We start from the raw sequence: 57420 nt of genomic DNA on the forward strand, positions 1-57420 counted from the left end.
TCAGGGCCAATCAGACCTGGTGGTACACCCACGACAGGCTCCGTAAGGCCTACCGGCTTCTGGAACGACTCAGCCAGGCCGGGACGCTGTTCACCTATCTGCGCGCGGAGTTCGCCGGCCTGCAGCTCGCCTCGACTACTAATCGCATCGAAGGCGGCACCAACGCCCAACTCCGGTTGCTGCTGCCGAGCTCTACGGCACCGGACTCAGCGCCGACGAAGGACTCTGGCATCGCAAAGGATGGGCAGGCCGCACATGACACACCCGAGATTTACACACGTTTTGTCCTATAACCCCGCTTCACTCCGCCGCTGACCTCCGCCCCGGCATGACGATGGAGGGCAAGGCTATCCCCCGTGCTGATCAGCATCAGGAGGGCCATGGCAATGAACGCGCCCTTGTAGGCCGCCACTTGGTCTGCCCCGAACACCTGGGTGGTTTCGAACAGGCGTAGGAACAGGGCACCCACGGCGATGCCTGCCGCCGCCGCCAACTGAACGAGCGTCGCAGAAATAGCGTTGGCTGAGGGCAGCTGTCCCGGGACGATGTCCGCGTACTGCACCGAGGCATACGCGGAGAAACCGATGGAGCGGAACGCACCACTGAACAGCAACAATGCGAATATCAGTGGCTCGGGTGTTCGGGCGTCCAGGAAGGCGCACAACGCGAATGTGACGGCTGAGGCAAACGATGCAAAGACGAGCACCGGTTTGAACCCAAAGCGCCTTATGAGCGGCGTGGTGGCCGGCTTGATTCCGATGTTGCCCACGAACACTGCGGCGACCATGACTCCGGCTTTGAGGGGATCCCAACCAAAGCCGTCCTGGAACATCAAAGGCAGCAGGAAAGGGACCGAGCTGATGGTCAGCCGGTAAATGAAACCACCGGTGGAAGTCGCCCTGAAAGTCCTCGTCCCAAAGACGCTGAGATTGAACAGGGGAACCCCGGCTTTCCGCATCCACCACACGGCACCGGCCAGGGACACTAACCCGGCAGCAACCACCGCCACGGCAAACACATTGGACGCGTGGCCTCCCAAGGTCTCCAGCCCAACTACCAGGGCGCCCACGCCCAGTGTGGTGAGCAGCAGCCCGAACCAGTCCAGTCGACGCCGGGCATCAAACTGTGTTCGCGGTACCAGCCTGAGTGCAGCAATGAAAGCGGCCAGACCGAGAGGGACGTTGATGATGAAGATCCAGTGCCATGACAGGAAGGTGGTGAGAGCACCACCCACCATCGGGGCCAAGACCGGGGCCAACAAGCCAGGCCACACAAGATACGCGGTGGCGCGGAGAAGCTCCGACTTGGGGGTGCCCCTCAACACCACCAGCGTGCCAACCGGAACCATCATGGCTCCGCCCATGCCTTGGGCCACGCGGCTCAGCGTCAGCATGGTCAGGTCCGTGCTGACGGCGCAAAGCAGGGAGGCGATGGTGAACACCGATATCGCCAGGCAGAAGATCCGCCTGGCACCGAAGCGCTCGGCAAGCCAACTGCTCAAAGGAATCCCCATCGCCACCGTCACCAAATAGGCGGTCATGGTGATGTTGATGTCTGCTGGCGCTACCCGGAAATCGGAGGCGATGCTGGGAATGGCAGTGGTGAGGATGGTCCCGTCGAGGAACTCCATGAAAAACGTTGCCGCCACCAACAGGGCCAGGCGGGGCCGCCAACTGGTTTCGCCGGCAGCTTCGACGTCCGCGGTGGGTTTTGTGCTCATGGCTCCGGTCCAAGTTCTGGCTGGTGGCCCGCGACAGGCAAGCAGGCGTGTTTGCTTGATCCTATAGACGCAGGGTGGGAGCGATCACAACATGACGTAGTTCTACCGCCCCTTAGCTGCTCGCACTGGCTCGCGGGGCGGCCCTATCCAGCTTGGGCCAGCGCCAGCGGCAGAACCGCGCCCACGCCGGCTTGGCGCAAGGCACGTGCAGATACGGTCATGGTCCAGCGGCTGTCTATGAGGTCGTCCACCAGCAACACAGGCTGCCCTCCCGTGCCCGCCAAGGCCTGGGCAAGTTCGGGACCAACAACAAGCCTGTCCCAGACACCGGCCAGCCTGTAAGCACTGTTGCCTCCGCGTGCCCCCGTCGGCCCTCCGTGCTGTGGCTGCAGCTGGCCGAGATACGGCATCCGTCCTATTCCGGCAATTCCCTGTGCCAAGGACTCGACCAGCTGCGGCTTGCTCCGGGACGGGATGCTGATGACCGCCGCGGGTCGTCCGACGCCGCTCCACGGAGTTCCGCCCTCGGCTCCGGACCATTCGCGGAGTACCTGGACGCATGCCTGCAGCATGGCAGGATCCACGTCGCGATCCGGTGCCCCGGACGCGAACAGCTCCCGTAAAGCACCGCCCCAGCCCAAGTCGGTAAGCCTTGCCAGGATCCGCCCTTCGGAAACGCTCTCGTCGGGCTTGATCTTTCCCTTGACGGACACACCGAGCCGATCCATGCCACTGGGCCACTGAAGGCGCGGCTCCACGGCTATGCCCGCACGCCGGAGAGTTTGGCCTGCGGCGTCGGCCGCCGACGCTGCCACGTCCACCGGGAACCAGCGGCCGGCGCAGTTGTCGCAGCGTCCACAAGCTGCTGCCGTTTCGTCGTCCAAAACCGAGGTGATGTATTCCATGCGGCAGCCGGCCGTGTCCTGGTAGATCACCATGGAATCCTGCTCATCCACACGGGCCTCGGCGATGCGGGCATAGCGCTCGGCGTCATAGTTCCACGGCTTCCCGGTGGATCGCCAACCGCCTCCAACGCGCTCTACGGCCCCATCAACTGCCAGGACTTTGAGGAGGAGTTCCAATGGCGTGCGCCGAAGGTCCACTCTGGCTTCCAGCGCGACGGTGGACAGGGCTGAGCCTGCTTCCCCAAGCACCCTCAGCACAGACTCGGCCTTCTCGGCCGACGGCATGGATGCTGTGGCGAAGTACTGCCAAATTTCGCGGTCTTCGGAGCCCGGCAGCAGCAAAACGTCTGCGTTGGCTGCACCACGGCCTGCGCGGCCAACCTGTTGGTAGTAGGCAACCGGTGACGACGGAGCACCAAGGTGGATGACGAAGCCCAGGTCCGGCTTATCAAACCCCATACCCAGGGCGGACGTGGCCACAAGGGCCTTTACTTGGTTGTCCTTCAACAGGTGTTCAGCACGTTCCCGGTCCGCAGGGTCCGTCCTCCCCGTGTAGGACAGGACGTTGTGCCCGGCCTCCGCAAGAAGCCGAGCAGTGTCTTCGGCCGCCGAGACGGTCAGGGTATAGATGATGCCACTGCCGGGCATGTCGGTGAGGTGTGTCAGCAGCCAGCCCAGCCGATCCCTGGAATCGGGCAGGGTAAGGACACCTAGCCGCAGCGATTCACGCCCGAGTGCGCCACGTATGGTCAAGACTCCGGCACCAAGTTGTTCCTCAATGTCATGGACCACCCTGGAATTGGCCGTGGCTGTGGTGGCCAAAACGGGAACTGACTTTGGCAACTGTGCAATGAGGTCCGCGATGCGGCGGTAATCGGGGCGGAAATCGTGTCCCCAGTCCGAGATACAGTGTGCCTCGTCAATCACCAGGAGCCCGGTGCGACGAATGAGCTCCGGAAGCTGGTTCTCCCTGAAGGAGGGGTTGGTGAGCCGCTCCGGGGAAACCAGAAGGACATCAACCTCATCCGCGGCGAGCTGGGCCAGGACCGTGTCCCATTCCAGGGCATTGGCGGAGTTTATGGCGACAGCCCGCACCCCTGCCCGGGCAGCTGCGGCCACTTGGTCACGCATAAGCGCAAGCAACGGCGACACAATCAGCGTTGGACCGGCGCCGCGGCGGCGCAACAGCAATGAAGCCACGAAGTAAACCGCAGACTTTCCCCAACCTGTGCGCTGGACTACCAGCGCCCGGCGGCCCGCATCCACCAACGCCTCAATGGCTTCATACTGTCCGTCGTGGAACCGCGCTTCGGGGTGGCCCACCAACTCACGAAGGCACGCCAGCGCCTGCTGATGGGTAGGTGATTGCACGGAAACGGCAGCGTTTGGGGAGTTGTTGGCCATCAACCCAGTATTCCAGCCGACCCTGACAGCCAGAACCTGGGTGTCCCGCTATGTGGATAACGGCTATCCACAGGTCATCTATTCAAGTTCAACCCCAACTGCCTTGCCACAGTAGGATTGAGCCCGTGACTAGCGAGCAGAACAAGACATTCGACCTCTCGGCTTCCTTCAAGGCGTACGACGTCCGGGGCATCGTGGGTGAAACCATCACGGCTGAAATCGTCGAGGCCGTTGGCGCTGCCTTCATCGACGTCCTGGGCTTGGAGGGTGAAACGGTACTAGTTGGCGGCGACATGCGTCCCTCCTCTCCGGAGTTCAGCCAAGCCTTTGCCAACGGGGCAGCCACGCGTGGCGCGAATGTCCAGTTGCTGGACCTCATCTCAACCGACGAGCTCTACTATGCATGCGGGGCCCTGAACGCTGCCGGCGCAACGTTTACCGCAAGTCACAACCCGGCTGCTTATAACGGGATCAAGATGGCCAAGGCCGGCGCCCAGCCCATCTCTTCGGAGAGCGGGCTCAAGGAAATCCAGGCCCTCGCTGAGCAGTACCTGAACACCGGCATTATCCCGGCGGCAGCCACCAGAGGCGAGATCGGCGTCCATGACGTTCTGAAGGACTACTCCGAGTACCTGCGGAAGCTCGTGGACCTTTCCGGCTCCCGTCCACTGAAGATCGTGGTCGATGCTGGCAACGGCATGGCTGGTTTGACCACCCCGGCCGTACTCGGCGACAAACTCCTCCCGGCCCTGCCTTTCGAAATCGTTCCCCTTTATTTCGAACTCGACGGCTCGTTCCCCAACCACCCGGCCAACCCCTTGGAGCCGGAAAACCTGCGTGATCTCCAGGCCGCCGTCGTCAAGCACGGCGCCGACATCGGCCTCGCTTTCGACGGCGACGCGGACCGCTGCTTCGTCATTGATGAAAAGGGCGAGCCCGTTTCCCCGTCCGCTATCACCGGCATGGTGGCCCGTCGGGAGATCGCCCGAGCCCAGGCCGCGGGTGAAGAGACCCCGGTGATCATCCACAACCTCCTCACCTCCAAGGCCGTGCCCGAGCTCGTAGCCAAGGATGGCGGCCGGGCTGTGCGGACCCGGGTGGGGCACTCCTTCATCAAGGCCGTCATGGCCGAGGAAGGTGCCGTGTTCGGCGGTGAGCACTCCGCACACTTCTACTTCCGGGATTTCTGGAACGCTGACACCGGCATGCTTGCCGCCATGCACGTCCTCGCTGCCCTGGGTGAGCAATACGGCCCCCTCTCCGAACTCGGACGCCAATACGAACCTTACGTTTCCTCTGGCGAGATCAACTCCGAGATCGAAGACAAGGCCGGTGCAGTGGAGCGGGTTCGAATCGATTTCGAAACCGAAGACATCGACATCGACCACATGGACGGCAGCACGTTCAATGCCAAGGACGGCAGCTGGTGGTTCAACCTTCGCCCGTCCAACACTGAGCCCTTCCTCCGCCTGAACGCCGAAGCCAAGGACCAGGCAACCATGGAGAAGATCCGTGACCGCGTCCTTGCGCTGGTTCGGGCCTAGGAACGGGCCGGCATGACGCAGATTCCGTCCGAGGCTCGCACCTCGCCCGAATCCGAATTGGCTGCAGTCGTGGCCGAGGCTCTTAAGCTGGCCGACGCCCAGCTGGTAATCAACAAGAGCTTTGCTCCGTTCGTCTTCATGCTCGACACTGACGGCTCCGTCCACCGCGGCGAAGTCCCCAAGGAAATTCAGGGGACCATGCCCCCGGACCCACTGCTGTCAGTGAAGCTGACCATTGATCTCTTCTCGGGCCATGCCGAAAACCTCCTCGCGATGGTTGCTGTACTGGATCCGCAGGCGGGTAAGACCGAAGACACGCTCCACTTGTGGGCTGAACACCGCAGTGGCATCAGCCAAATCATCCGTGTTGACTTCACCCGCAAGAAGTTCCTGAAACACCCCACCATGAGTGACCCCCGGGTGGAAGCCCAGGAGCCCTACGTATGGGCCGGCGGAGCCGCTCCTGCGGAGGAATGGTGGCATGAGGGACTCTCCGAGCAGGCCATCCAGGATGTTTTCGATCTTGTTGGAGCGGCCGTACCCTTCGGCCAGGATCAGTTGGGGAAGAACGGCTCGTTGGCGCCGTATGGTGTCACTACCGATCTCACGGGTGAGATCGCGCACCACATGTCATACCAAGAGCCCACCCAGGGCGACGAGGTTGATTCGGAAGAGTCCCTCCAGTTATTGACAGACGGTTTCCGCCAAGGGATCCAGTCATTGCGGGGTACGTGCGTCATCAGCGATGTCCGCCTCACCCCCAGTAACGGCGAAGGCGTTGCCCTTGACGCTCTCAGGCTCCACATCGAACACACCGAAGGTCTTTCGATGCTCCTTCTCAAGCCTTACGAAGTCGACGAACAGTCCCGGACCGTCGCGTTCGGCGAGACAGCAGTGATGCCAACTCCTGCACGGGTGTGGTCCGCATGAGCGAACTGCCCACCAGCGCGCCGGGTGAAGGCGAATCCGTCCAGGACCGCGAACTCCGCGAGACGCTGGGCACAGCGCTTGGGACCGCCCAGGAGCACATCCAGCAGAATGGCGGATTCTTCCCGTTTGGCATCACGCTCTCGAACGATGGTGAACTGCGGATAGTGATGATTGCCCCCGGCGAGCCGGACGAGAACGGCGACGTGGATGCCGGGCAGATGCTGACCGACATCCACGATTTGCTGCGTCAAGGCCGTGATGATTTCAAAGCCGTGGCTGTTGTGAGCGACGTCAGCTTGCCGGACCATGGTACTGACGGCATCCATGGTGCAGCCGAGCACAGGGATGGCGAAGTCCTTGCAGCAATCATTCCCTACACTCCCGCAGTGGACGGTTTCGCGTTCAGTGCCATGGAGCCCGATACCCACGAACCATCCATCTGGGTGGACTAGACCTTATCCTTGAGCTGAGCCCATGAAAATCAACGCCTTCGCAGATGTCAGCCTCCGCGCAATCATGGTGTTGGCCGCGGCTCCAGAGGGCATGCTGCTGACTACCCAAGCGGTGGCGGATGCCGTGGGAACCCCATACAACCATGTCAGCAAGGCGATGGTGCGCCTGCGTGCACTTGGATACATCGATGTTGAGCGGGGACGGTTGGGCGGTTCCCGGCTCAATGAAACCGGTCGGAAGGCGACTGTTGGCGAAGTCCTCAGACATCTGGACAGTCGGCAGGATCCGGCTGAGTGCCAATCCCCCACCAAGAACTGCCCTCTCATCAATGAGTGCGGGCTGCGCCACGCAATGAACCGGGCCAGGGAAGCGTTCTACACAGAGCTCGATGCCGTGGTTATCGCATCCCTCCCCCATGCCCGGCAGATGAACCCCGTGTTCCAATCCATCGGGCTCCGGCCGCAGTTCAGGACCCCGGCCACTCAGTCTTAGTCGTAACAGGCACAACAGCACCTCCAACAGCCGGTTCTGTCCGGCTTGCAGAACTCTTCTACGCAGTGTAGAAATTGGGATATAGATATAAGCATTCTAAATGCCTATATATTTGGTCGATTAAACCGACGCCTACAGCCAGGAGAACCATGCTCTCGGAAAAGTCCCGCCCCATCATTGAAGCCACGCTGCCGCTGGTTGGTTCACGGATCGGCACGATCACCGTCGACTTCTACAATCGACTCTTCGCCGCGCACCCCGAGTTGCTCGATGGACTCTTCAGCCGCTCCAACCAGCGTTCCGGAGATCAGCAGCGGGCGCTTGCGGGGAGTATCGCCACCTTCGCGACCCACCTGATCAACAATCCGGGCACCCTCCCCGAAAAAGTACTTTCCCGCATTGCGCACAAGCACGCTTCCCTCGGAATCACCGAGGACCAGTACGGAGTGGTCTACGAACACCTCTTTGCAGCCATCGCCGCCGACTTGGCCGACGTCATCACTCCGGAGATCGCTGATGCATGGACAGAGGTGTACTGGCTCATGGCAGACGCACTGATCAAACTGGAAAAGGACCTCTACGCATCCCAGGCGAACCACAAAAGGTGGATGCCGTGGCGTGTGACCGGCAAGGAACCCGCAGGCACTGATGCGGTGACGTTCACCCTGGAACCGGCAGACGACACCCCGGTTACGCCGGCAGAACCCGGTCAGTACGTCAGCGTCAAGGTCCAACTTCCTGATGGCCTGCGCCAGGTGCGCCAGTATTCGCTGTCCGGTGACACGGGCACGAGCCGGACCTTTACTACCAAGCTGAACGACGGGGGTGAGGTGTCCACCGCCCTGCACGCCGGCGTCGAACCCGGTGACATCCTCGAAATTTCAAACCCGTACGGGGAGATAACCCTCAGAAACGGTGACGGCCCCGTCATCCTGGCCTCTGCGGGTATTGGCTGCACCCCCACCGCTTCCATTCTGCGGTCGCTCGCTGAGACGGGTACGGATCGGCAGGTCCTGGTCCTTCACGCCGACAAGACCATCGAGAACTGGGCACTCAGCGGCCAGATGACCGCGGACGCAGCGCGGATCGACGCGGACCTGCAGCTTTGGCTCGAGTCTCCCCATCCCGGAACCAACCACGGCTTCATGTCGCTGCGTGAACTGGACATGCCCGCAGACGCGTCGCTTTACCTTTGCGGCCCCCTCCCCTTCATGAAGAAGATCCGCGATGAAGCCATTGATGCCGGAATTCCAGCTACCCGGATCCACTACGAAGTGTTCGGCCCGGACGTGTGGCTCGCCAACTAGGGCACGCACTCCAGCGGGGACAATAGCCCCAAGCACGACGGCGGCCCGCCACCTTTCATTCGAAAGGTGACGGGCCGTCGTCGTTCGCTTAAGAACGCCGTTGTTCCTAAGAGGTCTAGCCCAGACGGGTCTTGAGACCGTCCAGTTCGGACTGAAGCGCCGCCGGGAGCGACTCGCCGAAGTTGGCGAACCATTCCTCGATGGACGCCAGCTCGGTTGCCCATTCCTCGGGGTCGACACGAACAGCCGACTCAACCTCGGCCGGGGTCATGTCCAGGCCCTCGAGATCGATGGATTCACCGGTCGGCACGAAACCGATCGGGGTTTCCACGGCGTCAGCCTTGCCCTCGAGGCGCTCGATGGCCCACTTGAGCACACGGGCGTTGTCTCCGAAACCAGGCCAGGCGAAGCCGCCTTCAGCCGTGCGACGGAACCAGTTCACCAGGAAGATCTTGGGCAGACGCTCCGGGTTGGCCTTGGCGGACAGGTTTACCCAGTGGTTCAGGTAGTCACCTGCGTCGTAGCCGATGAACGGCAGCATGGCCATCGGGTCGCGACGGACCACGCCAACAGCACCGGCGGCCGCAGCCGTGGTTTCGGAGGACAGCGTGGAACCCATGAAGATGCCGTTTGACCAGTCGCGGGCCTCGGTGACCAGCGGGATGGTGGTCTTGCGGCGGCCACCGAACAGAATCGCGGACAGCTCAACGCCGTCCGGGCTGAAGTACTCTTCGGCCAGCATGTCGATCTGGTCGATCGGCGTGCAGAAACGCGAGTTCGGGTGCGCAGCAGGAGCGTCGGAGTCCGGAGTCCAGGACTCGCCGCGCCAGTCAGTCAGGTGTGCCGGGGTTTCCTCCGTCATGCCTTCCCACCAAACGCCACCGTCATCGGTCAGTGCAACGTTGGTGAAGATGCTGTTGCCCTTGGCGATGGCGCGCATGGCGTTGGGGTTGGTGCCCCAGCCGGTACCCGGAGCAACACCGAACAAGCCGGCTTCGGGGTTGACGGCGCGGAGCTCGCCTTCCTTGCCGAAACGCATCCAGGTGATGTCATCGCCCAGCGTCTCAACCTTCCAGCCCTTGATGGTGGGGTCGAGCAACGCGAGGTTGGTCTTGCCGCAGGCGGACGGGAAAGCGGCGGAGACGTAGTAGGTCTTCTGCTCGGGGGAGGTCAGCTTAAGGATGAGCATGTGCTCAGCCAGCCAGCCTTCGTCGCGGGCCATCACCGAAGCGATGCGCAGCGCGTAGCACTTCTTGCCCAGAAGGGCGTTGCCGCCGTAGCCCGAACCGAAGGACCAAATGGAACGCTCTTCGGGGAAGTGCACAATCCACTTGTCGGTGTTGCAAGGCCACGCGACGTCGGCCTGCCCGGCTTCCAGTGGTGCGCCCAGCGAGTGGAGGGCGGGAACAAAGAAAGCGTCGGTCTGCGTGATGCGGTCCAGGACGTCCGTACCGATGCGGGCCATGATGCGCATTGAGGCAACAACGTAGGCGGAGTCGGTGATCTCGACGCCAAACTTCGGGTCCTCGGCATCCAAGTGGCCCATAACGAACGGAATCACGTACATGGTGCGGCCGCGCATGGAGCCGGCGAAGAGTCCGCGCAGCTTCTGCTTCATCTCGGCCGGGGCCATCCAGTTGTTGGTGAAGCCTGCGTCGCGCTCGTTCTCGGAGCATATGAACGTCTGCTCTTCTACACGGGCAACGTCGGCGGGGTCAGAGAACGCCGCGAAGGAATTCGGGAACGTTTCCGGGTTCAGCCGCTTCAGCGTGCCGGCCTCGACGAGTTCGTCGGTGAGCTTCTTGTTTTCTGCTTCGCTGCCATCGACCCAGTGGATGCGGTCCGGCTGAGTCAGCTCGGCAACTTCCTCAACCCAGGCCAGCAGGCGTGCATGCGTAGTAGGTGCCTTCTCAAGCAGCGGCAGTCGCGCCAGATCGCCCATTGCGGTTCCCTTCCTCGGGTTCAGTGGTGTGTCCTAAACGATAGGGGCCGCGGACCAGACCAATCCGCTGTCAGACATCGGACATCCGGAGGCGGTGGAAGCGAAAACCGCTAGAAATCAAGGATTGACAAGCGGAAAGGCTGAATTTAAGTGACGAAGGTCACGTAGACCGGTCTAGTTGCGCAGATTACAGCTTTTCGATTTGGAACTTCACATGAACTTCTGTAAAGTTTATTGAGGTTCGAGGGGGTCAGAGAAACAGACCGCCAAGAATCACACGAAATGCGCCCATAGCTCAGCTGGATAGAGCGTCTGTCTACGGAACAGAAGGTCAGGGGTTCGAATCCCTTTGGGCGCACAGATGAAGACCCGCACCGGTTCGCCGGTGCGGGTCTTTTGTTTTGCCCGGACGTACCCAAGTAAGTCGCAGCACCGCGCGTTTTGAGGGCTGAAAACGCGCTTAACTGCGACCTACTTGGGCAAGCGCAGCGGAAGGTGACCCGCACGCAGAAACGCAAGGACCGCCGTCGTACTTTTCCCAGAAGTACGACGGCGGTCCCTTACGTTAAAGTGCGGAGCGTTTACTCCCCCACGGCCTCGCTAATGCGGCGACGGATGCCGTCGAAGTGCCGGTTGAGCAGCTCAGAAGCCGAAACCTTGTCGCCGGCAGCAACTGCCGCATAAATTCCGCGGTGCATTGCAGCGGTTTTTGCCAGGTCCTCGTTGCCCGGGCCGATCTCCACGTGGATCTTCCGGTAGACCTTCCAGAAGACCCCCATGAGATTGATCAGGAGTTCATTGTTGAGAGGTTCGAAAAGGCGGCGGTGGAACTCGGCATCGGCGGCGACGAAGTTCTCGCCAGCGGCAGCCAGATCTTCCATCTGCTTCACGGCCTCCTCGATGGAGGCAAGCTGTTCCTTGGTCATGACATCCATGGAAGAGCCAATCAGCCCGGATTCGAGAGCCTGGCGTACATCTACCAGCTGGAGGGCTTCAAGTCCCTGATGGCGAAGCGAAAGCCTCCCCCGGAACGTGAGCCCATCAGCCAATGCATCAAAGTTGCTCGGCGCCACAAACATGCCGAAGCCGTGGCGGATCTCAATCACGCCAAGGGCCTGGAGCACCTTGAGGGATTCGCGGAGAGTGTTTCGACCTACGCCCAGGGCGACAGAGAGCTCACTCTCCGTGGGCAACGGATCGCCAGCCTCGAGCTCACGCTCAAGGATCAATTCCATAATGTCCGACTGCAAGGCACGCAGCCGGGCCTGTGCACTGAACCGCGCCTGCGGAACCACGCCGGAAGTTGTCATGGCTTTCTCCTTGCCGATGCACCTGCCCCGCACTCCGGCGAGGCCAGGTTGGGGAGCAGGTGCGGTGTTAATATTGAGGCGAGCATAGTGCCCACCAAAGAACGGGTAGCTCGCAGCATACAATATCGGATGTCCCACCTCCGTCATAGATACGAGCCGGGAATTCTCTGAGATTTCCCCCACGGACCGGCCGTAGCCGTCAATACTCCCCGCGCACAGGCGAAACCCGCATCGCCTTTTCATACTTGACGTTCCGTTGTGACCGCCCTTACAGTTTCACTACGAGCATCGGACGTCCTACATCCGATAACCCACGAAATGCGAATGGTGAGGCACCTTATGAGCAAGACGATCCAAAGCCTGCCGCTGGTCAACGACGCCAGCCGCCGGAACTTCCTGAAGCTAAGCGGCGCAGTTGGTGCAGCAGCCGCCTTCACGGCAACCCTCTCCGCGTGCGGCGGCGCTGCCAGCACCACCACAGGGTCAACCGCCAACACTGCGGCCATCAACAAGGACCTCATCATTGAGGCAGGCATTTCCTACGCGCTGTCCACCGGCTTCGATCCCCTGAGCTCGTCCGGAGCAACACCGATGGCAGCGAACCTGCACATCTTCGAGGGCCTTATTGAACTCCACCCGGCCACGCGCCAGCCCTACAACGCCCTGGCGGCTACGGATCCCAATAAGGTCAACGACACCACCTACCAGGTGACCATCCGCGACGGCGCCAAGTTCCACGACGGCTCCCCCGTCACCACCGAAGACGTCGCTTTCTCCTTTACCCGCGTGATGGATCCGGCGAACAAGTCCTTGTTCTCCCAGTTCATCCCCTTCATCCAGGACGTCAAGCCGCTGGATGCGAAGACGGTTGAGTTCACCCTTAAGTACGCGTTCCCGGGCTTCGGACCGCGCATTTCTGTAGTGAAGATCGTCCCCAAGGCACTCGCGACCGACCTGAAGGCGTTCGACGCCGCACCTGTCGGCTCCGGCCCCTACAAGCTGGTCTCCGCCGTCAAGGACGACAAGATCGTCTTCGAAGCATTTGCCGACTACAACGGCCCCAAACCCGCACTGGCCAAGGGCATGACCTGGCTGCTGCTCTCCGACGCCGCAGCCCGCGTTACCGCAGTCCAGTCCGGCCGTGTCCAAGCGATCGAGGACGTTCCTTACCTGGACGTTGACGGCCTGAAGTCCAAGGTCAAGGTTGAATCCGTCCAGTCCTTCGGCCTGCTGTTCCTCATGTTCAACTGCGCCAAGGCGCCGTTCGACAACAAGCTTGTCCGCCAGGCCTTGCACTTCGGCATGGACAAAGAATCCATCATCAAAAAGGCCCTGTTCGGCAACGCCAAGGCCGCGACTTCCTACTTCCAGGAAGGCCACCCGGACTACGTCAAGGCCAAGAACGTCTACGGCTTCGATACTTCCAAAGCTGAGGAACTGCTGAAGCAGGCGGGGGTCACCAGCCTCGAGTTCGAGCTCCTCACCACGGACACCGCCTGGGTCAAGGACGTTGCCCCGTTGATCCTCGAATCCTGGAACAAGATCCCGGGCGTCAAGGTCACCGTCAAGAGCCTTCAGTCCGGCGCCCTGTACAGCGACCGCGTTGGCAAGGGCGACTTCTCCGTGGTGGCAGCCCCCGGCGATCCCTCGGTGTTCGGCAACGATGCAGACCTTCTTTTGAGCTGGTTCTACTCAGGCGCAACGTGGATGGACAAGCGCGCGTTCTGGACCACCCCTGAGCGCACCAGGCTGCAGGAACTCATGAACAAGGGCTCGCAGGCTTCCGGTGACGAGGCGAAGAAGATCGTCGGCGAAATTGTGGATATGGTCTCGGACGAAGTTCCGCTGTATCCAGTGTTCCACCGCCAGCTACCCAGCGCGTGGGACGAGAAGAAACTCAACGGCTTCCAGCCCCTGCCCACCACCGGCCTGTCGTTCATCGACGTCGGACGAACTGCCTAAGCACCCTTCGAGTTGTGAGGCCTGCTCTGCGGCCTAAATCCCCCGAATAACGCGCAGAGCAGGCCCCACAACCAGCAGCACCCAACCAACCGGAGAACAAATTGGTCACGATATTGCGTCTGCTTGGCCGCAGACTTGCAGCATTGCCATTGATGATCCTGGGCATCACGTTGCTCGTCTTCCTCGTCCTGCAGGCCGCTCCCGGCGACCAGGCCAGCTCGGCCCTCGGTGACGGCGCCAGTGAAGAAGCGAAGCAGCAGTACCGCCAGGAAAATGGCCTCAACGATTCCCTGGTCCTGCAGTACTTCCGATTCCTCGGCAAGCTCCTGCAGTTCGACCTCGGTGTCACTACCCCGCCGGCCAAGTCGGTGGCTTCCATGATCGGCTCGGCGTTCCCCCTGACGTTGCAGCTCACCTTCCTGGGTGTCCTCATTGCGATCGTGCTTTCCCTGGCGTTCGGCATTCTGGGAGCCCTGTACCGCGACAAGTGGCAGGACCAGTTGGTCCGCGTCTTCTCCATCGCGGCGATCGCTACGCCGTCGTTCTGGCTCGGCATCCTCCTCATCCAGTGGTTCGCGCTCGGTGCCAACCCGATGTTTCCCTCAGGCGGAATTGCGACGCCGGAATCCGGCTTCGGCGGTTGGCTCAACTCCATGGTGCTCCCGGCGTTGGCGCTCGGCATCCCCGTGTCAGCCTCGCTGATCCGCGTGGTCCGTACCTCCATGGTGGAAGAACTGGACCGCGATTATGTCCGCACCGCTATCGGCAACGGAGTCCCGTACCGCGAGGTTGTCTCCAAGAACGTCCTCCGCAACGCGCTCGTCACCCCGGTGACCGTGCTGGGACTTCGCGTGGGCTACTTGCTGGGTGGCGCCGTCGTGATTGAAATGATTTTCGCCCTGCCCGGCATGGGCCAGCTGATCCTCAACGGCATCACCAACCTGGACGTCAACCTGGTCCAGGGCGTGGTGCTCACCATCTCCGTCACCTTCGTTCTGGTGAACATCGTGGTGGACCTTCTTTACCTGCTCATCAACCCCCGAATCAGGACGGTATAGCTCATGCGCAGCAAGCTCGCAGAACGGCTAAGTGCCCCGGGCATTCGTTTCAAGGCCCTGCCGTGGGGTTCCCGTATCGCCCTGCTCTTCCTCATCATGATTGTCTTCGCGGCCATTTTCGCGCCGGTGATCGCACCCCACGATCCTCTGGAGACCTTCATTCCGGCCACCCCGCCGGGCGCCGAGCACTTCTTCGGCACCGATCGTCTGGGCCGCGACATCTTCTCGCGTCTCCTCTTCGGCGCACAGTCATCGCTCCTGATCGGCCTCGGTGCAGTTGCGCTGGCCATCCTTGCCGGCGCGCTCCTCGGCTCCTTCGCCGCGACGTCCAGCAAGTCCGTCAACGAGATCATCATGCGGCTCATGGACATCCTCATGGCTTTCCCCGGCATCGCGCTGGCTGCTGTGTTGCTGGCCGCCTTCGGCAACTCGGTCCCGACAATCATCATCGCGATCGCCATCATCTACACTCCCCAACTGGCACGTGTGGTCCGCGCCAACGTGCTGGCCCAGTACGGCGAAGACTACGTCCGTGCCGAACGCGTGATCGGTGCCGGCCGGTTCTACATCCTGGTCAAGCACATTGTCCGCAACACCGCAGCTCCCGTACTGGTGTTCGCCACGGTCATGGTTGCCGACGCCATCATCCTTGAAGCCTCACTTTCCTTCCTGGGCGCCGGTGTGCAGGACCCCGCTCCCTCGTGGGGCAACGTCATTTCCTACGGCCGCAACCTTGTCCTGTCGGGCGGTTGGTGGGCGACCACCTTTGCCGGCGTGACCATCCTGCTCACCGTACTGTCCCTTAACATCCTGGCCGAGGGCCTCACCGACGCCATGGTGAACCCGAAGCTGCGCCGCGCGCCGGTAGTGAAGGACGACGACGGTACTTCAGCCGCCGTTGCTGTCGACGCTGAGGTCGCAACGTCCGTGGCCCAGCCCTCCGTGGTTGAGCAACACGAGCTCGACGGCGTCCGCGCAGCTTCCGGCGACACCGTCACCTCTGATGTCGGCACTTCAGCCGTCCTCACCGATGTGAAGCTGGCCGCCGCCAACCCGCACCTCCTGTTGGACCGCGAGCTGGAACTGCTGGCAGCCATCGAAGCGAAGCGCACCGACCGCCTCCCGCAGGTCTCTCCCGGTGCCCGCAACGTCCTGGAAGTGAAGAACCTGTCCATCCGCTTCCCGGGCCGCTTCGGCGACATCGCGATCGTGGACAACGTCTCCTTCACCGTCCGTGAAGGCGAAACCATGGGTTTGGTGGGCGAATCCGGTTGTGGCAAGTCGATCACCTCCCTCGCAGTCATGGGCTTGCTGCCCAAAACGGCGCAGGTCACCGGGTCCATCATGTTCGACGGCAAAGAACTGCTGGACGCCAAGACCCAACACAGCAACCCCAAAGCCTACGAAGGCCTGCGCGGCGAGCAGATCGCCATGGTCTACCAGGACGCCCTGAGCTCCCTGAATCCGTCCATGAAAATCAAGGACCAGATGGAACAGCTCACCAAGCGTGGCGGCCGCAAGACTCCCGCCGAGCTGCTGGAAATGGTCAAGCTGGATCCCGTCCGAACGCTCGCCAGCTACCCTCACGAACTCTCCGGCGGCCAGCGCCAACGCGTGCTGATCGCGATGGCGTTGTCCCGTTCGCCAAAGATCGTTGTCGCCGACGAGCCCACCACCGCCCTGGACGTGACAGTCCAAAAGCAGGTTGTGGATCTGCTCAACGAGCTCCGCGAACAACTCGGCTTCGCGATGGTTTTCGTCAGCCACGACCTCGCCTTGGTGGCCTCGCTGGCCCACCGCATCACGGTGATGTACGCCGGCCAAGTGGTGGAATCCGCACAGGCTTCCGAGCTTCTGCAGAACCCCAAGCACGAGTACACCCGCGGGTTGCTGGGTGCTGTCCTCTCCATCGAGGCTGACGCTGTCCGGCTGCATCAGATCCCCGGCACGGTCCCGTCCCCGCGGGACTTCGCAACGGGAGACCGCTTCGCACCACGATCACAGCGTGTCGACGCCGACCCCCACCAGAAACTGGTCCTCACCACTGTGGCCTCGCCGAGCGGTGACGATGCCGACCACTACTGGGCCAGCCACTTGAAGGAGGACGCGAAATGAGCGAGTTCGTTCAGCAAGGGTCACAGCCGGTCATCGAGCTCAACGACGTCAAGGTCTACCACCACGCACGAACCGGCGGCCTCTTCCGGCCGAACATCGTCAAAGCCGTGGACGGCGTGGACTTCACCATCAGCCGCGGCGAGACCGTGGGCATCGTCGGTGAGTCCGGCTGCGGCAAGTCCACACTCGCGTCAGTGCTTGTGGGGCTTCAGCCGCCGACGTCGGGCAAGGTGTTGTTCCACGGAAAGCCCGCCATCAAGCGGAACGCCGCCATGCGCAAGCAGTTTGGCCGCTCCGTCTCCGTTGTCTTCCAGGACCCGGCGACGGCGCTGAATCCACGCATGACCATCCAGGACATCCTCACGGATCCGCTGCAGATCCACGGCATCGGCAACGCTGCATCCCGCGCTGCCAAGGTCAAGGAACTGTTGGCGCTGGTGGGCTTGCCGCAATCGGCATCCGAGGTGACGCCGTCGCAGGTTTCCGGTGGTCAGCGCCAGCGTGTGGCTATCGCCCGCGCCCTGGCGTTGGACCCGGACATCATCGTGGCTGACGAGCCGACGTCGGCCCTGGACGTTTCCGTCCGTGCTCAGGTCCTGAACCTGCTGTCCGACTTGAAGACCCAACTGAACCTCGGCATGGTGTTCATCTCGCACGACATCCAGACCGTCCGCTACGTCTCTGATCGCATCTGCGTCATGTACTTCGGCAAGATCGTCGAGCAAGGGTCGGCAGCCCAGGTCTTCGATAACCCCAGCAACGACTACACCAAGAAGCTGCTGGGCGCCGCGCCAAGCCTGCTCCACATCTAGTTTTTCCCTTCACAAGCTACAAACAACGGAGAATTCTGTGTCCACTCAGTTCCAGGGCGTCATCCCCCCGGTCATCACCCCCCGCCACGCAGACGGCAGCATCGACACCGCGTCGTTGAAGAACGTCACCAAACACCTGATCGACGGCGGTGTGTCCGGACTTTTCGTCCTCGGCTCCTCCGGCGAAGTCCCCTACCTGACCAACGACGAGCGTGAGCTGGTGGTTTCCACCATCGCCGACGCCAACGCCGGTGCGGTTCCGCTGATCGTGGGCGCCAACGAACAAACCACCAACCGCGTGATCGAGGAAGCACGCAAAGTGGTTGACCTGGGTGCCGATGCGATCGTGGTCACGTCCATGTACTACGCGATTGGCAACGCCGCGGAGACCGAAACCCACTTCCGCAGCATCCACGCCGCAATCGAGAAGCCGATTTTCGCCTACGACGTCCCCGTTCGCACGCACTTCAAACTGCCTACGGATCTCTTGGTTCGCCTCGGCCGCGACGGCGTCATTGCCGGCGTCAAGGACTCTTCGGGAGACGACGTTTCCTTCCGCCAGTTGCTCCTCGCAGCCAAGGACATCCCCAACTTTGATATCTTCACCGGTCACGAAGTTGTAGTGGACGGCGCCCTTCTGGGCGGCGCGCAAGGCGTTGTTCCGGGCCTTGGCAATGTTGATCCGGCCGGTTATCGCCGCCTGTTCGACGCGGCCCAGGCCGGCGACTGGGCTCTCGCGGCAAGGGAGCAGGACCGCCTGGCCGACGTCTTCGACATTGTGTACACCCCCAACGGCCGCGTCTCCGGTGGCGCTGCAGGTCTCGGTGCTTTCAAGACCGCGCTGCAGGTTATGGGCGTCATCGAGTCCAACACCATGAGCTCGCCGATGCTGTCTTTGAACGCTGCTGAGACTTCCGCGATTCGCGAAATTCTGGAGCGGAACGGGCTGGTCTAGGCTTCCATGACCGCTTCCATGACCGCTTCGATGACCCACGTGATCGGCGTTGACCTCGGCGGCACCAAAACCGCCGCCGGGGTTGTTGCCCCTTCCGGCGAAGTGCTGATGTCGGAGACCATCCCGACGTTGAAGCGGGCCGGTGGCGAAGCCATCCTCGACGCCACCGCAGCGCTGATCTCGGGCTTGGTGGCGCGCGCTGCCGACGCCGGAATTTCAGTTTCCGGCGTCGGCATTGGCTCCGCAGGGGTGATTGATGCTGTTGCCGGGTCGGTGGTGTCCGCGACGGATGCGATACATGGTTGGGCTGGCACTGCACTTGTTGCCGGGCTTTCGGCCCGCCTTTCACTTCCTGCTTCGGCCGTGCGCGCCGTCAACGACGTCCACGCACATGCCCTGGGTGAAGCCTGGCTGGGTGCGGCCGCCGGCTCCTCAAGTTCGCTCATGGTGGCGTTTGGAACGGGAGTTGGCGGAAGTTTTGTGCTGAACGGCGCTCCTGTTTTGGGTCACCGTTTTGTGGGCGGGCATGTAGGGCACTTCGCTTCGCCTTATGCCTCCTGCGACGGTGTTCCGCTGCCGTGTGTGTGCGGTGGATCTGAACACGTGGAGGCTATCGCATCGGGGCCCGCGGTTTATGAGTCGTACCTGCGGTTTGGCGGTTCTGCCTTAGAGGCATTGGACACGCGGGGCGTGTTTGGACTTGCCTCTGCTGCTGAAGCGGGCGACGGCGAAGCTGACGCCCGCTTTGGTGGTAGCCGCGCCGCCGCTTTGCGTGCCATCGAAGTTGGCGCAGCAGCAGCGGGCCAGGCCGTGGGCGGACTCATCAACATCCTCGACCCCGAAACCGTGGTGATCTCCGGTGGCTTGGCCGACGCCGGCGAACTCTGGTGGAAGCCCATGGAGTTTGCCTTGCGACAGGAACTGCTGGCTCCCTTGGCGTCTGTGCCCGTCGTCCGGGCAGCCCTTGGCAATACAGCGGCCATTGTTGGCGCCGCGAAACTCGTCCTTAAGTAGTCCGCACGTCAGGAAGACATCATGATCCTCACCCCCGAAAGCCTCGAAGCCCTCCATTCCCAGCTGATCGTCTCCTGCCAGGCGTACCCTGGTGAGCCCATGCGCGATCCCCGGACCACAGCGCAGGTGGCCGCGTCAGCGGTCACCGGCGGCGCTGCGGCGATCCGCGTCCAAGGGTTGGCCGACGTGCAGTTCACGCGCACCGCCGTCGAGGTTCCGGTCATTGGCCTCTGGAAAGACGGGCACGATGGCGTCTTCATCACACCAACCCTTCGCCATGCCCTGGCCGTTGCGAATGCCGGAGCGCATGTTGTGGCGATTGATGGAACCCGGCGGGAGCGGCCGGACGGCCTGTCGCTGTCTGAAACTGTGGCCGGTATTCACGCCGAATCACACGCTTTGGTCATGGCAGATTGTGGCTCGTTCGACGACGCGGTTGCCGCCGTCGAGGCTGGGGCAGACCTGATCGGCACTACTTTGTCCGGCTACACCGGCGAGCGCCCGAAGACGGAGGGCCCGGACCTGGCGCTGCTTTCACTCATCGCGTCGGCGGACCTTGGCAAGCCACTCATCGCCGAGGGCCGGATCCACACCCCGGCCCAGGCACGGCAGGCCCTCGACGCCGGGGCGTTCGCCGTCGTTGTTGGCACCGCGATCACGCACCCGGCGAGCATCACGGGCTGGTTCAAGGGCGCGATGCAGGCGTAGTTCCTGCGTTGCGAGGCCTACTCCGCACCCTAAAACCCACCCAAAGCCCGCAGAGCGGGCCTCACAACGAACGGGGGGCGCGTTGCGGGGCCTACTCTGCACCCCAAAACCCACCCAAAGCGCGCAAAGCGGGCCTCACAACGCATACCAACCCGGCGTAGGCTTTCCCCATGACTGCCGAGAGCTCCCGGGAATTCGACGTAATTGTTATCGGCGCGGGCGCCGTAGGGGAAAACGTGGCGGACCGGGTGGTTCGCGGCGGCCTGACGGCGGTGATCATCGAAAACGAATTGGTGGGCGGTGAGTGCTCATACTGGGCATGCATCCCGTCCAAGGCGCTCCTCCGTCCGGGGAGTGTGCTCCACGCCGCCCAAGTGGTGCCGGGCGCAAAGGAGGCAATCAATGGAACCATTGATGCCGAGGCCGCGCTGAAGCATCGGGATTGGTTCACCAATAACTGGCAGGACGGCAGCCAGGTCGAATGGCTGGACAGCGCCGGCATTGAGTTAATTCGTGGACGCGGCCGTATCACAGGCCCGCGCGAGGTCCAGGTGGATGGGCTCGATGGCAACAGCTACGCGCTGAAGGCCCACCATGCTGTGGTGATCGCGACGGGTTCAATCCCTACCGTCCCGGACATTGACGGCTTGAAAGACATAACGTTCTGGACAACCCGCGGCGCCACGGCAGCCAAGGAAGTTCCCAAGCGGTTTGTGGTGCTCGGCGGCGGCGTTGCAGGCGTGGAAATGGCGCAGGCATTCGCCCGGCTCGGTTCGAACGTCACGCTGATCGCCCGCGGCCGCTTGCTGAGCAGCTACCCGGAGGAAGCCGCGAACCTGGTCCTGGCAGGGCTTCGCGCCGACGGCGTCGCTGTTCACCTGCACACCGATGTGGAGAAAACGGAGAAGAACGACGACGGCTCGGTGACAGTCACGTTCGACGGCAAAACCACCACCGCCGACCAACTACTGGTCGCCTCGGGACGGCACCCCGCTTTGGCCAATCTGGGCCTGGAAAATGTGGGCGTTGAAGCAAAGGACGGTAAGCCCCTGCGACTCACAACCGAAGCCAGCGGTTTGGTGGAAGGACCCGCAAGTGATGGAACCAGCGGACTATGGCTCTACGCTGCCGGCGACGCGGCCGGCAAGGTCCTCCTGACGCACCAGGGTAAATACGAGGCCCGTGCCACCGGTGACGCGATCGTCGCCCGGGCCAACGGCAAGCTCAAAGGAACGCCGCAGCCTTGGAGCCCTTGGGCCCAAACCGCCAATCAGCATGCAGTCCCCAGTGTCGTCTTCACCGATCCTGAGGTTGCCTCCGTGGGCCCGAGCTTGGAGCAGGCATTGTTGCAGGGCAAGAACGTCACCGGTGTGGAACTGCCCATAGATGTGTCCGGCTCCCAGTTGCACTCCCCCGACTACAAAGGCTGGGCGCAAATAGTGGTGGATGAGGACCGGAAGGTGATCCTCGGCGCTACCTTTGTGGGCCCGGGCGTCGCCGAGCTCCTCCACTCTGCAACCGTTGCGATCGTGGGCGAAGTCCCGCTGGACCGTCTCTGGCATGCAGTTCCGTCGTACCCCACCATCAGCGAAGTCTGGCTAAGGCTTCTGGAAAAGTACGGCCTCTAAAACCCTTATTTGAACTGACTGGTCAGTTTAGTTAGACTTTCAGCAGACACCATTTCTGCGAAAGGCTTCATTGTGCTGTCCGTACAGCAACTCCAGATCAACGGCCGTCGGGACGATCTCCTCCCGGCAACGTCACTGCAAGTCCGCCGCAGCGAACTCCTGCTCGTGGCCGGAGAGGGCCAGGACCAGCGGACCGCTTTGGCGTTGGCTCTGAGCGGCCGCATGAAGCCAAGCGACGGCATCCTGAGCTGGGACAACACCACCAAGACCAAGAAAATCCGCCTCGCCAGCGCCTTGGTGGACTCCCCCGGCGTCAACGAACCCGAGCAGCACCTGAGTGTCCGCGATCTGGTCACCGAAGACCTCTCCCTGATCCCCCGCCGTTACCGTGGCGCCCTGCTGAGCAAGCCCTGGCTAAAGGTCAACAGCTTCGAGGACATCGCCGGACTCTGGATAGAACAAATTCCGGCCACCCGCCGACTTGAACTCCTCACCGCGCTTGCCTTGGCAGATCCGGCCACCGACCTCCTTGTTGTCGACTCCCCGGATCGCCACAGTGCTGATTCCGCGTCGTGGTTACCGCGACTTCAGGCATTGGCGTCCGACGCCGGGCGGCCACTTGCCGTCGTCGCCGTCGTGGGTTCCCTCCCGGACAACTGGACCGGCCCCGCGGCGGTGATTGGAAACTCCGTCACGCATCCCCCTGAACCGGAAGCGAAACCCGCCCCGGCCAAAGAAAAGACAACCCAAACCGGGCCCGCCCAGCCCAAGCCAGCAGCCGCCGTCGAGCCCAAAGCCAAGCACGCGGCCGAACCGGCATCTGAAACATCCGCAGCTGCCCAACCTGAATCCGTAAACCTTCAAAGGACTGCAAAGTGACTGTTCTGCGGCTCGCCCGCTCCGAACTCAAGCGCATGACCGGCGGGCTCCTGCCCAAGCTGACCATCCTCGCCCTGACCATGGTCCCGTTGCTCTACGGCGCCGTGTACCTTTACGCGAACTGGGACCCGTACGGCAACCTGAACCAGATCGACGCCGCCTTGGTGGTGGAGGACACGGGAGCAACGTCGTCGGACGGTACCGAACTGCAGGCGGGCAAGAAGGTGGCAGACAGCCTGGTTGAGGGACACGTCTTCAACTGGAAGCAGGTGTCCAGCGCCGAGGACGCCGATGCCGGTGTTCGTACGGGTGAGTATGCCTTCGCGCTGCGCATCCCCAAGGATTTCTCCGCCAACCTGGTCTCCCCCGGCAGTTTCGACGCCGCCAACCAGGCCATGCTGCACGTCACCACCAACGACGCCAACAACTACCTCCTGAGCACCATCGTGGACAAGCTCACAACAGCCGTCCACTCCACAGTGGCCAAGGAAGTGGGCGAGGAAACCGCCAACCAGCTCCTCACCGGCTTCGGCACCATCCATGCGTCCATCGTGAAGGCTGCTGATGGCGCCTCGGAGTTGGCCACGGGCGTTGGCAAACTCAGTGACGGTGCCGCAACCCTGCACGACGGCACCACTCAGTTAGTGACCGGCGCCGACCAACTCGTGGCCGGCCAGACCCAATTGCGGGATGGCGCGGTACAACTGAACACCGGTGCCGGCCAGCTGAGTTCGGGACTGACCGAGCTCAAGGATAAAACCGCTACCCTTCCTGGTGATTCGCAGAAACTCGCCGACGGCGCAGCGCAAGTAGCCGCCGGAAACGCCGAGCTGAACGCAAAAGTCCAGGACGTCGTCGGACAGCTCGAAGCGGCAGACAAGGGCCTCCGCAACCGCGTGGTGGAATCCAACGCACGACTGGTGACTGCAGGTGTCCTGACACAGGAGCAGGCCGAGAAGGTCCTGGCGGACTTTGACGCCGCCGCAGCATCGAGCCCGGTGACGGACGCGAAGACCAAGATCACTGGTGATGCGGCCAAGATCCAGCAGCTATCGGACGGTTCAGCTGCCGTGAGCGCCGGGGCATCCAAGCTCGCCGCCGCGACACCAGCCCTGACCGACGCGATCTCGAAGGCTGCCGATGGCGCCGGGCAACTGAGCACGGGCGCCTCAACGTTGGCCGCGGGGCAGCAAACCGCCCTGGAAGGGGCCGGCAAGCTCGACGACGGCGCCCGCCAAGTGGACAACGGCGCCAGCCAGCTGGCCAGCGGCGGAGTCACAGCCTCCGACGGCGCCCACACCCTGGCCACCGAGCTCGCCAAGGGCGCGGGAGACATCCCCAACCCGAACGATGAACAGAAGAGCAGCGTGTCCAAGGTGATCGCGGATCCCGTGGCCGTGGACAACGTCTCCCAGGCCAAGGCGGGCTCTTACGGCGCCGGCCTGGCACCGTTCTTCCTGACCCTCGCACTGTGGATCGGCGTATTCATGCTGGTTCAGGCCATGCGACCCATTACCCAACGGGCCCTCGCCTCGAACGCCCCCGCCTGGAAAATCGCCGTCGGAGGCTGGCTGCCGTTCTTCGTGGTGTCCGTGCTGCAGGCCACCATCCTCACCCTGGTGGTGAATCTCGGCCTGGGCCTGAACCCCGCGCACCCGATCGGGATGTGGCTGTTCATGCTTGCAGCCGTGATGGCGTTCAGCGCGATCATCCAAGGCATCGTGGCGCTCATGGGCACGCCCGGAAAGTTCGTGGTGCTGATCCTGCTGGTCCTGCAGCTCGTTTCGTCGGGCGGAACGTTCCCGTGGCAAACCACCCCCATGCCGCTCCATGTTGTTCACGAGGTCCTGCCTATGGGATACGTGGTCACCGGCATGAGGCACCTGATCTATGGCGGTGAGCTCAGCATGATCTGGCCAACCGTACTGGGTCTGCTTGGATACACTTTGCTGGGAGCGGCACTGTCAACGCTCGCTGTCCGCAAGCACAAGATGTGGACCCTCAAAACGCTGAAGCCGGAGATCGCAGTATGAGCACCACCGAGCCGGTTCCTTCCGAAACCGGCGCCAGTCTCTCGGAGAAGAAACTCCGCCCGGGCCGCACCAACGCCACCAAGCAGCGCCTGTTCGAGGCCTCCATGGAGCTGATCGGCGAGCGCGGCGCTGCGGGCGTAACCGTGGATGAAATCGCGGCCGCCGCCGGGGTGTCCAAGGGGACTGTCTATTACAACTTTGGCAGCAAGTCCGACCTCATTGCGCAGCTCTTGCGGCACGGTGTGGACATCATGCTGGTCCGGCTCCAGGACGTCCGCGGACAGGCCAACGACCCCCTGGAAGCCATGACCAATATGGTGGGCCAAGCCATGGAATTCATGGACGACTACCCCTCCTTCGCCCGCCTGTGGGTCAGCGAAAACTGGCGCACTCCCGGTGAATGGAGTGCCGTGTTTGCCGAGCTTCGCGCTGAACTTCTGGCCGTGATCGGCTCTGCGGTGGAGAGCGTAGCGTCCGGCTACAAGGTTGATGAGAGCATTGCCCGGGGATCCTTGGAGGCGGCAATTTTTGGTGCCATCTTCGTGGTCGGCCTCGACCGGCAGACGTACAACCCTGAGCGCACCCGCGAGCAGAGCGTCGCTGCCGTCATGACCATCATGCATGGGTACGTCATCAAGTAGGTTTGGGCAACCCGTTGTGGGGCCCGCTCTGCGCATTCTCACGGGCTCATACGGCGCAGAGCGGGCCTCGCAACGGTATCTAACTGCAATGTACGACGGCGTGGCGTGGCCACTTGGTCGGCGATGATTAACCTCATGCGTCACATGGGGAACAGCGGGAAGCTTGCGGTGGTGTCCGCGTTCGTCTCGCTCGGGCTGTTGGTGCTGGCCGCTGTGGTGCTGGAGGAACTGGTGTTGTACCTGTTCCTGGGGTCCGTAGTGATCTGCTATCTGGCGTCCATCGTGCAGGTCTTCAACCGGCGACGCTACATTGTGGTCCTCCTTGGCGCAGTGGGCACCAGCCTTTTCATCGGTTGCAGCATCGCCTTCCTGCGAATGTGGGGCATCGCGTTCAACCAGGACGCCAACGCTCTGGGGAGTGCCCTAAGCACTCAGGATTCCGACATCTACTTCTACTTGGCAGCCGTGGCAGGTTTTGGGACCCTGGGCGTGCTTTTCCTGGGAGCGGTGGTGCCGTCGTTTGGTTCGCGGGCCGGAACTCCCGTTCGACGGCCACCGGCTGTAAAGCGCACTCCCGCACCCCGCAAACCGGCTCCGCGTGCAGGAACCCCCACCAGACGCCCGGCTGCTTCGGCTCCGCGATCGTCCGGTGCAGCGAAGGCTACTCCCGTGAAGCGTCCCGCTCCCCGTACGCCAACGACGCCGGCCAAGCGTCCGGCGTCGAGCGCTTCCACTCAACGAAAGCCGACCGCCAAACGCTAGCTCACCGATTCACCCCTGCGTTGCGAGGCCCGCTCTACACGCTAACGCGGGACCTAAACGTGCAAAACAGGCCCCACAACGGACCCGCCCTGCGTTGCGAGGCCCGCTCTACACGCTAACGCGCGATCTAAACGCGCAAAGCAGGCCCCACAACGAACCCGCCCTGCGTTGCGAGGCCCGCTCTACACGCTCACGCGGGATCTAAACGTGCAAAACAGGCCCCGCAACGAAAGGGGGTCAGGAGTCGAATCCCAACCCGACGGCGTCGAGCGCTTTGAGGATCAGGTTCCGTTTTCCCCGATTGTGATCGGCGCGGTCCATGGACCAGCGTGTCAGGTTGATGCCCAGGGAAGCGAGCGGCTCAGGAGGGAAGGGCAGGGGCCGTTTCCGGACCATTTCCACCCGGGTGCGTTCGGTATCCAGGCCGGCCAGGAGATCCAGCAGGACGTCGGCTGCAAATGCCGTGGCCCCTACGCCGAGTCCGGTGAATCCTGCCGCATACGCCACCCGTCCCTTCCGCGCCGTGCCGAAGAACGCGCAGAACTGGGTGCTCGAATCGATGGGTCCGGCCCACTTGTGCGTGAACTTCAGGCCCTCGAGCTGCGGGAACGTCGTGAAGAAGTGCGAGGCGATCTTCTCCCACGTCGCTGGCTGGTGCTCGTGCCGCTGGTCCACGCGCCGGCCCCAGAAGTAGAGGGCGTCATAGCCACCGAACAGGATCCTGTGATCCTTGGTAATGCGGTAATAGTGGAATTGGTTGGCAACATCCCCTATCCCTTGCCGCTGGGACCATCCGATGGACTCCAACTGCTCCGCGCTCAGGGGCTCGGTCATCAGCGCGTAGTCATAGACGGGCACCGTCATCAGCTGGTTCCGTTTGAGCAGTGACGGAAACACGTTGGTACCGAGGACCACGTTGTCCGCTTCCACGTTGCCTCGCTCAGTAACAACGGTGACGCCCTGTTCGTGGTCCTTCAACTCGCGCACGCGGGTGTCCTCGTAGATCACCACGCCCAGCTCCGCTGCCACCCGAGCCAGCTCAAGTCCCAGCTTGTACGGGTGGACCATCGCCACGGAGTCTTTATGCCAGCGACCGGCCAGGTAGGTGGGAGAGTTGAGCTCTGCACGCACGGCTTCCTGGTCCAGAAAGACGCTGCCAGGGCTTTCGTCCTCCTTGAGCCAAGCCACCTGGTGCGGTTCCACTGCAACGTTCAGTTCACCGGTGCGCTCCCACTCGCAATCCATGCCGTACTTCTCCACGGCTTCCTGCATGCGGTCCAGGTTCTCCATGCCCAGCCGGTCGAGGGTCTCCAGCTCATCAGGCCAGCGGTTCTTGCCATTCTCATGGCCGTGGGTGAGGCTCGCCTCGCAGAAGCCGCCGTTGCGGCCCGAAGCTGCCCATGCCACCCGCTCCCCTTCCAGCAGGATCACCGTCCGGCCGGGATCGCGTTCCTTGGCTCGCAGCGCCGTCCACAATCCGGTGTAGCCGCCACCAACGATCACGAGGTCCGCGGCAGCGTCGCCGTCGAGTTGCGGGTAGCGTGTGGCTGAGTCCTTGAGGTGGTCGATCCAGAACGGCCGGTGGGCCGCGCCTTCCAAGGCACGGGATACGACGGCGGCCTGCGGGACATTCCGTTCGAAAACGGTGGTATTCACGGGAAATTCTCCTATTTCAATGGTTAATCTCTCACCGGTCAGGCAGTGACCGGCTCGGCGTCCCACAATGGCCGGGGACGGGAGGCGATGAGGTTCCGCGTGTAGTCGTCCCCAGGGTCCTCAAGGATTCGAGCCGTCGGCCCCTGCTCAACGATCCGGCCCTGATGCATCACCAGAAGCTCGGAACAAAGCCGTGAGACCACAGCCAGATCGTGGGTGACGAACAAGATGGTCAGTCCGAGTTGGTCCCGCAATTCCTCCACGAGCTCCAGAACCTGGGCTTGGACAGAGACGTCCAAGGCGCTGGTGGCCTCGTCCAGCACCAGGAGACGGGGGCGGGCAGCGAGCGCTTTGGCCAACGCGACCCGTTGCCTCTGCCCACCCGAGAGGGCGCGAGGCCGTGCGTCGAAACGTTCCGGTCCGATGCCCACCCGCCCCAACAGGACCCGGGCGCTGACTTTGGCTTCCTTGCGTCCTTGCTTCTGATGCAGGCGGAAGACATCTGCCACCGCGTTTCCTACAGGGATGCGCGGGTCCAAAGAGAGGTAGGGATCCTGGAACACGATCTGGACATCCTTGGCCAGGACTTTCCGTTCAGAGGCCTTGAGGGCCCGGCGCGGCCGGGGGACGTCACGCAACGTGAGTTCACCCGATGTGGCGGTTTCCAGCGCCACCACCAGCCGGGCCAAGGTGGACTTTCCGGACCCGGATTCACCCACGATCCCCAACGACCCACCCTCAGGGAGGCTGAAACCGGCGTCGTCCAAGGCGGTGATGATTTCGCCGCGGGGCAGTTGGTACGTTTTTGATAGCCCCGAAACCTTCAGCAGCGGGGACCCCGCGACCACAGGCGCAGCCAAGCCGCCCGCTTCAATCACAGGGGTAGCCTCAACCAGCTGCCGGGTGTAGTCCTGCTCCGGCGTCAGAAAGACAGTCCGGGTTGGCCCCTGCTCCACCACTTCCCCCCGGCGAAGCACGTAGACGCGTTCACACAAGCTGGCCGCAAGATTGAGGTCGTGCGCAATGAAGAGCATGCCCATTCCCCGTGACTGTTGCTCTTCGCGGAGGAGCCTCACGATCCCCGCCTGGGTAGTGACGTCCAAGGCCGTGGTGGGCTCGTCGCACAGCAACAGATCCGGTGAGTTCAGGAGTGCAGCTGCGATCATGACACGTTGGAGCATGCCGCCCGAGAGCTGATGCGGGTGCTGGTCCATGAGCTCCTTGGCACGTCGCAGGCCCACCTGTTCCAGTTGCGTCACGGCCCGTTCCGTGGCCTCAGCCCGGGACAAACCATCCAGTCTCACCAAGGTTTCAGTGAGGAAATCCCCCACGGTCCGAACGGGATTGATGCCCGCCCGAGGATCCTGGAAGATCATGGAAGCGTGTCTCCGTCGCAGCTCCATGAGGCGTTGTTCGCTCGCTGTGAGAGTGTCGAGGCCCTGAACCGACACGATGCCGGAGGACTGCGAGCCACCTGGAAACAAACCCAGGGCGGCCCGGGTAGTCAGCGATTTGCCTGAGCCGGACTCCCCCACCAAGGCGACCGCTTCGCCGTCGTTCACGTGCAGGGAGACGCTGTCCAGCAGGGGCGGCCTGCCCGGAAAACCGAGCGTAAAGTTTTCGATCTGCAAGAGCTGGCTCATGAAAGTTTTCCTCCGATGCGGTCTGAGAGTTCCTCGCCGATGACGTTGACGGCCACTACCACCAGGACCACTACCAACGCGGGCCAGAAGGCCGGCAGGATGTAGCCGCCCAGCAGCGCGCCGCGGGATTCCTCGATCATGGCGCCCCAGTCGCTGGTGGGCGGCTGGACCCCGAGTCCGATGAAGGAGAGCGCTGCGAGGTCGGCCAACACATAACCAAAGTTCAGTGTTGACTGGGCGCCCACAGTGGGAATCAGGTTGGGGAGAACCCGTCCCAGCACCACCCAGGGCGTCCGGAATCCGAGCACGCGGTAGGCCTGGACATAGGGTCGGCTGCGCTCAGCCACCACCAGCGACTGCGCGAGCCTGGCAACGTACGGTACGTAGGCGATGGTCATGGCCAGGATGGGAGCAAAAAGCCCCTTGCCGAACAAGGCAATGGCGAGCATGGCCATGAGCAGTGCAGGGAAAGCAAAGAGGAGATCGAAAAGGCGGCCCAGAACCTTGCCCAGCCAGCCCTCGGACCAGCCGGCCACCAGGCCCAGCAGCAGACCCAGGACAGTGGAACCGATTACCACGATGGTGGGCCCCAGCAGCGAGGTCCGCCCGCCGTGCATGAGCCGGCTAAGGAGATCACGACCCAGCGCATCCGTCCCCAGCAGGTGCTGTCCGCTTGGACCGGCCAGGACGTTGTTGAGGTCCACATAGTCGGGGTCGTACGGCGCCAGAACCGGGGCGAATAGTGAGAGAAGTACGACGGCGGCGGCAACGGCGAGCGCGCCCCACGCCATGGGTGACAGGAGGCTGCCGTAACGGCGAAGGCCCGCCTGCGGCAGTTGGATGGCTAACGTCATCGGGACTCCGTTCCGGCCGCGATACGCGGATCAATGAGGGGTTGGACGAGGTCCACCACGGTGTTGACCAGGACGAAAGCAGCCACCACCACCATGACGATTGCTTGAACGACGCCGAAGTCGAGCCTGTCGATGGACTGCACCAGGAGCTGCCCGATGCCGGACAGGCCGAACGTCCGCTCGATGATGGCGCTGGAAACCAGGAGGCCGGCCACCAGCACGCCGCTCACGGTGAGGATGGGCCCAAGTGCATTGCGCAGCACGTGGCGTGCCACCACCGATCCGCGGGTAAGGCCTCGACTGGTTGCCACCTCAACGTGTTCGCGGAGCAATTGCTCGTTCATGGAGGAACGGGTCACCCTTGCCACCATGGCGATGTAGGTGATGCCCAAGGCGAGCGCCGGTAGGGTGAGATGCCAGATCCGGTCCCATCCGCCGTCGCCGCTTCCAAAGGAGGGAAACCAGCCCAGGCCCACGGAGAAGAGCGCTACCAAAGCGATGGCTGCCACGAACGGCGGCACTGCCCCCGCAGCGGTGAGCGTGATGAGGATGAAGCGGTCACCGAAGCCCTTGTTGAGGCTGGCCACAATGCCGGCGAACAATCCCAGGACCGTGATGAACACTGCTGCGAGCGCCACAAGTTGCAGCGTGGTGGGCAACCGTCCCAGTAAGACGTCGGAGACGTCCTGGCGGTAGGTCAGCGAGCGGCCCCAGTCCCCTTGGAGAATTCCACCTAGCCAGTTCAGGTATTGTTCCCAGGCCGGTTTATCCAAACCGAACTGCCGGGTGATCTCTTCGAGTGCCTCAGGCTTGGGGCTACGTCCTCTGAGCAGGAAGCGTGCCGGATCGCCGGGAACCAGGAAGCGTGAGAAGAACACGGCCAGTGAGGCAACAAACAACGTCAGCACCAGGGCCAGCAGTTTCTTCACGATGTACACCGCCGGTCGGACTGCGCTGCGTTTATCCTGCTGGCGGGTGGGAGCGCCCGGCGCGGTGGTTGCTTGGACTTGATCTGTAGCGGTCATGTCAGCGACCTCCTATCTGGGCTGCCCACGGGAAGTACATGTAATTGATGGAAGGGTCCGCCCCGGTGATGCGTTTGCCCAGCCACATGGACGTGACGGTCTCATAGAGCGGTCCCCACACCACTTCGTCGCTGGCCAGCTTGGCCGCCTGGCCCGTCAGTTTGCCCCGGGCGTCGGGGTCCTGCACGCCGTAGGCGGAGTTCACCAGGTCATCGAATTCCGGGTTGCTCCAGCCGCCGTAGTTGCTGAAATCGCCGGTTCGCAGCACGCTGTACATTTCCAAGGGCTCGGTGCTGGAGAGATACCAAGAGGTCACCAGGAGGTCCACGTTCTTGCGTGACTCGGGGTCTGAGAACAGCGTGGTGTATTTGTCGTTGGACATGGTCTGGATTTCCGGGTCCAGGCCGATCTCCTTGGCTGCCGACGCGATGGCCCGTGCCGTGATGTCGAAGGCTGCGTTCAGTGACGCGGTGGCGAAAACGAACTTACTACCCTCGGCACCTGCTTCCTTGACAAGTTTCTTGGCTTCTTCCAGGTCATAGGGCGTGGACAGCAGACCGTCAAAAGCCTCGTCCGTAGTTTGCGATGCAACGTCCTTCCACACACTCTTGGTGGTCAACGCTTCCGTCTTCTTCGCGTACCCCTGTTCGGCCGCCTTGATCAAGGCTTCCCGGTTGATTGCCATCATCAACGCTTTGCGGACCCGAACGTCCTGGAAGGTGCCGCCGAGGTTGGTGAACACCAGGCTTTGCACCGACGTGTCCTCGCCGAAGTACAGCGAACCGGCATCTTTGTTGGCTTTCAGGATGTCCATGGCATTGGAAGGGATCGCGAAGCCGCCATCAATTTCTCCGGTCTGGAACGCATTGATACGCGATGTGGCATCGGGCAGCATTTTGAAGGTGACCTGTTGGGACTTGGCTTGGAGTTCCGGGTCCCAGTAGTCATCGAAGCGTTTGAGGGTGATGCTTTCACCGGCTTCCCATTGCTCGAATTGGAAGGGGCCGGTGCAGTTCACGCCGGTGCTTGAGTTGCCATAGTCCTTGCCGGCAGCTTCCAGCGTTTCGGCGGACTCAACCACGCCTGTTGCTCCCACCAAGGAGCTGTTGAACACGTAGTCCGGCCGGGTGGTGGTCACTGTGACCTCGAAGTCGCCGGTCTTCTCGATGGACTCCACGTTTTGGTACGCCGATGCCCAAAAGGAACCTACTTCGGGGTCCACATGGCGGCTCAAGGAGGCTACGACATCGTCCGCTGTCATCTCGGTTCCGTCGTGGAACTTCACGCCCTGCCGGATGGTGTAAATCCAGGTCAGCGGATCAGGGTTTTCAACTCCCGTGGCCAGGCCCGGCGCCGTGGACAGGTCAGCGTTCCAGCGGAACAGCGACTCGCACACGTTGGACAGGACAGTGTTGTCCGGGTAGTCGAAGGCGTACGCATAGTCCAGGGAGAACGGCTCCGCGTACATGGCCCAGTTGAAGTTATCAATCTCCTTGGTGGGGGCCGGCGTGGAGTCGGACATGGTGAACTTGGCTCCGTCCGCGGCGTCAGTCACGCTGGCGGGCCGAACACCGCAGCCGCCCAGGACCAGCCCGGCCACGACGGCGGCGGCCCCAACCGCGGTGATGCGCGACGGCGTCGTCCGCTGTTTCAAACGCACGGCACCTTGCGCGGGCTGCGGCGCTGGCTGCGGCCTCATGGCATTACCGAGGCGGGTTGAGCTTGACTGTTTCGGGTGAGCGCGCGGTCATAGACGCATTCGCCCCCAATCCACGTCTGCGTCACCACCGACCGGTGCAGCTCCTGCGCAGGGAGGTCGAAGACGTTGAGGTCCAGTACGGCGAGGTCGGCGAGTTTTCCTGGTTCCAGCGTTCCCGTTTCCGTTTCCAAGTGGTTGATCCACGCTGAGCCCTGAGTGTAGGCATCCAGGATCTGTTTGAGGCTGAGCTTTTGCGATTCCGGGCCGAGTGGGGGCAGGTCCTCCCCCGGCGCTATGCGGTTTACTGCGACGTGGATGGCCGCAATCGGGTCCGCGGTGGAGACAGGCCAGTCGCTTCCGGCCACCAATCGGCCTCCTGCCGAAGCAAGCTCGCCAAAGGGGTAATGCCTGTCCTCGGCGCCGGGCTCCAGGAACGGGAGGGTGAGGGTATCCATCTGTTCTTCATGGCAGGCCCAGAGAGCCTGGACGTTGGCCGCCGCATTCAGCCCGGCAAACCGTGGAACATCCTCGCTGCGGACCACCTGAAGGTGCGCCAGGTGGTGCCGGTTGTCGTTCGTCCCGTTGCTGTCCCGCGCTGCCTCCAGCGCGTCCAAAGCATCCGTCACGGCGCGGTCGCCGAGAGCATGGAAGTGAACCTGCATGCCGGAAGCATCTATCGCGGTGACGAATTCCTTCAGCACCTCGGGCTCGAAGAATTCGATGCCACGGTTGTCCGTGTGGTGGCCGTGGTGATCGAGGTAGACGTGATGCATTGCGGCCGTGTAATTCTCTGCCACTCCGTCCACCATCACCTTCACGGTGTTGGCATTGAGCTGATGGTGGTCGAAGGAATCGGCCACCCTGTCCCGGCGTTGCGTGATTGCTTCCAGCTGGGCCATTCCGGCTGTCCTGTCCCACCATTGGCACGCCGTGACCCGGACTTTCAAGTCTCCCGCCTTCGCCGCGTCCATGTAGACGTCCAGATGATCGGCATGTTCGCCCTCGGGAATGGGAACCCAGGCGTCCTGCCAGGCCGTGATGCCCTGCGATAGCAGCAGTTGCTGGGAGGCGAGCAGGCCTTGGTACGCCAACGCATACGGCACCGCTGGCTTGACCGCATTGAACAGGTCCATGGCCCCCTCATGAACTGTGCCTGCGGGCGTCCCGTCTTCTTCGCGTTCCACCCGGCCGCCCTCAGGATCAGGTGTTTCCGCGCCGATTCCCGCCGCCTCAAACGCTGCCGTGTTGGCCCACGCGCCGTGGTGGTCCCTGTTGACGAGGTAGACGGGCCGGTCCGGCACCACGGCGTCCAGAAGTTCCCGTGTTGGAGTGCCGCCCGGGAAGAAATCCATGGACCATCCAGCGCCCAAAATCCAGGGTTCATCCGGGTTGTCGGCTGCGTAACGGGCCACCCTCGCCACGGCCTCCTCTGCGCTGGTGGCCTCCGTCAGGTCGCACTGAAGCAATTCGATCCCGGCGAAGATGGGGTGGATGTGGGCATCCTGGAAGCCCGGCACCACCAGTTGCCCATGCAGGTCCACCTTGCGGGTTTCCGGCGTGACCGAACCGTGAAGCTCGTCGGGTGTTCCGGCGGCGATGATGCGGCCTTCGGCTATGGCAAGGTTTGCGCGCAGTGGGCCGGCGTCATTGCCGGTGTACACCCATCCGTTCTCAAACAAAATCTCGGCGTGCATGGTCGAGTCCTTTCGTGGGGAAATTCAACTCTGCGAGACACACTATGAGCCGGATCACACTTAAGTCAACAGTGTTGACATCAATGCTGACAAAGACTTTGACTGGTCCTTGAAAGGAGGACGCCATGAATCATGTAGGTTGATAATCAACCCGGGAACGCATGGAAGGCGGACAACTGATGGTGCAGCCAGCACAGTCGACGGACCGCCGAACGCGCCTGGACCCGGCCACCATCATTGACGCCGTCCTGCGGATTTCCAGCCAGGAGCTCGGGGAACGGCTGACCGTGCGACGACTGGGACAGGAACTCGAGGTGGACGCCACGGCCGTCTACCGCCATTTCCGGAACAGGGACGCAATCGTCAGGGCAGCACTGGACCAGTTGTTCCTGATGTCCGTTGAGCGCACGTTGGCCACAGCACGCGACCAGGACTGGCGTGCCCGGCTGGAGGCCTACCTTGACGAACTCCTCAAAGCCTTCATGCAGCATCCCTCTTTGGGCAGCGAGTCGTTCGCTACGGACACCTATGGCCCCGGCGAGCTAAGGGCAATCGAGTTCGTCCTTCAATGCCTCACCGATGCCGGGCTGGCAGAGGACCGCGTGGTGCACTACTACGCGGCCCTGGAAAGCTACACCCTTGCGCTCGGCGCCGGCATTGCGGTTGAAATCCAGCGGCTCCCGGACTCCGAGGGCCACGATCCTTGGCTCAACCCACGGGTTTTCACGCGCATCACCGGTCGCCCTCTCCTTGAAAAACACCACGCTGCACTGCAAAACCTCGACTCCCTCAAGGCGTTCCAGGCCGGTCTCTCGGCCATCCTGGACAGCGCCGAACGCGAGAGCAAGCAGCCACCTCAGGCCTGACGGGGTGCTGCCGCGACCGGCCGCCTGACCAACAACGCAACCCACCTTCCCCGCACGACGCCACCATCCGGCGTCGTCCATTCAGCACTGCCCGGACAGCGACGCCCGGCAGGGAAAGCACGGCACCCTCATGCATCAGTTCATCAACGGAAAACTGCTCTCCGGAACCTCTGGCAGCAGCCTCGATGTCATCAATCCGGCCACCTCGGAGGTAGTGGAAACGGTGGGACTCGCTTCACTTGCGGATCTGGAGTCGGCAGTGTCGGCGGCCCGCAGCGCCTTCCCGTCATGGTCCCGCACCGCGCCGGGTGAACGCGCCGGGATCCTGCAGAAATTCGCCCGCATCATCGAAGATCGTGCGGAGGAATTCGCCCGGGTTGAGAGTTCTCAGACGGGCAAACCGCTGCGGCTGACCCGGGAGTTCGACGTCCCCGGCACCATCGACAACATCGATTTCTTCGCAGGTGCCGCACGGCACCTCGAGGGCAAGGCCACCGCCGAGTATTCGCCCCAACACACTTCCTCCATACGCCGGGAATCCATCGGTGTGGTGGGATCCATCGCGCCCTGGAACTACCCCCTGCAAATGGCCGCATGGAAGATCCTTCCCGCCATTGCCGCAGGCAACACAATCGTTCTCAAGCCTGCCGAGATCACTCCGTTGACGTCGCTGATGTTCGCACAAGCGCTCAGTGACGCCGGACTGCCCGACGGCGTGGTGAACGTGGTGGTGGGCGACGGCGCCACGGTTGGGGCTGCGCTCATGCGGCACCCCGACGTGGACATGGTCTCTTTCACGGGGTCCACCGCGGTTGGCCGCACAGTTTTGGAGGCCGCGGCCGTCAACTCGAAGCGCGTGCACCTCGAATTGGGCGGCAAGGCACCCTTCGTGGTTTTCGACGACGCCAATCTGGACGCCGCCGTTCATGGGGCCGTGGCCGGTTCAATGATCAACACCGGTCAGGATTGCACCGCAGCCACCAGGGCTATCGTGCACCGCAGCGTGTATGCGGAGTTCGCAGCGAAGGTGGCCGCCCGCTTTGATGGGCTCGTCCTGGGCATCCCCGGGGATACCAACGCCGATCTCGGCCCCCTCGTATCCTTCAAGCAGCGCGACCACGTAGCCGGGATGGTGGACCGCGCCCGCACTTACAGCAAGGTGATGGCAGGCGGATACGCCCCTACGGACGAGGGCCTGGAAAATGGCGCCTTCTACCGACCCACACTGGTTGTTGACGCTGCGCCGGACTCTGAAATTGTGAAGGACGAGGTGTTCGGCCCGGTCCTGTTGGTCCTCCCGTTCGAAACGGACGACGAAGCTATCCACCTGGCCAACGACACCGTCTACGGACTGGCCGCCTCGGCCTGGACGAACAACCTCCAGCGGGCCTTGCGGGCAACCCGCGAGATCAAGGCCGGCTGCGTGTGGGTCAACGACCATGTTCCGATCGTCTCCGAGATGCCCCACGGCGGCTTCAAGCAGTCCGGGTTCGGCAAGGACATGTCCGCCTACTCCTTTGAGGAGTACACCCAGGTGAAGCACGTGATGTTCGAGTTGGAAGGCGTCACCCGGAAAGACTGGCACCGGACCATCTTCAAACTGCGCTGACTTCCTTGAGCCGTTGGGGCCCCTGCGTTGTGGGGCCTGCTTTGCGCGCTTCCGCCCGATCTAGGGCAGCAGAGCGGGCCTCACAACGGGTGTTTCGGGACGGATCTTGCCTCCGGCGCCGAGCACTGCGGTGGCAACTCCGAGGAGCAGGATCAATCCGCCCACGATTTCGGTCAAGGTAGGAATCTCGTTCAGGACCAGCCACGCGGCCGTCATCCCCACCACGGGAACCAAAAGCGTGAAGGGCACGACGTCGGAACTCGGGTACAGCGACAACAAGCGGTTCCAAATGCCGTATCCAATCAGGGACGCGAACACGGCCGTGTAGATCGCACTCAGGATGGTGGCCGGCTGCAGGTCCGTGAGCGTTGCCAACACAGTGTCAGGCCCATCCACTACCAGCGATAAGCCAGCCAACGGAAGCGGCACCACGGCACCGGACCACACCACCAACCCCAAGCCCGAAGCGGCCTTCGTGTGCCGGGCCACCACATTCCCGATCGCCCACGATAGCGCCGCGGCAAGAACGATCATGAGCGGCAGAACGGGAGCCACGGCACTTCGCCCCAAGGCCACCACTGCCAAGCCAGCGATGCCCAGCGCCACACCCGCCAGTTGTCGCCTACTCGGCCTCTCGCCCAGGAATCTCGCCGCAAGCAAGATGGTGAACAACACTTGTGCCTGCAGCACCAGCGATGCCAGGCCTGCCGGCATGCCAAGCGCCATGCCCAGATACAGGAGGCCGAATTGACCGGCACTCATGAAGAGCCCGACGCCGACAATCGCCTTCCAGCCCACGTCTGGTTTGCGGATGAACAGGATGAAGGGAAACACCACCAGCAAGAAGCGCATGGCGACGAAGAGCAAGGGCGGGACTTCCCTGCCGTTCGTGTGCAGACCGAGATCGATGGCGACGAAGTTTATGCCCCAAAGTACAGCGACCATGAGGGCAAGGGCAGAGTGGCGAAAGTTCACAAGTACACTCTGGCCCGTTTTTGGTTGAAGCACCAGCGTTGAATTTGACATGGAACAGCGTAGATTTGCTTCATGATCGACATCTCAGCACTTAGGGCCTTGGTCGCAGTGGAGCAGCACGGTTCAGTGGTGGCGGCATCGGACGTTATGGGCTTCAGCCCTTCGGCAATTTCGCAGCAAATCAAGAAACTTGAGAAGCAGACCGGCGTCACAGTGCTGGAACGCAGCGGCCGTGGGGTGCTCCTTACAGAGCGTGGCTTGGCTCTTGCAGGTTATGGCCGGCGGATCATGGGTGAGCTCGAGGAACTGCAAGCCACCCTGCTCGCCGATCCTGCAAAGCCTTCCGGACTCCTGAGGCTCGTCGCGTTTTCCACGGCTTGCAGGGGCTTGGTGGGGCCCATGCTCGGGCGCATCGCAGCTGCCCACCCGACTCTGGGCATCACCGTACTGGCCGAGGACCCACGGGAGGCGGTGCAAAGAGTCGCCTCTGGCGAGGCCGAACTCGCGGTGGTACATAACTGGAATTCGGTACCCTTGGTGATCCCGGAGAACCTGGTGCATGAGGACCTCTGCATCGACCAAGCCGACGTCCTCGTCAACAGCACCCACGCGCTGGCGGCGAGCACCGCCGTCGAGCCTGAAGACCTTCTGGACGAGACGTGGATCAGCACCCCGGCGGGAGCCATCTGCAACGAAGCACTCCTGCAGATCTTCGCTGGCCTGGGCAAGGTCCCCGACATCCGTATTTACGACCCCGACTTCTCCACCCACATCGCCATGGTGGAACAAGGTGTGGCCGTGGCACTCGTACCGAGGCTCGGAAGACCTCCCCTTCCTGACGGAGTCGTGGCCATCCCGGTGATCCGTCCGGTCCAACAACGGTCCGTTGGTGTTGTCTACCGCAAAACGATGACAGCCAGTCCCAACATTCGACTTGCCGTGAACCTGCTGCGCGATATAGCGGCTGAGCTACCGCTGCCGCGAAGCTGACCAGGAGCGATCAACGTCACACAGGGGAACATTCGACGCCGGGAAGGGTGTTAGCTTAGGCTAACCTTACCTACCAGCGCCGCCCGGAGCGCGCGACCGTCGAAACTCTTGAAGGGGCCCACCTGTGGAAGCAATCCTCTTTCCCACGGACATGAACCACCACCACACCTATGGCTTGGTCAGTTACATCATGATCGACGACGGCCTTTATCCGAGCGCGCACAACCACCGGGATCCGTACGCGCTTCCTGCGTTCGACGTCCGCGGTCAATGGGTCTACCCCAGCCGCTACAACGAACACCTGGCTCCGCAGTTGCCGGTGTACATGTTCGACGGCGAATTCCTCATCGCAACCGGGCATGGCGAAGAAGCGGCGGGCCTGCCGGTGTTCGAGATCCGCTGCATGTGCATGCCGCAGCTGGCTTAGGGGCGCGGCACCTTGAAGTGCGTCAGCCTGGCGTCCTGGCCGTCGAGCTCAGCCCATGACTTTTCTGTTTCCATTACCGTCAACGCACTCGTTGGGTAACGGTTAGCAGCATCCATGTAAGCATCGTGGTCCGAATCGCGGGAAGCCAGGTGCATGGCAAGATCCTGAACGCCGGGCATATGGGAAATGACCATCAACGTGGTCACGGTATCGGGTACGTGGTTGATCACCGTCAACATACGATTGGCTGAGGCGGAGTACAAGCCATCCTCGAGTTTGGGCGTCGGCGCCTTGTCCCCCAACTCATCGCACACCCAAGTGCAGGTCTGACGAGTCCTCAACGCTGACGAACACAGGATGAAGTCGGGCACCACACCATGCTTGAGCAACCACTTCCCCGCCAACGGGGCCTCCCGATGCCCACGCTCCTCCAAGGGGCGCTCATGATCAGGCACTCCCATGGGCCAATCAGCCTTGGCATGCCGCATGATCACCAGGCGTTTGATGTGATGGTCACTCATAACCCAACCCTATCTGCCGCAGAGCCCAGCGGCTTCCTGCGGGCCGCCGTCACCAACTTTGAATTCGCGGCACCCTGGACACGCCGTGCGGCGGGCGTGTCCAGGGTATTTGGCGGCCAATGTGGGTGGTGGAGGCACACGGTTTCCTCGAAACTAAACGCCGAAAGGCGGCATATCCCCCAAGCGCGGTTGTCGCGCGAAGAATGAGCGCAGGCGCAAAGGGATCGTTCCGCTAAAGCGGAAGCGTCCGCCGCTGGATCACCCCACGAACACGAAAGCGCCCGCCCTTACAGGACGAGCGCTTTCGGCGTAGTGCTACTTAGATCGAGTATTCAGGTGCTGCCCAAACGATAACTTCGGGGTGCTCGTAGAAACGGTAGCCCTGGCCGCGGACCGTGCGGACCGTGTTCGCGAGGCGGCCAAGCTTGGAACGGAGGCGGCGGATGTGCACGTCGATGGTGCGCTCATTGGGCACCTCTTCGGCGTTGCGCCACAGGCCCTCAAGGAGTTCGTCGCGGCCCACGGTGCGGGTGCCGTTCTCGACCAGGTAGTTGAGGAGCTCGAATTCCTTGAACGTCAGGTTCAGCGATTCGCCGTCGAGGTGCACTTCGCGGCGGGCGAGGTCGATCAGGACGCCGGACGGACGGGCTTCCTGCTGGGGCGCCGGGCGGGCGGCTTCGGTGCGCTGGCGGGCGGCGACCGTGGGGTCGCCGAAGGTGGAACGCACGACGTCGAGTGCGGACCCGGGTGCCCCGGCGGGGGCAACTGCGACGGCGGCATAGCTCTCGGCGCCGGTCACGAGGGACTGAGCGTAAGCCCGGATTTCCTGGGCAAGCTTGGCAATGGAGGTACCGGCGGCCGCTGCGGTTTCTTCGTCAATGCCCATGTAGAGAACGAATCCGCGGGCCACATTGTCGTTGGCAACGGGGCGGAGCTTGTCCGACTGCGCAATCACCGGGGTGGGCGCAGTCATCGGCGCCGGCTCTGCTGTGGGAACAGCGCGCAGCTGGCCGTAAGAGTTGGGGTTGTAGCCCTGCGGCACGTATCCGGGAGCCTGCTGACCTGCCCCTTGCGGAGAGGGAGAGTAACCGGGGCGGTTGCCGAAGCCGGGGCGAAGCCCTGCGTTTGACGCGGCCTTGTTGGCGTTACGGACGGAGATGTGGACGTATCCAGATGCAACTGACATGGAGTGCTTACCTCAAAAGTGAATAGCCGTCATCGCGGCTTCGAATGCTGGTTGTCCCCGCAATGAGTTTGGGGATGGGCGCCCAACGCTGGGCTAGGGGGCGAATGCCTGAAACTTTTTTGGGGTGGAAAGTTAGGCTTGCATTCGACAACAGCGGTCATCATGGCCAGCGGGTGCGCTGGGCCAGGTTGCTGCGGCTGCAGGTGCTGTTGAGTTCTTGTTCACATTGGAAGTGTGCAACGTAACAAAGGCAACACGCAAGTAACAAAGCGCCGAACCGTCCACATTTTGAGACACAGAGGTCTATTGTGTCGCAAATCACAATTCAGTAGGGCCGGTAAATGAACGCCATTTCATTCGGTGTAGTCGGGAAATATTCGCCATCTACTGAATATTCTTCGGCATATCGGGGATGATGTGCATGCCCATTTCCACTAACCCTCTCTCGACGGAATCTCACGATCTGAAACACTTGTTGTCCAATCGGAGCTGATCGTCACAAGCAAATTTCAGGACAAAATCTGCTACAAGCCGTAGAACACGGCTGAACCCGGGCCGCCGGAAACCTTGGGCGCGGAAGCGTGTCCGCCAGCCCCCTCCTCGCTAGTCTGATCTCACAGCGTCTTCACAGGATGGGCAAAGCGTTGGCAAACAAGCAGAACGGAGAGTTATCCCATGGCCTCCTCGCACTCCATGACCAACAACCTTCCCGAGCTGTCCCATCCGGACGGCTCCCCCATCCGTGCCCTGGTAGTGGATGACGAACCCAGCCTCGCTGAGCTGATGAGCATGGGCCTGCGTATGGCAGGCTGGTCTGTTGCGGTCGCCGGCGATGGTCCGGAAGCAGTAAAGCTAGCCAAGGACTTCCGCCCTGACGTGCTGGTCCTGGATGTCATGCTTCCCGGATTCGACGGCGTCGAAGTCCTCAACCGCATCCGCACCTTCGCCCCGGAGGTTCCCGCCCTGTTCCTCACCGCCAAGGACGCCGTGCAGGACCGCATTGTCGGACTCGCAGCAGGCGGGGACGACTACGTCACTAAACCCTTCAGTATGGAAGAAGTCCTCCTGCGCCTCCACCGCCTGGTCCAGCGCTCGGGCGTAGCTGCCATGGACACCGCCGAGCTGGTGGTCGGCGACCTCACGCTCAACGTAGATACCCGGGAAGTAACCCGCGGCGGCCAGGATATTCCGCTCACCGCCACCCAGTTCGAGCTACTGCGGTACCTCATGGAGAACCCCAAACGAGTTGTCAGCAAAGCCCAGATCCTGGACCGTGTGTGGGATTACGACTTCGGCGGCCAGGCCAACATCGTGGAGCTCTACATCTCTTATCTGCGCAAGAAGATCGAAGCCGGCCATCCCCCGATGATCCATACCATCCGGGGTGCCGGCTACGTCATCAAGCCTGCGGACTAGCCCTTGGGCACCCTCTCGCGAATGGCCAGGAAGTCCGAAGTGTCGGCCGGACAGACTCAGCTCAGCTGGCTCAATCCCTCCACCTGGCACCTGCGTACACGCTTGGTCCTGGTGGCCATGGCACTGTTGATCGCCATTTGCGCTGCTGTGGGGGTGGTCAGCTACGCGTCCATGGACATGGTCTTCAACAGGCAGCTCGACAGGCAGTTGGAGCAGGCGTCCAGCCGCGCGAATGACTTCGGCAGGCCGCCGTCGAACTTTCCGTCATCCCCCGGCAGGCCGGATCCCTTGGAGGCGCGCGGGCAGGCGGCGGGCACGCTCAACGCGAGGATCGACGGCTCCACCGTGCGAAGCTCGGGTTTGATCGACGCCCAAGGTCACCGCGTCTCGCTCTCAGCGGACGACGAGCGGGTTCTGGTGTCGCTCCCCACGGACAACCCACCCGTGGACCGATCGCTGTCCAACGGCGATTACCGGCTGGTGGCAGTCGAAACCACTTATGGCGACGTGATTGTGACGGGCCTGCCTCTGGAGGACAAGCAGAGCGCCGAAGCCTCGCTGGTGTGGACCATGGTGCTGGTCTCGCTGGCTGGGCTGGTGGTGATCGGGCTCGTGGGAACGGTCATCATCCGCCGGACCATGCGTCCGCTTGAGCAGCTCTCCGAGGTGGCCACGAAGGTTTCGCGCCTGCCTCTCGACGCCGGTGAGGTGGCACTTGCGGTGCGCGTACCGCCGTCGGCATCCCATCCTGGAACGGAGGTGGGCAGCGTCGGCTATGCCTTGAACCAGATGCTGAACAACGTTTCGAGCGCGCTGGAAGCACGGCAGGAAAGCGAAACCAAGGTTCGCCAGTTCGTGGCCGATGCCTCGCACGAACTGCGGACTCCCCTGACCGCCATCCGGGGCTATACCGAGCTGCTGAGGATGACGGAGAACTTCACCGAGGATGGACGGAAGTCGCTGGCACGTGTCCAAAGCCAGTCCGAACGCATGACCACACTGGTGGAGGACCTTCTCCTGCTCGCTCGGCTGGATGAGGGCCAGCCCGTGAAATTTGAGGACGTGGACCTGACACAGCTCGTGATCGAAACGGTTAGTGACGAGAAAGTCATGGCACCGGACCACATCTGGCAGCTCCAGCTCCCCGATGAGCCCATCACTGTGCGCGGCGACGCCACCCAACTTCACCAGGTGCTGGCCAATTTGTTGTCCAATGCCCGCAAACACACGGATCCCGGCACCACTGTGGTCACAGGCGTCATGCTCTCCGCCGACGGCAGTGCCGTGGTGACAGTGACGGATAACGGCCCCGGAATTCCAGAAGACTTCCAAGGCCGGATCTTCTCCCGGTTTGCCCGCGCTGATGCCGCAAGATCGGGCTCTGAGGGCACCTCCGGACTCGGCTTGTCCATTGTGGAAGCCATCGTTTCAGCGCATGGCGGTAGCGTGGAAGTGACCTCGCGGCCGGGTCGCACGGAATTCACCCTCCGAATCCCTGCCGTGAGCATCGAAGGCCTATAACGAATCGGGCAAGGCGACTCACCGGCGTCGTGATCTCTGTTACCTAAATGTGACTTCTGCGGAATCCTCCTGTACCGTCGAAAGGGTGGGTCGTCCCTAGCAGGCCCACATCCGGGATGCGCCGAGCTCTGCCACTTCCCGGAGTCCGTTCTTTCTCCGAGGCAGAGACGGGGGACCCAGAGTCTCCGGGCCCAGGCCTTTTTGGCCGGCCCTTGGGGTGAAGCCGCAGCATGATGCGCGGCCGGATGACCTCATCCGAACCCGACAGCTAACTCCGCAGGCGCTGAGAGGTAATCACATGTCTGAATTTAACGATCAGACGCGCCCTTCCGCGCGTCACCGCGACGAACACAACGCACCGCTCACCAAGTCGCAGTCCGTCCTCAAGAACGCAGCCCGCCAGGGTAAGTCCGGCCACCGCATGTCCGTCGTAGCCGGTGTCGTGGCAGCTGCACTGGGCGTTGCCTCGCTCGGAACCGCCGCCAATGCCGCACTGACCCTCCCCGAGGCCAGCCGCGTAGCCGGAACCCAGTCCAGTGCGCAGGTCAACACCAACAAGTCGGCCGAGATCTCCGCCTCCCTGGATGCTGCCGCCGAAAAGGGTGCAGCCGACAGGGCCGCCGCGGTTAAGGCAACTGCTGACAAGGCTGCCGCCGAGAAGGCTGCCGCTGACCAGGCCGCAGCCGCGCAGGCCGCCGCCGAAAAGGCTGCCGCAGACCAGGCTGCCGCCCAGGCCGCAGTTGAGAAGGCTGCTGCTGACGCTGCTGCCAAGCAAGCCGCCGACGCCGCTGCTGCCGCTGCCGCCGCGGAAGCCGCAGCTGCTGCTGCCGCCCCCAAGGCCGTGGACGACCCCGCTGCTGCCAAGGCGTACGCACTGAGCATCCTTGGCAACTACGGCTGGGGCCCGGGCGAAATGACTGCCCTGAACACGCTGTGGGAGAAGGAATCGAACTGGAAGACCACGGCGATGAACGCTTCCAGCGGCGCCTACGGCATCGTCCAGTCCCTGCCTGCTTCCAAGATGGCTACCGTTGGTCCTGACTGGGAAACCAACTACCAGACCCAGATCAAGTGGGGCCTGAACTACATCAAGGAGCGCTACGGATCCCCGTCCGCCGCTCTGGGCTTCCACTTGGCCAACAACTGGTACTAAGCCAGACTGCTTGATTGCCGCGCCCGTTGCCGCCGTTCGCACCAGTACCCACTGGAGCGGATGGCGGGAACGGGCGCGGCTTTGCCGTTTCACAGGTGCGTGCCGAAGAACGCTATGCCTCCGGTTCGGCCTCCACCGCTCCCCGCACGGCTGCGATGGACGCGGCGACATCCCCGGCGTCCGTAGTCCAATTGCTCACCGAAATCCGTAAGATCTCGCGGCCACGCCACGACGAACCGGACATCCAGACCGCGCCCTCTGCCATGAGCCGCTGGGTGATCCGGTGCGTACGGTCATCGCTTCCGAAACTCACCGAGACCTGCGTGAACACGACGTCGTTGAGCACCTCCACACCAGGGATCGAGGACAGTCCTTCAGCCAAAGCACGGGCATTTGCTGCCAGGCGCTCAACCATGGAAATCACGCCGTCCCGGCCGAGCTGCCTGAGTGCGGCCCAGACCGGAATGCCCCGGGCGCGGCGGGACATCTCCGGAACTTTCTCGAAAGGATCCCCAGGCCCGGCATCCGTGGCAATGAGGTAACTCGTGTGAACGCTGAAGGCACGCCTCAAGGCTTCCGGGCGTGCCACTATTGCCAGGCCACAGTCGTAAGGGACATTCAGGGTCTTGTGGGCATCCGTTGCCCACGAATCTGCGTCTTCCACACCCGCCAACCGGCCTCGCAGCTTCGGGCTCACGGCCGCCCACAAACCAAAGGCACCATCAACGTGCACCCACGCGCCGCGATCGTGTGCCACAGCTATGGCTTCCTCCATGGGATCAAATGCTCCGGAGTGGAGGTTGCCGGCTTGCAGGCAGACCAACGATGGCCCCGGTTGCTGATCCATGGCATCAGCAAGGGCGTCGGGGAAGATCCGGCCTTCGTCATCGGCGTCTACCGGAACACAGGCGCCCAAACCGAGGTATCGCAATGCCAGATCCACTGCGGCATGCCGTTCCCGGCCGGCAAAGGTTGTGATGCGCGGTGCGCCGCTGAGGCCGAGCGCTTCGAGGTCCCATCCGGCCTCGTCCATCAGGTATTGGCGGCCAGCTGCCAACCCCACGAAGTTAGCGGTTGTGGCACCCGTGGTGAATCCGACGTCGGCAGTCGCGGTCAGGTGCAGGAGGTCCAAAAGCCAGGCGGCGGCCGATTCCTCGATGGCAGCGGCGGCGGGAGTGGCGAATCGGAGCCCGGTGTTTTGGTCCCAGGCAGAGACGAGCCAATCGGCAGCCATGGCGGCGGGCAAAGTTCCGCCCATGACCCACCCAAAAAACCGTCCGGACTGGATCGCCATCAAGCCGGGCTCAGCCAGCGCGGCCAGCTCGTCCACTACCTCCGCGGCATCGGTTGCTCCGTCGGGGAGACGCGGCAGGATGCTCTTGGCCACCTGGTCGGCGTCGGATGAAGGGCGGACAGAACGGGTGGGAACCGACGCAAGCCACTCACCGGCGTGGACCATGGCCCGCTCCAATGCAGCACCGTACGCCTCCGGCATCGCAGACATGCGCACAGCCTACGCCCGGTTCACCGCTTGGAACAGACCGCGCAGAAAGGGCTAAAGGGTCAGCGTCAGGAGGTGACCGCCGTCGTCGTCCGTCACAGCGGTGATGGTCACTGCTGAGTAATCCGGAATCCGCCACATGCCCGGCTCCAGCTCCGCATTGTGCCTGGCAGCGGCCTTGCCCACCACAACGGTCCGCATGCCGGCGGCGCGCGCGGCAGCGATACCGGCAGGGGCGTCTTCAAAAACCACGACGTCGGCCGGGTCGGCTCCCAGGAGCGCCGCCGCCTTCAGGTACCCCTCAGGGTGCGGCTTACCGCGGGTGACGGACTCAGCAGTGACTGTTGTTGATGGCATGGTGAGCCCGGCCGCCTGCATGCGGATATCTGCCAGGATGCGGTCTGCGGAGGTGACCAACGCGATGGCGTCATCGGGCAGCCGCGCCAGCAGGGCTTCTGCTCCGGGAAGCGCAATGACGCCATCGGTCCGGGAGCGTTCCATCTCGCCGAGCTCGGCCGTCAGTGCCTCGAAATCAGCGCCAGCGGGAGCATACCGGCGAACAGTATCGCCGGCCTGGACGCCGTGGGAAGTGCGCAGGATCTCATTGAAATCCAAGCCGTAGCGCTCGGCGAACTCGAGCCAGACTTGCTCAACGATCGCTGTTGAATCCACCAGTGTGCCGTCCATGTCGAAGAGGACGGCACGGACGTTCAGCACTGATGGTTGGGAGGCGGGTTCGGCAGGATGGCTCATGGTTCCATCCTGCCGCACACTCATGCGGTGGTGCTGAAGTGTGACTTAGCCGTTCGGCCGCTGCGGAAGGTACTGCACCGCCCACTTGTTGCCGTCGGGGTCCGCGAAGTAAACGAAGTGGCCCCAATCCTGAACGTCAATATCGCTGACGTCCACGCCGTTGGCCTTGAGCTGCTCATGCGCCTTGTTGATGTCCGCCACCACCACTTGGAGGCTTGGCGCTGTCCCGGGAGGGGCATCGCTGAGGCCCTCCCCAATGGCGATGGAACACGCCGAACCCGGCGGTGTCAGCTGCACGAAACGGATGCCGTCCATGGGACGCTCATCGAAATCGGCGTTGAAACCAACCTTGTTGACATAGAAATCCTTCGCGCGGTCGACGTCGGACACAGGGACAAACACCAGTTCAAGTTTCCAGTCCATGCGCCACAGGCTAACGGGGCACGTGGGAAACCGGTAGGGGGCTCCCTAAACTGCGACGCCGTAGAGGCGGTCGCCGGCGTCGCCCAGGCCTGGCACGATGTAGGACTTTTCGTTGAGCTTTTCGTCAATCGAGGCCAGGACGATTTTCACGTTGGCGTCGGAGAGCTCTTCTTCCAGCTTGGACAGCCCCTCCGGAGCAGCAAGCAGGCAGATGCAGGTAACGTCCGAGGCGCCGCGCTTGAAGAGGAACTTGATGGCCTCGCGCAGGGTGCCGCCGGTGGCGAGCATGGGGTCCAGGACGAAGATCTGCCGGCCGGTGAGGTCCTCAGGGAGCCGCTCGGCGTAGGTGATGATGTCCAGGGTTTCTTCATCACGGGCCATGCCCAGGAAGCCCACCTCGGCGGTAGGGACCAGCTTGGTCATGCCCTCCAGCATGCCGAGGCCGGCGCGCAGAATCGGGACTACCAGCGGAGTGGGCTTGGTGAAAGCCGTGCCCACGGTTCTTGTCACGGGGGTCTCGATCTCGACTGGCTGCGTCTTGACCTCGCGGGTGGCTTCGTAGGCCAGGAGGGTGACGAGTTCTTCAGTGAGTTGCCGGAAGACCGGTGAAGGGGTGTTCTTATCCCGCAGAACGGTGAGCTTGTGAGCGACCAGCGGGTGGTCCACGACGAGTGTGCGCATCCCCCAAAACTATCATTGAGACATGAGCGCCACCGAGCCGTATCACGCAGAACACATGGCCTGGATGGGCCTTGCCCTGGACGAGGCCCGGTTGGCGCTGAAAACTGACGACGTACCGATCGGTGCCGTGGTGTTGGGGCCCGACGGCGGGGTGCTGGGTTCCGGACGCAACGAACGGGAAGCGCTGGGAGACCCGACGGCCCACGCGGAGGTGGTGGCTATTCGTCAGGCTGCTGCTTCGCTGCGTCAGCGCGCTCACGATGCGGGTTCCGATGGAGACGGTTGGAGGCTTGAGGACTGCACTTTGGTGGTCACCCTTGAACCCTGCGCCATGTGTGCCGGGGCCATCGTCCTGGCTCGTATTCCCCGCGTCGTGTTTGGCGCGTGGGACGAGAAGGCCGGAGCGGTGGGTTCTGTGTTCGATATCCTCCGCGAGCGCAGGCTCAACCATTGGGTGGAGGTCTACGCCGGAATCCGCGAGGAGGAATGTGCGGCGCTGCTGAGGGGCTTCTTCGCAACGCACCGCGTGCCCTGACTCCCCCGCGAGTTGGCATTTAATGCCGATCCGGGTGCCCGGGATGGGCTTTTACTGTCACCTCGGTGGGCTTTGGAGGGCCTCCAGAACGGCGACGGCAGTGGTGTCCCAGCCTTGGAGATGCTCCCGGGCCGTGAGGGCTCTGCTGCGCCATCGTTCTTGGAGTGCGTGATCGGAGAGCCAGGTCCGGAGGGTGCTGGCGAGGGTGCCAGGGTCACTGAGATGCAGGGCCGCGCCCGCCCCTGTGTCACCCAGTGCTTCCACTGCGCCGGTCCCCCGCCGCACAAGCACGGGGATGCCATGAGCCAACGATTCCGTGACGGACATCCCGAAGCTTTCGGAGCGTGAAATCAGAACACTCAGGTCTGCCCTGTGCCATTGCTCTTCGAGGGCATCGCCGGTCAGCTCGCCAGTGATGCTGATTCGGTTTTCGAGACCGTAACGCTCGACGGCGGCCCTCACCTCGGCCGCATAGCTCGGATCAGCGTCGTGGGAGCCTATGAGAGCTGCGGTCCAAGCGAGATCCTGTAACCGGCTGAGCGCCTCTACCAGGAGTGTTTGGCACTTGTTGGGCAGCAACGCGGCAACCGCCACGATGTGCTGTGGTTCGGATCCTTCTGCGGGGTTTGCCCGCTCAGCACCGGGCGTAGCGACGATGATGTACGGCGTCCCATGCCTGGCTCGCAGTTCCCCGGCGGCGTGGGCGCTCGGACAAATGATCCCGGTTGCTGCAGCCAGCGCCTTCGCCTCAAGGTCATGGTGGTCCGCCAACGCCATGTGCGACAGAATCCAGACCTTCGTCCCGGCATTGACCGCGGCGGCGATCTCGTCCGGCGCCCCACTCGCTACCAAGCCGTCGGCAATCACTGTTGTGCCGCCGTCGAGCATGTCAGCGAACCGCTGCCGGTCCATGGGGCTGCCAACCGGCCAATCGCCGTCGACCGTCACTATCTCAACGTTGACTCCGAGGGCACTCAAATGCTCCGCGAGCTTGGCGTTGTATTTGTTGCCGCCGGAACCGTGCTGGACGTTCCCAGGGACCAGGAAGCGGATGTGCACTTACTTGACCGGGAGCTCCAGCGAGTAGCCCGCCCAGGCGTCAGGGTTCTCGCGGAGGACGACGTCGATGCCAGTGAGGGCCGGACCGTCCGCCGTGTCCTGGATTTGGGCGGCCATGGCGTCGGCGATGTGCTTCGCGAGAGCCTCCGTGGTGGAGAGCTTGCCCTTGAAGGCAGGGTGTTCGTCGAGGTTCTTGTAGTTCAGGTCGGCGAGCACTTCCTCAAGGATGCCGCCGGCGGCACCTATGTCCAGGACGATTGCGTCGTCGTTGAGGTTGGGCCGGCGGAAGGTGACTTCAGCAACGAACGTGGCACCGTGGAGGCCCTGGGCTGGGCCAAACGCTTCGCGGGGAAGGCTGTGGGCGACCATGAAGTGGCGTCGGACGGTCAGGCTGAACATGAATTAATCCTCCGGGTTGGGGTACGCGACCACATGGCAGAAACCGCCGGGCCGTTCGAACAATTTTGTGAGTGTGGTGGGCAGGTTCCTGAACAGGCATTCGCTGGTCAGGAACGTGTCGAACAGCGGATCCCTTAATTCGAGTGCCGCCTGTTCCAAGCGCTGGGCGTTGGTTCGCCGGTGCCGTCTGGGCAGGGCGACAGCACCAACTTGGCTGGAACGGATGTTCAGCCTGCGGGCATGGAAGTCCTCGCCGAGTGGCAGGGTGACTTCTTTGTCGGCAAACCAGGAAAGTTCAATGACATCGGAGTCGTCGCCGGCCAGCTGGAGGCTCAACTTGAGGCCCTCATTGGAGGCGGAGCAGTGGAAGACGATGTCGTTGTCGTCCTTCGCTTCCTCGGGCTCGGCGAATTCGATGCTGAGCTTTTCGGCGAGGTTTCGCTTCTCCGGATCCGCGTCAACCAGTTGCAGTCGACCGAGCGGATAGTTCCGCAGGAGCGTCGCCAGAACACCACCCACCAAACCACCACCGACGACGGCGACACGGTCGCCCAGCCTCGGTCCGGCTTCCCAAAGGGCATTGATGGCCACCTCAACGATGCCCGTGAGGACAGCCCGCCGAGCTGGTACGTCCTCCGGAATTGCGGTGAGTTGGCTGGCGGGGATCACATAGTAGTCCTGGTGTGGGTGCAGGCTGAAGACCGTTTTTCCCCGCCATTCGTCCGGGCCTTCTTCAACAATGCCGACGTTCAGGTAGCCGTATTTGACGGGTCCCGGGAAGTCGCCTTCCTGGTGCGGGGCCTGCATCAGGTCAGCCACTCGCTCCGGAACGCGGCCCTCGTGGACAACACGCTCAGTGCCGCGGCTGACACCCGAATACAGGGTCCTGACCAGGGCTTCACCTTCTTGCCTTGCTGGCAGGGCCTCTGGGCGCAGCTCGCCATCGCCCGTCTCCGTGACCCAATAGGCCTGGGCTTCGTGTTCTTGTTCATGCGAGATAGTCATGGTGCTTACGAATCTATCGGTGGGGGGCTGTTGACGGAAGTTGGCTGTGTTTTACTTGTTCCTCGCGCGGCTCCACGCGGCCTCGTTTTGGGGAACAGGGCTCAACTCCGGTACCCTATTTCAGTTGGTGACGTGTCCGAGCGGCCGAAGGTGCAACACTCGAAATGTTGTTTGGTGTAAAAGCCAACGTGGGTTCAAATCCCACCGTCACCGCCAATGAGAAAGGCCCTGCTTCCCTTTGTTTATGAGGGAAGCAGGGCCTTTTGCTTTGCCGGAATCAGGTCCAGTAGCCATTCAGCAACGTCACCACTAATGCCGGGCGCGAGTAGCGCACTGACGTCGAGCGCCCACGGCCAGAGACGCGCCCCCCGCACCCCAGCCTCGATTTCCTCGAACGGTTTACCACTCAGTCCCGCCACTCCCAACGGGGATCAGGGAACCGAAGTGTACATGCTTTTTTGGATATGAGAGTGTCATATCAAAAGTTAGTCAATTCCATTGACTAACCCAGTAAAGCTCTCCTAGCCTTCCTCAGAAGGGTTTCATGGCTTTCGTCAACGGGTAGGAGCGACATGATAGGCGTGAGGGACCACACCGGCTTAAAGCGAGAGCAGGTGCAACGGCAGTTCTTCCCGTCTATGTGGATTCGCACACCGCCCCTTACTGTTCGTCACGCCGTCGGCATCATGCCTGGCCCGCGAAGTGGACGGAGACTCACTGGTGATTCCTGAATCCGCGGTACAGAGGGAATATGAGAACCGCTACGGTGATCAAGTCGAGGTACCCGTTGCGGTGCAGCACACCGTAAGCCAATTGCTCAATGATGCCTGTAGTGACATCACGCCCTTTGACTTGGGGCCCAAAGCTGACGACCCGCCATTGGCACGACGTCGACGATGGGGTGTGCACCTGCAGTTGGCTCCCCTCGTTGACGATTCCACGTGGGGAATCGGCGACTACGGATCTCTCGTTCGTCTGGGACAGGAGGTGGTCACGCATGGCGCCGACTTCGTGGCCATCGGCCCTACCAACTGGGAGTCGATACTTCCTGATGGTGGACTTGATCCTTCTCCCTACTCACCGGTGAGTCGCCTGCTGTATAGCCTGCTGCATGTTGAGGTGACGACCGTGGCCGGATGGTCCTCAATCCCGCCAGCTGACCGCAAGGAGCTATCCCGCCGCGGTGCTCAACTAAATGCAGGCTCCGCGGCAAGTCGCGATGACTTGGATGTATTGAAACTCAAGGCCGAGGCATTGCGACTCATCTTTGCGCATTACGAGCCCCCGGTATCCGGGATTGATCCACACTCATCGGATGGCATGCTGGCCTCCGCACTCGTGCAGTACCTACAAGAAAGAGGTGTCGCTGCACACTACTTCGGCACGCTTGACGAAAAGCAACACGTCGAATTCCTGGTTTGGTTACAGCACGTTGTCCTGGGTGAACTCACTGCTGCTCACGAGGAGCTCCGCGCGGCCGGCATGGATATCGGAATTATTGCAGATCTTCAGGTTGGTGCCTCTCAAGACGGGATCGACCACGAAGTTTTCCCTGGGTGCTATTCCCGTACATTGAGCATCGGTACCCCACCGGACGACTACGTTCCAGATGGACAGAATTGGCGACTCGCCTTTCCCGTGCCGCATGGTGATCAACACCGTCCCTGCGCTCAGACGTTGGCTTTAGCCACCGCCGTGGTACCGGTCGGGGGCGTCCGCATAGACCACGTGTTGGGAATACAACGACTATGGGCACGCCTCCCGGACGGGGCCGGGACCTACGTCCACTTCGATGTTGGGGCCCAAATGGAATCCATCCGCGAGCTCGTTGACCGGGGAAAGTTGGTGGTCGGGGAGGATCTCGGCAATGTTCCAGACGGTTTGCGCGAAGTGCTTGCTGAGAGTGGCGTGTACGGCACCGATGTAGTTTGGTGGACCCGCGGCAGCGACGGATCGCTACGGACAGGTCTCACCACCGAAGGCCGTGAGCAATCGATGTTGCTGATTGCCTTCCACGACACGAGTTCCACGGCCTGTTTCATCACCGGCGAGGATTTACGCCTACTGGACAGCATTGGTCGGTTGGGAAGGGACCTCACGCAGGCGGAGAAGCAGCGATTCAGCGACCTCGCCGAGTTTGGGGTTGGACCAAACAATGATGTCGAGGACGCGCTGCTCTCGATCTATACTTTTGCGTTCTCCTCACGACCAGAGCTCGTCAGCATCTACTACCCAGACCTTCTTGGTCTTGATTGCACTGAGAACGTACCTGGTACCGGTCCCGAGGACCATCCAAACTGGGTGCTTACCTACGGCGATCCAGATCTGAGCATTGAAGAGCAACTAGGCGGAAAGTTGGCCCGTCAGCTGCTCGCCCTCAAACGATGAAGATTCGCGACCGCGGCTTTGTGCCCTTGGTGATCACGCAGGCTGCGTCGAACGTCTGCACCAGCACGAACACGTTTATTGTCATTTGGCTCTTGAGCACGCCCTCGCTACCCACTCTCCTCCTCGGAGTGAATCAAGGCGTATTCCTGGCCACACTCATGCTCGGCACCCGTCTCAATCCGCTGGTCGTTAACTGGCTCGGACTGCGGCGCAGCACTCTCTTGCTGCTCCTGCTCGAGGGGCTCGGATTGGCTGGCCTTGGAGTTTGGATCGCCGGGAAGGCAACGCCCGAACCCAGCTTTCATGATGCTGTCGGCATTGTGGTGCTCGCCGGTATCACGACTTTTGCGGGCGGCCTGAACGGGCCATCTTGGGTCACAATTGTGGCCCGGTGGGGAGGCGACCCGGCAGGACGATCACGGCGTCTGATGGCCGACAGCGCGGCGTTCCAGTTCGCGGCGGCTGTCGGGCCCCTGGTCGGCTCAATCTTCGTCAGCAGCGCTTCACTCCTCTGGTTGCTGCCATGCCTAAACATGGCAACGAATGCGGCGGCGGCCGCCGTCGTCGGTTGGGGTACACGTCGGTACCCCCTTACCGCGGCCACGTTGCCGGAGGAATCACACTGCGCCGAGGCCAGCCCCGCGCGAGCCAACGCAGACGACTCTTGGAAACCGAACCAAGGAGGTTTGCTGATAAGTGTTCGGTCGCTGCCGCTGCTCACTTTGCTCGTACTTGCCGCATTTGCCGATCCACTACGAACCGTCTTACCTCTAATTGTGCGGGAGGCGGGGGGCGCGGCGGGGACCCTCGCTTCTACGTCGGCTGCGCTGGCGGTGGCCGCCGCTCTGGCAACGGCGCTGGCCTCTGATAGCGTCTGGGCAATCCGGATAAGCGATTGGATGCGGGCTGGCGGAACCTTCTTAGTACTCAGTCTCGGTGCGTTGACATGGCTGCTCGGGGGCAGCACCGTCGCTTTCGTCGCGGGAGCGCTTCTGCTCGGGCTAGGGTCCTCCACGCTCTACGGTCAGTTTATGGCCGCTGCTTCCGAGGCCGACCAAGCCGAGGGCCGGGAGACGCGCTATGTTGCCGACGCCATCTTGCTCCGAGCTCTGATCTCATCTCTCTGCGCATTCATACTTACCAGCGGTTGGGGGGACACGGCACGCGTGGCCGTCATCGTCGGAGCCTCAGCGCTGTCAGTGATGGGCGTCTACGCCGTTGGCCGGAGCATTCAACGGAGGCTCACCTCATGATTCTCACCGCCAACGAGATCCGCACCCAAGTAGAGGGAGGCAATATCACTATCTCCCCCTTCGAATCTGCGATGCTCAACCCGAACAGCTACAACTACCACCTAGGCCCTACGTTGCGCGTCTACCCGCCGGGTGTTCACGACTCCCTGCGTCCGCCGTCGCCCGAGGAAGTCGTCATTCCTGCAGAAGGTCTGGTTCTACAGCCGCGGCAGCTCTACATTGGCAACACCGTAGAACGCATCGGGAGTTCTTGTTACGTCCCTTCACTGATCGGTCGATCCAGCCTTGGCCGACTTGGGATGTATCTGCAACTGTCTGCAGACCTGGGCAACCTAGGCGCGTCACACCAGTGGACTCTCGAGATCACCGTCGTTCAACCTCTGCGTGTGTATCCAGGGATGGCGTGTGGGCAGGTCTCGTTCTGGGTTCCACTCGGAGACGTGTCCCTGTACGAGGGACTTCTAGGGACGTTGTCCCCGCCCACTGTGCCCTCGGCCACCACGATGAGGAAGGCGTTCGACCGATGATTCTCACAGGACCTGCGATCGAGCAGGAAGTACGCGACGGGACGATTCGAATTGCGCCCTTTGCGGCGAACCAAGTCAATCCCAACAGCTACGACTTGCGATTGGCACCTCAGCTCCTCGTGTATCGCGACCGACTGCTTGATGTTGCGCAGGATAACCCGGTGGACAAGATCACAATCGGCCCTGACGGCGTGGTCCTGCAGCCGGACCGCATCTACCTGGGTGGCAGCATCGAGCACGTCGGCAGCGACCATTACGTGCCGATAGTACGAGCAAAATCAAGCATCGCTCGCCTTGGCCTGTTCGTCCACGTGACAGCTGATCTGATCGACCTGGGATCGCACGGTCCTACCACCTTTCAACTGCACTCGGTTCTGCCGCTGCGCGTGTACCCCCACATGCGGATTGCACAAGTCACCTATTGGGTTCCGAGAGGAAGGATCGAACTTTACGACGGCAAATACAGCCTTGCCAAAGCGCCAATGGCCTCACAGGCCTACCGCGATTTCACCACAACAGGAACCGAGGAGAACACCGTTGATGACAAATCAAACCGTTGACAATGAGGAACGTGCCCGTTACTGGATGTCTGTGCTGGGAGATGACTACCTCCGCAGCCATTTCAGCACCGATCAACCACTGGCGATCCAGCAGTTGACGCATAATCGCTACCGAACCAACCCCCGTACCCTTGTGGACCATACCTTGGCCTGTCTTGATCTCGACGGTACTGAGGCGGTCCTCGACGTCGGGTGCGGCAACGGATTTGTCTTGCGGGATGTCGCGTCGCGAATGCGCTATCCCGGGAATATCACAGCTATAGACCAGTCGGCGGAGATCCTCAACGTCGCGAAGGAGAATGTGAACTTCACTTGGGTTCCGGTGGATTACATCAATGGCGACGCCCGGCAATTGGATACCCTGATCGAGACGCAGTTCGACTGCGTCATGGCCAATTTCCTCTTTCACTACATTGATAACCCGGCTCAGATGGTGAGCCAGTTGCGAAGGGCCACCGCCGAGGACGGGCTGACCGTAGTGACTGTTGAGGGTCTGGACTCGATGCCCGAAATGTACCAGCTGCATG

The 57420-nt window shown here is 62.4% G+C and carries 50 protein-coding genes, 2 tRNA genes, 1 pseudogene and 1 riboswitch (1 of these 54 only partly in view); of the genes and pseudogenes, 33 read left to right on the forward strand and 20 right to left on the reverse strand.

The features are described from left to right. Positions 1-293, forward strand: a pseudogene (locus AC6CH8_RS17935) (hypothetical protein); the annotation flags it as partial. On the opposite strand, the gene AC6CH8_RS17940 reads toward AC6CH8_RS17935, so the two are convergent. Both AC6CH8_RS17940 and AC6CH8_RS17945 read right to left on the reverse strand, forming a co-directional pair. Beyond that, on the reverse strand, positions 272-1720 hold the full coding sequence (locus AC6CH8_RS17940) for an MFS transporter (protein ID WP_498191711.1): 1449 nt from the start codon (positions 1718-1720) through the stop codon (positions 272-274). The pseudogene AC6CH8_RS17935 and the gene AC6CH8_RS17940 overlap by 22 nt on opposite strands. 143 nt (positions 1721-1863) lie before the next feature. Continuing rightward, the gene (locus AC6CH8_RS17945; RefSeq protein WP_498191712.1) at positions 1864-4029 is read right to left on the reverse strand and encodes a RecQ family ATP-dependent DNA helicase; all 2166 of its coding nucleotides are present in this window, start codon (positions 4027-4029) and stop codon (positions 1864-1866) included. Between the two features lie 125 nt (positions 4030-4154). Between AC6CH8_RS17945 and AC6CH8_RS17950 the strand changes: the two genes are divergently transcribed. The 5 genes from AC6CH8_RS17950 to AC6CH8_RS17970 all read left to right on the forward strand — a co-directional run bounded on the left by AC6CH8_RS17950 (position 4155) and on the right by AC6CH8_RS17970 (position 8755). Continuing rightward, on the forward strand, positions 4155-5573 hold the full coding sequence (locus AC6CH8_RS17950; RefSeq protein WP_498191713.1) for a phosphomannomutase/phosphoglucomutase: 1419 nt from the start codon (positions 4155-4157) through the stop codon (positions 5571-5573). Between the two features lie 12 nt (positions 5574-5585). Continuing rightward, positions 5586-6503 (forward strand): hypothetical protein, encoded by a 918-nt coding sequence (locus AC6CH8_RS17955; protein ID WP_498191714.1) that lies wholly within the window; start codon positions 5586-5588, stop codon positions 6501-6503. Continuing rightward, positions 6500-6955 carry a hypothetical protein gene (locus tag AC6CH8_RS17960; protein WP_091465434.1) on the forward strand — a complete coding sequence of 152 codons (456 nt, stop codon included), beginning with the start codon at positions 6500-6502 and terminating at the stop codon, positions 6953-6955. The genes AC6CH8_RS17955 and AC6CH8_RS17960 overlap by 4 nt, the downstream gene beginning before the upstream one ends. 22 nt (positions 6956-6977) lie before the next feature. Then, positions 6978-7448 carry an RrF2 family transcriptional regulator gene (locus tag AC6CH8_RS17965; protein ID WP_498191716.1) on the forward strand — a complete coding sequence of 157 codons (471 nt, stop codon included), beginning with the start codon at positions 6978-6980 and terminating at the stop codon, positions 7446-7448. 149 nt (positions 7449-7597) lie between these two features. Next, positions 7598-8755 (forward strand): globin domain-containing protein, encoded by a 1158-nt coding sequence (locus AC6CH8_RS17970; RefSeq protein WP_498191718.1) that lies wholly within the window; start codon positions 7598-7600, stop codon positions 8753-8755. A 115-nt stretch (positions 8756-8870) separates the two neighbouring features. Here AC6CH8_RS17970 and AC6CH8_RS17975 read toward each other — a convergent pair whose 3' ends face one another. Then, the gene (locus AC6CH8_RS17975) at positions 8871-10697 is read right to left on the reverse strand and encodes a phosphoenolpyruvate carboxykinase (GTP) (protein WP_429331292.1); all 1827 of its coding nucleotides are present in this window, start codon (positions 10695-10697) and stop codon (positions 8871-8873) included. Positions 10698-10981: 284 nt separating this feature from the next. Here AC6CH8_RS17975 and AC6CH8_RS17980 point away from each other — a divergent pair. Next, positions 10982-11055: transfer RNA gene (locus tag AC6CH8_RS17980), tRNA-Arg, on the forward strand. A 223-nt stretch (positions 11056-11278) separates the two neighbouring features. Here AC6CH8_RS17980 and AC6CH8_RS17985 read toward each other — a convergent pair. Next, entirely contained in the window at positions 11279-12007 is a 729-nt protein-coding gene (locus AC6CH8_RS17985; RefSeq protein ID WP_091465427.1) for a FadR/GntR family transcriptional regulator, read from the reverse strand. Positions 12008-12331: 324 nt separating this feature from the next. Here AC6CH8_RS17985 and AC6CH8_RS17990 point away from each other — a divergent pair, with 324 nt between their 5' ends. The 12 genes from AC6CH8_RS17990 to AC6CH8_RS18045 all read left to right on the forward strand — a co-directional run bounded on the left by AC6CH8_RS17990 (position 12332) and on the right by AC6CH8_RS18045 (position 26574). Then, complete coding sequence (locus AC6CH8_RS17990) at positions 12332-13969, forward strand: ABC transporter substrate-binding protein (RefSeq protein ID WP_498191719.1); 1638 nt, start codon at positions 12332-12334, stop codon at positions 13967-13969. A 101-nt stretch (positions 13970-14070) separates the two neighbouring features. Then, positions 14071-15027 carry an ABC transporter permease gene (locus AC6CH8_RS17995; protein ID WP_166660222.1) on the forward strand — a complete coding sequence of 319 codons (957 nt, stop codon included), beginning with the start codon at positions 14071-14073 and terminating at the stop codon, positions 15025-15027. A 3-nt stretch (positions 15028-15030) separates the two neighbouring features. Then, a complete protein-coding gene (locus tag AC6CH8_RS18000) occupies positions 15031-17142 on the forward strand; it encodes a dipeptide/oligopeptide/nickel ABC transporter permease/ATP-binding protein (protein ID WP_498191721.1) in 2112 nt (703 codons plus the stop codon). Further along, positions 17139-17954, forward strand: a complete 816-nt coding sequence (locus AC6CH8_RS18005; protein ID WP_498191722.1) for an ATP-binding cassette domain-containing protein — start codon at positions 17139-17141, stop codon at positions 17952-17954. Before AC6CH8_RS18000 ends, AC6CH8_RS18005 begins: the two co-directional genes overlap by 4 nt. Before the next feature lie 37 nt (positions 17955-17991). Then, complete coding sequence (locus tag AC6CH8_RS18010; protein WP_498191723.1) at positions 17992-18909, forward strand: dihydrodipicolinate synthase family protein; 918 nt, start codon at positions 17992-17994, stop codon at positions 18907-18909. A 30-nt stretch (positions 18910-18939) separates the two neighbouring features. Beyond that, positions 18940-19923: an ROK family protein gene (locus tag AC6CH8_RS18015; RefSeq protein ID WP_498191779.1), complete on the forward strand. Its 984-nt coding sequence runs from the start codon at positions 18940-18942 to the stop codon at positions 19921-19923. 21 nt (positions 19924-19944) lie between these two features. Continuing rightward, a complete protein-coding gene (locus AC6CH8_RS18020) occupies positions 19945-20631 on the forward strand; it encodes an N-acetylmannosamine-6-phosphate 2-epimerase (RefSeq protein WP_498191724.1) in 687 nt (228 codons plus the stop codon). A gap of 170 nt (positions 20632-20801) precedes the next feature. After that, positions 20802-22259, forward strand: a complete 1458-nt coding sequence (locus tag AC6CH8_RS18025) for a dihydrolipoyl dehydrogenase family protein (protein ID WP_498191725.1) — start codon at positions 20802-20804, stop codon at positions 22257-22259. Between the two features lie 72 nt (positions 22260-22331). Further along, on the forward strand, positions 22332-23138 hold the full coding sequence (locus tag AC6CH8_RS18030; protein WP_498191726.1) for an ABC transporter ATP-binding protein: 807 nt from the start codon (positions 22332-22334) through the stop codon (positions 23136-23138). Next, the gene (locus tag AC6CH8_RS18035) at positions 23135-25171 is read left to right on the forward strand and encodes a YhgE/Pip family protein (protein WP_498191727.1); all 2037 of its coding nucleotides are present in this window, start codon (positions 23135-23137) and stop codon (positions 25169-25171) included. The genes AC6CH8_RS18030 and AC6CH8_RS18035 overlap by 4 nt, the downstream gene beginning before the upstream one ends. Then, positions 25168-25812, forward strand: coding sequence for a TetR/AcrR family transcriptional regulator (locus AC6CH8_RS18040; protein ID WP_498191728.1), 645 nt, complete (start codon positions 25168-25170; stop codon positions 25810-25812). The genes AC6CH8_RS18035 and AC6CH8_RS18040 overlap by 4 nt, the downstream gene beginning before the upstream one ends. 144 nt (positions 25813-25956) lie before the next feature. Then, positions 25957-26574, forward strand: coding sequence for a hypothetical protein (locus tag AC6CH8_RS18045; protein WP_498191729.1), 618 nt, complete (start codon positions 25957-25959; stop codon positions 26572-26574). 237 nt (positions 26575-26811) lie between these two features. Here AC6CH8_RS18045 and AC6CH8_RS18050 read toward each other — a convergent pair whose 3' ends face one another. From AC6CH8_RS18050 to AC6CH8_RS18075, 6 genes are read right to left on the reverse strand one after another with little or no spacing between them, the layout of a single operon-like run. Continuing rightward, positions 26812-28230: an NAD(P)/FAD-dependent oxidoreductase gene (locus tag AC6CH8_RS18050; protein ID WP_498191730.1), complete on the reverse strand. Its 1419-nt coding sequence runs from the start codon at positions 28228-28230 to the stop codon at positions 26812-26814. Between the two features lie 38 nt (positions 28231-28268). Further along, complete coding sequence (locus AC6CH8_RS18055) at positions 28269-29873, reverse strand: dipeptide ABC transporter ATP-binding protein (protein WP_498191731.1); 1605 nt, start codon at positions 29871-29873, stop codon at positions 28269-28271. Beyond that, positions 29870-30727, reverse strand: coding sequence for an ABC transporter permease (locus tag AC6CH8_RS18060; protein WP_091465403.1), 858 nt, complete (start codon positions 30725-30727; stop codon positions 29870-29872). The genes AC6CH8_RS18055 and AC6CH8_RS18060 overlap by 4 nt, the downstream gene beginning before the upstream one ends. Beyond that, positions 30724-31752, reverse strand: coding sequence for an ABC transporter permease (locus AC6CH8_RS18065; protein WP_498191732.1), 1029 nt, complete (start codon positions 31750-31752; stop codon positions 30724-30726). Before AC6CH8_RS18065 ends, AC6CH8_RS18060 begins: the two co-directional genes overlap by 4 nt. A gap of 1 nt (position 31753) precedes the next feature. Further along, positions 31754-33451, reverse strand: a complete 1698-nt coding sequence (locus tag AC6CH8_RS18070; protein ID WP_498191733.1) for an ABC transporter substrate-binding protein — start codon at positions 33449-33451, stop codon at positions 31754-31756. Further along, positions 33448-35145, reverse strand: a complete 1698-nt coding sequence (locus AC6CH8_RS18075) for an amidohydrolase (protein ID WP_498191735.1) — start codon at positions 35143-35145, stop codon at positions 33448-33450. Before AC6CH8_RS18075 ends, AC6CH8_RS18070 begins: the two co-directional genes overlap by 4 nt. Positions 35146-35324: 179 nt before the next feature. Here AC6CH8_RS18075 and AC6CH8_RS18080 point away from each other — a divergent pair, with 179 nt between their 5' ends. Then, positions 35325-36011 carry a TetR/AcrR family transcriptional regulator gene (locus AC6CH8_RS18080; RefSeq protein WP_498191736.1) on the forward strand — a complete coding sequence of 229 codons (687 nt, stop codon included), beginning with the start codon at positions 35325-35327 and terminating at the stop codon, positions 36009-36011. Positions 36012-36141: 130 nt separating this feature from the next. Further along, on the forward strand, positions 36142-37620 hold the full coding sequence (locus tag AC6CH8_RS18085; RefSeq protein WP_498191737.1) for a gamma-aminobutyraldehyde dehydrogenase: 1479 nt from the start codon (positions 36142-36144) through the stop codon (positions 37618-37620). Positions 37621-37680: 60 nt separating this feature from the next. On the opposite strand, the gene AC6CH8_RS18090 is transcribed toward AC6CH8_RS18085, so the two are convergent. Further along, entirely contained in the window at positions 37681-38595 is a 915-nt protein-coding gene (locus AC6CH8_RS18090) for an EamA family transporter (protein WP_498191738.1), read from the reverse strand. A 72-nt stretch (positions 38596-38667) separates the two neighbouring features. On the opposite strand from AC6CH8_RS18090, the gene AC6CH8_RS18095 reads away from it, so the two are divergent. Both AC6CH8_RS18095 and AC6CH8_RS18100 read left to right on the forward strand, forming a co-directional pair. Further along, the gene (locus tag AC6CH8_RS18095) at positions 38668-39585 is read left to right on the forward strand and encodes a LysR family transcriptional regulator (RefSeq protein ID WP_498191739.1); all 918 of its coding nucleotides are present in this window, start codon (positions 38668-38670) and stop codon (positions 39583-39585) included. A 124-nt stretch (positions 39586-39709) separates the two neighbouring features. Further along, positions 39710-40012 carry a hypothetical protein gene (locus AC6CH8_RS18100; protein ID WP_498191740.1) on the forward strand — a complete coding sequence of 101 codons (303 nt, stop codon included), beginning with the start codon at positions 39710-39712 and terminating at the stop codon, positions 40010-40012. Here the strand turns inward: AC6CH8_RS18100 and AC6CH8_RS18105 are convergent. Together AC6CH8_RS18105 and AC6CH8_RS18110 are read right to left on the reverse strand one after the other, a co-directional pair. Continuing rightward, positions 40009-40533: a SixA phosphatase family protein gene (locus AC6CH8_RS18105; RefSeq protein ID WP_091465390.1), complete on the reverse strand. Its 525-nt coding sequence runs from the start codon at positions 40531-40533 to the stop codon at positions 40009-40011. The two genes, AC6CH8_RS18100 and AC6CH8_RS18105, sit on opposite strands and share 4 nt — an antisense overlap. Before the next feature lie 319 nt (positions 40534-40852). Next, complete coding sequence (locus tag AC6CH8_RS18110) at positions 40853-41719, reverse strand: winged helix-turn-helix domain-containing protein (protein WP_498191741.1); 867 nt, start codon at positions 41717-41719, stop codon at positions 40853-40855. A gap of 675 nt (positions 41720-42394) precedes the next feature. On the opposite strand from AC6CH8_RS18110, the gene AC6CH8_RS18115 reads away from it, so the two are divergent. From AC6CH8_RS18115 to AC6CH8_RS18125, 3 genes are all read left to right on the forward strand, one after another. Then, complete coding sequence (locus tag AC6CH8_RS18115; RefSeq protein WP_091465388.1) at positions 42395-43135, forward strand: response regulator transcription factor; 741 nt, start codon at positions 42395-42397, stop codon at positions 43133-43135. Between the two features lie 21 nt (positions 43136-43156). Further along, positions 43157-44656 (forward strand): sensor histidine kinase, encoded by a 1500-nt coding sequence (locus tag AC6CH8_RS18120; protein WP_498191742.1) that lies wholly within the window; start codon positions 43157-43159, stop codon positions 44654-44656. 133 nt (positions 44657-44789) lie between these two features. Further along, positions 44790-44951, forward strand: a riboswitch (cyclic di-AMP (ydaO/yuaA leader). A 3-nt stretch (positions 44952-44954) separates the two neighbouring features. Beyond that, positions 44955-45809 carry an aggregation-promoting factor C-terminal-like domain-containing protein gene (locus tag AC6CH8_RS18125; RefSeq protein WP_498191743.1) on the forward strand — a complete coding sequence of 285 codons (855 nt, stop codon included), beginning with the start codon at positions 44955-44957 and terminating at the stop codon, positions 45807-45809. Positions 45810-45921: 112 nt separating this feature from the next. On the opposite strand, the gene AC6CH8_RS18130 is transcribed toward AC6CH8_RS18125, so the two are convergent. From AC6CH8_RS18130 to upp, 4 genes are read right to left on the reverse strand one after another with little or no spacing between them, the layout of a single operon-like run. Continuing rightward, on the reverse strand, positions 45922-47313 hold the full coding sequence (locus AC6CH8_RS18130) for a pyridoxal phosphate-dependent decarboxylase family protein (RefSeq protein WP_498191744.1): 1392 nt from the start codon (positions 47311-47313) through the stop codon (positions 45922-45924). Between the two features lie 51 nt (positions 47314-47364). Continuing rightward, positions 47365-48063: an HAD-IA family hydrolase gene (locus AC6CH8_RS18135; protein WP_498191745.1), complete on the reverse strand. Its 699-nt coding sequence runs from the start codon at positions 48061-48063 to the stop codon at positions 47365-47367. 45 nt (positions 48064-48108) lie between these two features. Continuing rightward, positions 48109-48486 carry a VOC family protein gene (locus AC6CH8_RS18140; protein WP_026005392.1) on the reverse strand — a complete coding sequence of 126 codons (378 nt, stop codon included), beginning with the start codon at positions 48484-48486 and terminating at the stop codon, positions 48109-48111. 45 nt (positions 48487-48531) lie between these two features. Beyond that, positions 48532-49167, reverse strand: coding sequence for a uracil phosphoribosyltransferase (gene upp / locus AC6CH8_RS18145; RefSeq protein ID WP_498191746.1), 636 nt, complete (start codon positions 49165-49167; stop codon positions 48532-48534). 22 nt (positions 49168-49189) lie between these two features. Here upp and AC6CH8_RS18150 point away from each other — a divergent pair, with 22 nt between their 5' ends. Continuing rightward, entirely contained in the window at positions 49190-49702 is a 513-nt protein-coding gene (locus AC6CH8_RS18150) for a nucleoside deaminase (protein WP_498191747.1), read from the forward strand. Positions 49703-49759: 57 nt separating this feature from the next. On the opposite strand, the gene AC6CH8_RS18155 is transcribed toward AC6CH8_RS18150, so the two are convergent. The 3 genes from AC6CH8_RS18155 to AC6CH8_RS18165 all read right to left on the reverse strand — a co-directional run bounded on the left by AC6CH8_RS18155 (position 49760) and on the right by AC6CH8_RS18165 (position 52165). Next, positions 49760-50590, reverse strand: a complete 831-nt coding sequence (locus AC6CH8_RS18155) for a glycosyltransferase family 4 protein (protein WP_498191780.1) — start codon at positions 50588-50590, stop codon at positions 49760-49762. 171 nt (positions 50591-50761) lie between these two features. Beyond that, positions 50762-51160: a 6-pyruvoyl trahydropterin synthase family protein gene (locus AC6CH8_RS18160; protein WP_309075179.1), complete on the reverse strand. Its 399-nt coding sequence runs from the start codon at positions 51158-51160 to the stop codon at positions 50762-50764. A gap of 3 nt (positions 51161-51163) precedes the next feature. Beyond that, positions 51164-52165 (reverse strand): zinc-dependent alcohol dehydrogenase, encoded by a 1002-nt coding sequence (locus tag AC6CH8_RS18165; protein WP_498191748.1) that lies wholly within the window; start codon positions 52163-52165, stop codon positions 51164-51166. Between the two features lie 126 nt (positions 52166-52291). Here AC6CH8_RS18165 and AC6CH8_RS18170 point away from each other — a divergent pair. The 6 genes from AC6CH8_RS18170 to AC6CH8_RS18195 all read left to right on the forward strand — a co-directional run. Continuing rightward, positions 52292-52381: transfer RNA gene (locus AC6CH8_RS18170), tRNA-Ser, on the forward strand. 504 nt (positions 52382-52885) lie between these two features. Beyond that, positions 52886-54553 (forward strand): 4-alpha-glucanotransferase, encoded by a 1668-nt coding sequence (locus tag AC6CH8_RS18175; RefSeq protein WP_498191749.1) that lies wholly within the window; start codon positions 52886-52888, stop codon positions 54551-54553. Continuing rightward, the gene (locus AC6CH8_RS18180; protein WP_498191750.1) at positions 54550-55806 is read left to right on the forward strand and encodes a hypothetical protein; all 1257 of its coding nucleotides are present in this window, start codon (positions 54550-54552) and stop codon (positions 55804-55806) included. The genes AC6CH8_RS18175 and AC6CH8_RS18180 overlap by 4 nt, the downstream gene beginning before the upstream one ends. After that, positions 55803-56333, forward strand: coding sequence for a dCTP deaminase (locus tag AC6CH8_RS18185; protein ID WP_309075175.1), 531 nt, complete (start codon positions 55803-55805; stop codon positions 56331-56333). The genes AC6CH8_RS18180 and AC6CH8_RS18185 overlap by 4 nt, the downstream gene beginning before the upstream one ends. After that, the gene (locus tag AC6CH8_RS18190; protein ID WP_309075174.1) at positions 56330-56893 is read left to right on the forward strand and encodes a dCTP deaminase; all 564 of its coding nucleotides are present in this window, start codon (positions 56330-56332) and stop codon (positions 56891-56893) included. The genes AC6CH8_RS18185 and AC6CH8_RS18190 overlap by 4 nt, the downstream gene beginning before the upstream one ends. Then, positions 56874-57420, forward strand: partial view of a class I SAM-dependent methyltransferase gene (locus tag AC6CH8_RS18195; protein ID WP_309075173.1) — the 5' portion only. 359 nt of this gene lie beyond the right edge of the window; only the first 547 of its 906 coding nucleotides appear in the window; the start codon lies at positions 56874-56876; its stop codon lies off the right edge, out of view. Before AC6CH8_RS18190 ends, AC6CH8_RS18195 begins: the two co-directional genes overlap by 20 nt.

Source organism: Paenarthrobacter sp. GQ52 (assembly GCF_059759005.1).

Bases quoted from the DNA above. Each gene is read 5' to 3' on its own strand.
- AC6CH8_RS17940 (WP_498191711.1), bottom strand. From the start codon at position 1,720: ATGAGCACAAAACCCACCGCGGACGTCGAAGCTGCCGGCGAAACCAGT.
- AC6CH8_RS17945 (WP_498191712.1), bottom strand. From the start codon at position 4,029: ATGGCCAACAACTCCCCAAACGCTGCCGTTTCCGTGCAATCACCTACC.
- AC6CH8_RS17955 (WP_498191714.1), top strand. From the start codon at position 5,586: ATGACGCAGATTCCGTCCGAGGCTCGCACCTCGCCCGAATCCGAATTG.
- AC6CH8_RS17960 (WP_091465434.1), top strand. From the start codon at position 6,500: ATGAGCGAACTGCCCACCAGCGCGCCGGGTGAAGGCGAATCCGTCCAG.
- AC6CH8_RS17965 (WP_498191716.1), top strand. From the start codon at position 6,978: ATGAAAATCAACGCCTTCGCAGATGTCAGCCTCCGCGCAATCATGGTG.
- AC6CH8_RS17970 (WP_498191718.1), top strand. From the start codon at position 7,598: ATGCTCTCGGAAAAGTCCCGCCCCATCATTGAAGCCACGCTGCCGCTG.
- AC6CH8_RS17975 (WP_429331292.1), bottom strand. From the start codon at position 10,697: ATGGGCGATCTGGCGCGACTGCCGCTGCTTGAGAAGGCACCTACTACG.
- AC6CH8_RS17985 (WP_091465427.1), bottom strand. From the start codon at position 12,007: ATGACAACTTCCGGCGTGGTTCCGCAGGCGCGGTTCAGTGCACAGGCC.
- AC6CH8_RS17990 (WP_498191719.1), top strand. From the start codon at position 12,332: ATGGTGAGGCACCTTATGAGCAAGACGATCCAAAGCCTGCCGCTGGTC.
- AC6CH8_RS18000 (WP_498191721.1), top strand. From the start codon at position 15,031: ATGCGCAGCAAGCTCGCAGAACGGCTAAGTGCCCCGGGCATTCGTTTC.
- AC6CH8_RS18005 (WP_498191722.1), top strand. From the start codon at position 17,139: ATGAGCGAGTTCGTTCAGCAAGGGTCACAGCCGGTCATCGAGCTCAAC.
- AC6CH8_RS18015 (WP_498191779.1), top strand. From the start codon at position 18,940: ATGACCCACGTGATCGGCGTTGACCTCGGCGGCACCAAAACCGCCGCC.
- AC6CH8_RS18020 (WP_498191724.1), top strand. From the start codon at position 19,945: ATGATCCTCACCCCCGAAAGCCTCGAAGCCCTCCATTCCCAGCTGATC.
- AC6CH8_RS18025 (WP_498191725.1), top strand. From the start codon at position 20,802: ATGACTGCCGAGAGCTCCCGGGAATTCGACGTAATTGTTATCGGCGCG.
- AC6CH8_RS18040 (WP_498191728.1), top strand. From the start codon at position 25,168: ATGAGCACCACCGAGCCGGTTCCTTCCGAAACCGGCGCCAGTCTCTCG.
- AC6CH8_RS18045 (WP_498191729.1), top strand. From the start codon at position 25,957: ATGGGGAACAGCGGGAAGCTTGCGGTGGTGTCCGCGTTCGTCTCGCTC.
- AC6CH8_RS18055 (WP_498191731.1), bottom strand. From the start codon at position 29,873: ATGAGCCAGCTCTTGCAGATCGAAAACTTTACGCTCGGTTTTCCGGGC.
- AC6CH8_RS18060 (WP_091465403.1), bottom strand. From the start codon at position 30,727: ATGACGTTAGCCATCCAACTGCCGCAGGCGGGCCTTCGCCGTTACGGC.
- AC6CH8_RS18065 (WP_498191732.1), bottom strand. From the start codon at position 31,752: ATGACCGCTACAGATCAAGTCCAAGCAACCACCGCGCCGGGCGCTCCC.
- AC6CH8_RS18070 (WP_498191733.1), bottom strand. From the start codon at position 33,451: ATGAGGCCGCAGCCAGCGCCGCAGCCCGCGCAAGGTGCCGTGCGTTTG.
- AC6CH8_RS18075 (WP_498191735.1), bottom strand. From the start codon at position 35,145: ATGCACGCCGAGATTTTGTTTGAGAACGGATGGGTGTACACCGGCAAT.
- AC6CH8_RS18080 (WP_498191736.1), top strand. From the start codon at position 35,325: ATGGTGCAGCCAGCACAGTCGACGGACCGCCGAACGCGCCTGGACCCG.
- AC6CH8_RS18085 (WP_498191737.1), top strand. From the start codon at position 36,142: ATGCATCAGTTCATCAACGGAAAACTGCTCTCCGGAACCTCTGGCAGC.
- AC6CH8_RS18095 (WP_498191739.1), top strand. From the start codon at position 38,668: ATGATCGACATCTCAGCACTTAGGGCCTTGGTCGCAGTGGAGCAGCAC.
- AC6CH8_RS18105 (WP_091465390.1), bottom strand. From the start codon at position 40,533: ATGAGTGACCATCACATCAAACGCCTGGTGATCATGCGGCATGCCAAG.
- AC6CH8_RS18110 (WP_498191741.1), bottom strand. From the start codon at position 41,719: ATGTCAGTTGCATCTGGATACGTCCACATCTCCGTCCGTAACGCCAAC.
- AC6CH8_RS18115 (WP_091465388.1), top strand. From the start codon at position 42,395: ATGGCCTCCTCGCACTCCATGACCAACAACCTTCCCGAGCTGTCCCAT.
- AC6CH8_RS18120 (WP_498191742.1), top strand. From the start codon at position 43,157: ATGGCCAGGAAGTCCGAAGTGTCGGCCGGACAGACTCAGCTCAGCTGG.
- AC6CH8_RS18125 (WP_498191743.1), top strand. From the start codon at position 44,955: ATGTCTGAATTTAACGATCAGACGCGCCCTTCCGCGCGTCACCGCGAC.
- AC6CH8_RS18130 (WP_498191744.1), bottom strand. From the start codon at position 47,313: ATGTCTGCGATGCCGGAGGCGTACGGTGCTGCATTGGAGCGGGCCATG.
- AC6CH8_RS18135 (WP_498191745.1), bottom strand. From the start codon at position 48,063: ATGAGCCATCCTGCCGAACCCGCCTCCCAACCATCAGTGCTGAACGTC.
- AC6CH8_RS18140 (WP_026005392.1), bottom strand. From the start codon at position 48,486: ATGGACTGGAAACTTGAACTGGTGTTTGTCCCTGTGTCCGACGTCGAC.
- upp (WP_498191746.1), bottom strand. From the start codon at position 49,167: ATGCGCACACTCGTCGTGGACCACCCGCTGGTCGCTCACAAGCTCACC.
- AC6CH8_RS18150 (WP_498191747.1), top strand. From the start codon at position 49,190: ATGAGCGCCACCGAGCCGTATCACGCAGAACACATGGCCTGGATGGGC.
- AC6CH8_RS18155 (WP_498191780.1), bottom strand. From the start codon at position 50,590: ATGCTCGACGGCGGCACAACAGTGATTGCCGACGGCTTGGTAGCGAGT.
- AC6CH8_RS18160 (WP_309075179.1), bottom strand. From the start codon at position 51,160: ATGTTCAGCCTGACCGTCCGACGCCACTTCATGGTCGCCCACAGCCTT.
- AC6CH8_RS18165 (WP_498191748.1), bottom strand. From the start codon at position 52,165: ATGACTATCTCGCATGAACAAGAACACGAAGCCCAGGCCTATTGGGTC.
- AC6CH8_RS18180 (WP_498191750.1), top strand. From the start codon at position 54,550: ATGAAGATTCGCGACCGCGGCTTTGTGCCCTTGGTGATCACGCAGGCT.
- AC6CH8_RS18185 (WP_309075175.1), top strand. From the start codon at position 55,803: ATGATTCTCACCGCCAACGAGATCCGCACCCAAGTAGAGGGAGGCAAT.
- AC6CH8_RS18190 (WP_309075174.1), top strand. From the start codon at position 56,330: ATGATTCTCACAGGACCTGCGATCGAGCAGGAAGTACGCGACGGGACG.